Here is a 57,671-nt window from a genome sequence, read left to right as displayed (position 1 = left end):
CCTTTAACGTGGCGTTTCAGGCCGAGCTCATCAAGTGCACGTCGGCAGATTCGTCGGCCGTCGCCATGTCGATCTTCTCGGGCCTGTTTAATCTGGGTATCGGCACGGGTACCGCGATCGGCGGAGCCGTGGTTTCGGGCCCCGGTATCGCCTTGATCGGCTACGCGGGTGGTGCGATCGCTGCCGTGGGCGTCATCCTCGCTATCACGGTGATGTTCCCGGTCATTCGTCGCGCAAAGCCTGTCGCCTAACCACGTCCCCTCATCAGTTGCGGTGGAATAGTTCCTGTTTAAGGCCTCTGAAGGCCCAAGCAGGAACTATTCCACCGCAACTTATTTTGGGGAAGAGGATACAAGCCGGGCATACAATGGATGTCGTTGTGTTGAGCTTACCGGGAGGTTGCTATGTGGGCATACGAGACGACGTTCTATCAGATCTATCCGCTGGGCTTTTGCGGAGCTCCGCGCGAAAACGCCGCGCCCGTTGCCGAGGATGAGCTCGCCCAGGCTGCTAACGCCGTGCCCAACCCCGATGCTCCTATCATGAAAATCGCCCAATGGGCCGACTACCTGCAAAAACTCGGTATTGGCGCTGTGCTCATCAATCCGCCGCTCGAGTCCGATAGTCATGGCTACGACACGCGCAGCCTGCGCCACATCGACCGTCGCTTGGGTGGGGATGCCGACTTTGCCGCCGTGTGCGAGACACTGCATGCCCACGGCATCCGCGTGGTGCTCGACGCCGTCTTCAACCATGTGGGCCGTGGCTTTTGGGCCTTCCGCGATGTGCAGGAGCGCAAGTGGGACTCGCCCTACAAGGACTGGTTCCACATTAGCTTTGACGGCGATTCCTGCTATGGCGACGGCTTTTGGTACGAGGGCTGGGAAGGCCATTTTGAGCTCGTGAAGCTCAACCTGCAAAACCCCGCCGTGGTCGATTACCTGCTCGAGTCCGTGCGCCGCTGGGCCGAGGTCTTTGGCGTCGACGGCCTGCGCCTGGACGTTGCCTATATGCTCGACCGCGACTTTATGCGCCGCCTGCACGCTTTTACCCGTGAGCTCAAGCCCAACTTTGTGCTGATCGGCGAGACGCTCCACGGCGACTACAGCCAAATCGTCAACGACGAGATGCTCGACTCCTGCACCAACTACGAGTGCTACAAGGGCCTGTACTCCAGCTTTAACTCGGTCAACATGTTCGAGATCGCCCATTCGCTGCACCGTCAGTTTGGCGGCGACCCCTGGTGCATCTACCGCGGCAAACATCTGCTGTCGTTTGTCGACAACCACGATGTGCCGCGCCTGGCGAGCATCCTCACCGACAAGTCCTGTCTGCGTCCCGCCTACGGCATGCTCTTTGGCATGCCGGGCATCCCGTGCGTCTACTATGGCAGCGAGTGGGGAATTGCTGGCGAAAAGGGCGGCCCCGATGGCGACTGGGCGCTGCGCCCTGCGCTCGATGAGCCTGCGCCCAACGAACTGACGGCGTTCATCACGCAGCTCGCACACCTTCGTTCGGCCGACGACGCGGCGGCCCGTGCTCTCAACTACGGTGCCTATCGCAATGTGGTGATCCAGAACAAGCAGCTGCTGTTCGAGCGCGCCTGCGACGACGCGACGGTGCTCGTGACGGTCAATGCCGTGAACGAGCCCTATACCTTTGGAGCCGGCGAACTCAACGGCTCCTTCGTCGACCTGCTTGCCGACGATGCGCCCACGGTCGAGCTGACAGGCTCCCTTGAACTTGCGCCCTATGAGGTGCGTTATCTGCTGAGGGCCTAATTCATGACTGCGCCGGACGAGGGCTATCAGCATATTGAGCATGGGTTTGAGCCCGTGTTTGACGAGCGCTCGCGCGTTTTGGTGCTGGGGTCGTTTCCCTCGGTGCTCTCGCGTGCCAATGCCTTTTACTATGGCAATCCGCAGAACCGCTTTTGGCGCGTGATGGCCGCGTGCCTTGGTGCGCCCGTGCCGCCCAACGAGGGAGACTCTTTGGCGAGCGGCGAGCCCGTGACGCTTGACGCCTCGATTGCCGCCAAGCGGGCTATGCTGCTGAACGGCGGCGTAGCTCTGTGGGATGTGATTGAGAGCTGTGACATTAAGGGCTCGAGTGACGCGAGCATTCGTAACGTTGTGCCGGCACATATCGAGCGCATTACCGGCGCAGCTCCCATTGAGCAGGTGATATGCAACGGTGGTACAGCTGGCCGGCTCTACAAGCGCTATCTACAAGAGCGCACCGGGCTGCCGGCCATCGTTCTGCCGTCGACAAGTCCCGCCAATGCGGCGTGGCGTCTGGAACGCCTTGTCGAGCGCTGGAGTGAAGCCGTTGATTGGCAGGCTTTTTCGATTTAGCAGTTTGAGTGCTCGGCAAGATGCCTCATAACGGCGTGCCAGATCGGTGTGGGCAGCGCAGACGTGGCGCGCACCATGCCGTCGGTGTCGACGCCACCCGTTGCGGCGCCACCGAGCTTCTGCGCGTGTTCGACGGAACACCCCATGCGAACGGCGCCCACGAGCTTGTCCATGGCCTCCGAAAACGGTCGCCGCAAGAGTCCCATGCGCGGGGAGCGACGAAGCGCTGCGATGCCGCTGCCGGCGCAGATGGCAACGCCGCCACACCACAATTGGTCATGGCGCTCACATGCCTTGTGCAGGCGAACGGCGGTCCCACGCGCCTGCTCAGTGCTCTCTTGTGCGGCTCGAATCGCGGCATAGACGCGCGTTCCCGTACCGCCAAAGCGCTCAAGCGCCTGCTCGATGGCTGTCAACGTCTCATCGTCAGCCACATCTTCAATGGCCAGCACGATGCCATCGGCAACGCTGCCGGCGTCATTTGCCTTCAAGTCGACCGGGCGGGGGAGTGCGGTGCCGGAAAGCTGTGCATAGGCGGCGATGGCATCCTGCAGGTCCCAGAGCAAAAACTCAAGATCGGCACTATTGGGAATGCTGATATACGCAATGGTTTGCAGCGTTTTTGGTACATCGCTGCGCGCGGTCGGCTCCATGCTGCCTCCTTTCCGGTTGGTTTCCGTTTAGGTTACACCGTCCGGCGGCGCCCCACCGCGCTATCCTAGTGCAACCCTTACGAAAGGAACGCCATGCGACTGCCCATGAATACCTCGCTTGCCACGCTCAAGCCCTCCGGTATCCGCCGAATCAACGCGCTCGCCGCCCAGCACCCGGGGTGCATCGCGCTTGCGCTTGGCGAGCCCGATTTTCCCACGCCCGATGTGATTAGCGCCGAGGTGACCGCCGCACTGGACCGCGGTGACACGCACTATCCGCCCAACAACGGGCGCCCCGCCCTGCGTGAGGCGTTATCTGCCTACATGGGGGACGCGGGCCTTACGTTTTCGGCCGACGAGGTCATCCTAACCGACGGCGCGACCGAAGCCCTGTCGGCAACATTTATGGCTATGCTCAACCCCGGCGACGAGGTCATCATCCCCACGCCGGCCTTTGGCCTGTACGAGAGCATCGTCGTGGCCAATCACGCCAAAGCGGTCTTTTTGGATACGGAGCCTGCGCAATTCCAGATTGACGAGGATGCGCTTCGTGCTTGCGTGACGCCGGCGACCAAGGCCATCGTCATCTGCTCGCCCAACAATCCTACGGGTTGCATCCTCAACGCGGCATCGCTCGACGCCGTGGCGCGCGTGGCGGAGCAGGCGGGCATCTACGTGGTCTGCGACGACGTATACAACCGCCTGGTTTATGTGGATGGCTACGAGCGCTTTGCCCAGCGTCACCCGGAGCTGCGTGAACAGACGGTCATCATCGAGAGCTTCTCCAAGCCCTGGTCCATGACCGGCTGGCGCCTGGGCTGGCTCGCGGCAGCGGCACCCGTCATCGCCGAGATCGCCAAGGCTCACCAATACTTAGTATCGAGTGCCGTCTCCTTCGAAATGGACGCCGCAGCCCGAGCCCTGACCGTCGACCCAACCCCCATGCTCGAAGTCTATCGAGCCCGTCGCGAACGCGTACTCGCAGCCTTAGACGCCATGGGCCTCGACGTAGTAGAGCCCGCAGGAGCCTTCTACACTTTCCCGAGCATCAAAAAATTCGGTCTAACCAGCGAAGACTTCTGCATCAAAGCCATCAAAGAAGCAAACGTAGCCCTAGTCCCGGGAGACTGCTTCGGAACCGAAGGCCACATCCGCCTCAGCTACTGCGTTTCCGACAAAGACCTGGACGAAGGTCTCCGCCGCCTGTCCACCTTCATTTCAACCTTGTAGCCCTCAGGGATGCAACACATCAGCCCACCGACCCAAGCATTATGAGTGGGGCGCGTCGCTCAACGGACACGAGGATTCGCAGCAAAGGTAACGTAGCTCCGGCCGGGAGGGGCAGGGCGAGTTTTCCGTAGATTCCGCACGAGCCGAAGGCCACTTAATGTGGCCTTCGTGCGAGCCCAGGACTTGACCGAGCGGAAAACTCGCCCTGCCCCTCCCGGTCGGAGCGTATGCAGGGTTTGTGTACGAATCCTCGCGCCCGTTGACCGACGCCGGGGTCCCCGCCATAATACTTTCGGTTCACGCACGAATCCGCTGCCAGAGACAGCCGGCGCTAACGGGCTTTGCCCGCGAGCTTAATGGGATATCCCGCCAGCCGAGGTGGTCGAGTAGATATGTCTTCTCGCCCCCGTCGCTCATGCAGCGCGGGGGCTTTCTTTTTGGACATGCCCCCGTCACGTCCTTGTGGCGGACCGTGCCCGGAAAGAATTCGAGGAGGTGTAATTCATGCCCCAGCAGTACAAAATCGACAAGGTTGCAGAGATCGAGTCCCGTATCGCCGAGAACGCCGGTCTGTTCGTCGTCAACTACAATGGTCTGACGGTTAAGCAGGCTCAGGAGCTGCGTCATCAGCTTCGCGAGTGCGGCGCCGAGATGAAGGTCTACAAGAACAACCTGGTCAAGATCGCTCTCAAGAACCAGGAGCAGCCCGAGCTCGACGAGATCCTCGCCGGCCCCGTCGCTTATGTGTTCTACGAGACCGAGCCGGTCGAGGCCGCTAAGACCCTTAAGGACTTCTCCGCTAAGTCCAAGGGCGTCCTTGAGATTAAGGGCGGTATCTCCGACGGCAAGGCCGTTTCCGCTGATGATGTTAAGGCTATCGCCGAGCTGCCCACCAAGGATCAGCTTCTCGGCCAGATCGCCGGTCTCATCTCCGGTTTCGCTCGCGACATCGCTGTCTGCGTCAACGGCGTTTCCTCTGGTCTCGCTCGTTCGATCCAGCAGGTCTCCGAGCAGAAGGCAGCCTAGTTGCTGTTTTCACCCGCGGCGGCAACGCCGCACCCCTGGCGCATTCGCGCCGTGTTTTAACTGATCTCCGTGCATTCGCACGGAAACCGAAAGGACTTAGAAATGGCTAAGCTTACCACCGATGAGATCATCGATGCTCTTAAGGAAATGACCCTTCTCGAGGCTTCCGAGCTCGTCAAGGCTATCGAGGACACCTTCGGCGTTTCCGCCGCTGCTCCTGCCGCTGTTGTCGCCGCTCCCGCTGCTGGCGCTGCTGAGGCCGAGGAGAAGACCGAGTTTGACGTCGTGCTCGAGGGCTTCGGCGACAACAAGATCCAGGTCATCAAGGCCGTCCGTGAGCTCACCAACCTTGGCCTGAAGGAGGCCAAGGAGGTCGTCGAGGGCGCTCCCAAGGCTGTTCTCGAGGGTGCCAAGAAGGAGGACGCCGAGGCTGCCAAGGAGAAGCTCGAGGCTGCTGGCGCTGCTGTCACCCTCAAGTAATCAGGCTTTCTCGCCAGATTTCTTTGCAGGCGGGGTTCGCATTGCGAGCCCCGTCTTTTTTGTTTTTCAGTCCCTCGACATCGGTAGCTCAAACTGCCGTATTCTGTGATTTGCGTCGTATCGGGTGCCCTGCCGTTGGGCAATAAAATTGCACCATTCGAGCAATAATTTGCGTTGACCTGCTGAAGAATTGTCTCTGCCTTGTAGCGACATATAGTTCCAGCGGTAAGATGCTTGGGTATCGCAATTTGGTCTGCGGCCGTGCGCCGCACGCATGGGGCGCTTTTGCGCCTGCGAAAGGATCTTTGAATAACATGAAGGCAATCATCCCCGCCGCCGGTCTTGGCACGCGTTTTCTGCCTGGCACCAAGTGCACGCCCAAAGAGATGCTGCCGGTGCTCGACAAGCCCGTCATTCAGTACGTCGTCGAGGAGGCGCTCGACCCCGAGGAAGTCGACGACGCCATCATCGTTACATCTCCCGGTAAGCCCGAGCTACTGAACTACTTCCAGCCCGATCGCTCGCTCGAGAACCTGCTGCGCGAGCGCGGCAAGAACGCCTATGCCGATGCCGTCGCCCACGCTGGCGGTATGCCGGTCGACTTCCGTTATCAGTACGAGCCCAAGGGCCTCGGCCATGCTATTCGCTCTGCTGCCGACGCCGTGGCAGGGGAGAACTTCCTGGTTCTTCTGGGCGACTACGTTGTGCCTAACCGCGACATCTGCGACAAGATGCTCGCCGTTTCCAAGGAGCACGGTGGCGCTTCGGTTATCGCCGTCGCTGCTTGCTCGCCCGAGGAAGTCAGCCGCTACGGCGTTATCGCCGGCGAGCGCGTCGGTTCGCTCGAGGGCGCCGAGGGCGTTGCCGATGCCGAGCCGGGCGCTGTCTGGCGCATCGGCGGTCTGGTCGAGAAGCCCGCTCCCGAGGCTGCTCCGTCCAACCTGTACATCGTCGGCCGCTATCTGCTGAGCCCGCTGGTCATGGACCTGCTGGCAGATCAGCAGGCCGGCAAGGGCGGCGAGATCCAGCTCACCGACGCAATGGCCCGTTCGCTCGATCGCGAGGCCATGTATGCGGTCGTCATCGACCCGCTGTCGGGCTACGACACCGGCACTCCCTCTGGCTGGATGGCCACCAACGCCCTCATGGCTGCAAGCGATCCTCGCTTTGCAAGCGCCTTCTGGGACGCCATCGACGAGCGCGGCGGCTTGATGCGCAAGTAAGCCTTCGGGCATCGACATTTACGGGTGCGGACCTCGGTTCGCGCCCGTTTTTTATAAGAGCTGCGATTGTTGGCTCTCTGTTCACAGAAAATATATGAACAGATGTTCGATACACATACATCTACCTGCGTGTTTTCTGCCGAAAAACTTTGCTACTCCAAAAACTCAATCGCGTCAAGGCTTTTCTTGTCCAACGGTCGGTACCTGATAAACTATTAGGTTGCGATAACTGGCGAAGCTATGCCTCGCCAACCCACCGAACATTTCCGTGAAGGAGGAAAAACCTGGTGACCTACGCATACACTGCCACTGAGCGCAAGCGCGTCAGCTTCGGGAAAATCCCGGAGGCCATGGAGCTCCCCAATCTTATCTCTGTTCAAAGGGAATCCTTTGAGCGTTTTAAGGACGAGGGTCTTCGTGAGGCGTTCAAGGAATCCAGCCCCATCCAGAGCCAGAACCATGTTCTCGAGGTTACCTTCGGCGAGCATCAGTTCGGCGATCCCGCGCACACCGTCGAGGAGTGCCGCGAGAAGGACATGACCTATCAGGCTCCGCTCCTGACCGACGTCCGTCTCACCAACAAGGAGACCGGCGAGATCAAGGAGCAGCTCGTCTTTATGGGCGACTTCCCCATGATGACCGATCAGGGCACCTTCATCATCAACGGTACCGAGCGTATCGTCGTCTCGCAGCTCGTCCGTTCCCCGGGTGTGTACTACAGCTCTGAGATGGATTCGGGCAAGCAGATCTACAAGGCCCAGATCATCCCGTCCCGCGGTGCCTGGCTTGAGTTTGAGGTCGACAAGCGCGACCAGCTCATGGTCTCCATCGACCGTAAGCGCAAGCAGAGCGCCACGATGTTCCTGCGCGCCCTTGGCATTGCCGTCACCAACGACGACATCATCGAGCTGCTCGGCAACTCCGATGTGATTAAGCGCACCCTGGAGCGCGACACCGCCCTCACCCGCGAGGATGCCCTTATCGAGATCTACCGTCGCCTGCGCCCGGGCGAGCCTCCCACCGTGGACGCTTCCCGCAGCCTGCTCGAGGGCCTGCTCTTCAACCCGCAGCGCTACGATCTGGCCCGCGTCGGTCGTTACAAGGTTAACAAGAAGCTCAACCTCACCACCGAGGAAGAGGTCACGGTGCTCACCGACGAGGATATCGTCGCGACGCTGCGCTACCTGCTGTCCCTCGCTGCCGGCGAGCAGGGCTTCAAGGTCGACGACATCGATCACTTTGGCAACCGCCGCATCCGCACCGTCGGCGAGCTCGTCGCCAACCAGTTCCGTATCGGCATGAGCCGTATGGAGCGCGTCGTCCGTGAGCGCATGAGCTCCCAGGACATCGACGAGATCACCCCGCAGTCGCTCATCAACATCCGTCCGATCGTGGCCTCCATCAAGGAGTTCTTCGGTTCCTCGCAGCTCTCCCAGTTCATGGACCAGGCGAACCCCCTGACCGGTCTGACCCACAAGCGCCGTCTGTCCGCACTCGGCCCTGGCGGTCTTGCCGGCCACAAGTCCGGCTCCAGCCGCCGCACCAACGTGCCGACGGCCGTTCGCGACGTTCACAACTCGCACTACAGCCGCATGTGTCCGATCGAGACCCCCGAAGGCCCCAACATCGGCCTGATCGGCTCGCTCGCCCTCTACGCCCGCGTCAACGAGTACGGCTTCATCGAGGCTCCGTTCCGCCGCGTCGAGAACGGCGTTGCCACCGACCAGATCGACTGGATGACCGCTGACGAGGAAGAGAAGCACGTCATCGCGCCGGCCAACACGCCGCTCGATCCCAAGACCAACGAGTTCATCACGACCGATGCCGAGGGCAAGCTTGTCCGCCCGCACACCGTGATCGCCCGTACCCGCGACTTCGACGGCTCCTTCGGCGCTCCCGCCGACGTGCCCGTCGAGGACGTCGACTACATGGACGTCTCGCCGCGTCAGATGCTCTCCGTCGCAGCCACGCTGATCCCGTTCCTCGAGCACGACGACGCCAAGCGTACGCTGATGGGCGCTAACATGCAGCGTCAGGCCGTGCCGCTAGTTCACCCTGCCGCTCCCTATGTCGGTACCGGCATGGAGCGTCGCGCCGCTCTGGACTCCGGCGAGGTCACCCTGGCCAAGAACGCCGGCGAGGTCATCTTTGCCGACGCCGCCAAGATCATCGTCAAGCATGCCGGCGGCATGGACGAGTATCACCTGGCCAAGTACCAGCGCTCCAACCAGTCCACCTGCATCAACCACCGTCCGCTCGTGCGCGTCGGTGACACCGTTGAGCAGGGCGAGCCTCTGGCCGACGGTCCTTCGACCGATCACGGCGAGCTCGCACTGGGCCAGAACCTCACCGTGGCCTACATGCCGTGGGAAGGCTTTAACTACGAGGACGGTATCGTCGTGTCCGAGCGCCTGGTGGCCGAGGACCTGCTGACGACCATCAACATCACCCGTCACGAGATCGACGCCCGCGACACCAAGCTCGGCCCCGAGGAGATCACCCGCGAGATCCCGAACCTCTCCGAGGACATGCTTGCCAACCTCGACGAGGACGGCATCATCCGCATCGGCGCCGAGGTCGGCCCTGGCGACATCCTGGTCGGCAAGGTCACGCCTAAGGGCGAGAGCGCTCTGACTGCCGAGGAGCGCCTGCTGCGCGCCATCTTCGGTGCCAAGGCCCACGACGTCCGCGACACCTCCCTTAAGATGCCTCACGGCGCTTACGGCCGCGTCATCGACGTTGTCCGCTTTAGCCGCGAGAACGGCGACGATCTGGCTCCCGGCGTCAACGAGCAGGTGCGCGTCTACGTCGCCCAGCGTCGTAAGATCCAGCAGGGCGATAAGATCGCCGGTCGCCACGGCAACAAGGGTGTTATCTGCAACGTTCTGCCGGTCGAGGACATGCCCTACATGCCTGACGGTACCCCGATTGACGTTATCCTCAACCCGCTGGGCGTTCCTTCGCGTATGAACGTCGGCCAGCTGCTCGAGTGCCACCTTGGCTGGGCTGCTGCCTGCGGTTGGGATACCGAGCAGGCCGACTCCGACAAGTACGTCCCCGGTCCGTTCTTCACCGCGACGCCCGTCTTCGACGGCGCCAAGGAGGACGAGATCGCCGAGGTCATCCGTCGTGCCAACAAGAACATGCTCAACAAGGCCACCGCTGCCTTTGGCGATCACATGCGCCCCGAGTTCGTCACCCAGCTTGACGAGCGCGGCAAGACCCGCCTGTTCGACGGCCGCACCGGCGAGGAGTTCCGCGAGCCCATTACCGTGGGTACGTCCTACATCCTCAAGCTCGGCCACATGGTCGACGACAAGATCCACGCCCGTTCGACCGGCCCTTACAGCCTGGTTACCCAGCAGCCTCTGGGCGGCAAGGCTCAGTTCGGCGGCCAGCGCTTCGGCGAGATGGAAGTTTGGGCACTGTACGCTTACGGTGCTTCCAACGTCCTGCAGGAGATCCTGACCGTCAAGTCCGACGATACCGTGGGCCGCGTCAAGACCTACGAGTCCATCGTCAAGGGCGAGAACGTTCCTGTCCCGGGTATCCCCGAGTCCTTCAAGGTTCTCGTCAAGGAGATTCGCTCCCTCGCACTGGACATCGAGCCCATGCACGATGCCGACGAGGACGCCTCCGCCCCTGTGACCGCCGAGGAGACCTCCGCTCTCGACGACCTGGCTGCGCTCGCCGGCGTTGACGCCGACGTCGAGGCCGAGGATGCCGAGACCGCCGAGGCACCCGAGGCTGTCGCCGCCACGACCACTGATAAGGAGTAGTTGACTGTGGCAGATTTCGAAGCTACTGATTTTGACTCGGTAAAGATCTCCCTTGCCTCCGCCGACCAGATCCGTTCCTGGTCGCACGGTGAGGTCAAGAAGCCGGAGACCATCAATTACCGTACCCTCAAGCCCGAGAAGGACGGCCTGTTCTGCGAGAAGATCTTCGGTCCCGCCAAGGACTGGGAGTGCTCCTGCGGCAAGTACAAGGGCATCCGCTTTAAGGGCATCGTCTGCGAGCGCTGCGGCGTCGAGGTCACCTCGGCCAAGGTGCGTCGCGACCGCATGGGCCACATCGAGCTCGCCGCTCCCGTGTCCCACATCTGGTACTTCAAGAGCCCCACGAGCTTCCCGATGAGCCGTATGCTCGACATCAAGTCCAAGGACCTCGAGAAGGTTCTGTACTTTGCCAGCTACATCATCACCGAGGTCGACTACGAGGCTCGCGAGGCCGACGCTGACGACCTGCGCGAGGAGCTCGCCGCCGATCTGGAAGAGATCGATGCCGAGTGCGCCCGCCAGATCGAGTCCCTCAAGGAGCAGGGCAACCCCGAGAACTTCGACGAGTTCTCCGACGAGGAGCCGCTGACCCCCGAGGAGATCGCCTCTGGCATCGTCGACATCGAGGAAGAGTGCAAGGACGAGAAGCAGCTCCGCACGGACGCCTTCAACGCCTTCATGAAGCTCAGCGAGCGCGACCTCATTTCCGATGAGCCGCTGTTCCGCGAGATGACCCGCTACTACTCCATGTACTTCAAGGGTGGCATGGGTGCCGAGGCCGTCCGCGACCTGCTCGCTGCCATCGACCTCCCCTCCGAGGCCGAGAAGCTCAAGGCCATCATCGCCGACGAGGACTCCCAGAAGCAGAAGCGCGAGAAGGCCGTTAAGCGCCTCGAGGTCGTTGACGCCTTCCTGAAGGGCGGTAACAGCCCCGCGAATATGATTCTGGACGTCATTCCGGTCATTCCGCCCGATCTGCGCCCGATGGTCCAGCTCGACGGTGGCCGCTTCGCCGCGTCCGACCTCAACGACCTGTACCGTCGCGTGATCAACCGTAACAACCGACTCAAGCGCCTGCTCGACCTGGACGCCCCCGCGATCATCGTGAACAACGAGAAGCGCATGCTCCAGGAGTCCGTGGACGCCCTGTTCGACAACGGCCGTCGTGGTCGCCCGGTCTCTGGCCGTGGCGGTCGCCCGCTCAAGTCGCTCGCCGAGGCCCTCAAGGGCAAGCAGGGTCGTTTCCGTCAGAACCTGCTGGGTAAGCGTGTCGACTACTCCGGCCGTTCGGTCATCGTTACCGACCCTAAGCTGCTGCTGCACCAGTGCGGTCTGCCCAAGACCATGGCGCTGGAGCTCTTCAAGCCCTTCGTCATGAAGCGCCTGGTCGAGCTTGGCAAGGTCGAGAACATCAAGGGCGCCAAGCGCGCTATCGACCGCGGTGCCACCTTTGTGTGGGACATCCTCGAAGAGGTCATCGACGGCCGCGTCGTGCTGCTCAACCGTGCACCGACCCTGCACCGTCTGTCCATCCAGGCCTTTGAGCCGGTGCTGGTCGAGGGCAAGGCTATCCACCTGCATCCGCTGGTCTGCTCGCCCTTCAACGCCGACTTCGACGGCGACCAGATGTCTGTCCACGTTCCGCTGTCCAGTCAGGCTCAGGCCGAGGCCCGCGTGCTCATGCTCTCTGCGAACAACCTGCGCTCGCCGGCATCCGGCAAGCCGGTCAACATCCCTTCGCAGGACATGATCATCGGTGTGTACTACCTCACCCAGGTTCGCGAGGGTCTGCCGGGCGAGAACCACGTGTTCTCGAGCTTTGACGACGCGCTGCACGCCTATGACTGCCGCTCCGAGGTCGACATGCAGGCCAAGATCCAGGTCCGCGTGTCCGCTGCCGATGCCAACGTCATCAACGAGGACGGCACCCGTATCTTCCGCGTCAAGAACGGCAAGAACGAGTTCGTCGACTACGACGTCACCGGCAACAAGACCGCTCGCTTCGAGACGTCTATCGGCCGCATCATCTTCAACCGCCAGTGCCTGCCCGAAGACTACGAGTTCATGAACTACAAGATGGTCAAGGGCGACGTGGCCAAGCTGGTTGCGGACTGCTGCGATCGTTACCCCGAGGCCAAGGTCGGCCCGATCCTCGACGCCATCAAATACTCTGGCTTCCACTACGCTACCCGCGCCGGCCTCACCATCTCGGTGTGGGACGCTCTCATCCCTGCCGAGAAGCAGGAGCTGCTCGACCGCGCCCAGGCCAACGTCGACCAGATCAACGAGTACTTCGAGGAGGGCTTCATCAACGAGACGGAGCGCCACATCGAAGTCGTTAACGAGTGGACCGCTTGTACCGATAAGGTTGCAGCGCTCATGCTCGACATGTTCGACGAGGAGAACCCGCTGTACATGATGGCCGACTCCGGCGCCCGTGGTTCTAAGACCCAGCTCCGTCAGCTCGGTGGCATGCGTGGCCTGATGGCAGACATGTCCGGCGAGACGATCGACCTTCCCATTAAGGCGAACTTCCGCGAGGGTCTGCTGCCGCTCGAGTACTTCATTTCGACCTACGGCGCCCGTAAGGGCCTGGTCGATACCGCATCCCACACCTCGGACTCTGGTTACCTGACCCGTCGTCTGGTCGACGTGGCCCAGGACGTCATCGTCCGCGAGGAGGACTGCGGCACGCACGAGGGCGTCACCTACAACCTCATCATCCCCGGCACCACCGACCTCAACACCGACCTCGTCGGCCGTTGCTTCATCGAGGACGTCGTGGCTCCCGATGGCACCGTGCTCTTTGAGCAGGACGGCTACATCGAGAAGGTTGCCGACATTCAGAAGATGGTCGATGCCGGCCTTAAGAAGGTCAAGCTTCGCGCGCTGCTCACCTGCCGCTCCAAGTACGGCGTGTGCCAGAAGTGCTACGGCTGGGATCTTTCCACCCGTCGTCCGGTCGCCATCGGTACCGCGGTCGGCATTATTGCCGCCCAGTCCATCGGCGAGCCCGGTACGCAGCTTACGATGCGTACCATTCACTCCGGCGGCGTCGCTGGCGTCGACGATATTACGCAGGGTCTGCCTACGGTCAGCCGTATGTTCGATATCGTCGGCAACGTCAACGAGAAGATCCTGGGTCGCGAGGCCGAGCTGGCTCCGTACTCCGGCCACCTCTCGATTAAGCCCGAGAAGTCCGAGTATGTGCTGACGCTCACCGACTCCGAGGATCACACCCGTGTCCTCGACGAGCGTCGCGTCCCCGCTTCGGTGCGCTTTATGCCCGAGATCGAGGACGGCTGCGAGGTTCGCGCCGGCGACCAGATCACCAAGGGCTTCGTCAACTTCCGCAACCTGCGCAAGCTGACCGACATCGAGTCGACGATGCACACCTTCGTCGAGAGCGTCAAGGACGTCTACACCAGTCAGGGCGTCGACCTGAACGACAAGCACATCGAGGTGCTCGCACGTCAGATGCTGCGTCGCGTTCAGATCACCAACCCCGGTGACTCCAAGTACCTGCTTGGTCAGTACGTCGACCGCTACGAGTTCGCCGACGAGGTCGAGCGCGTTGCCCGTCTGGGCGGTCAGGCTCCTGTGGCCGAGCCCGTCATCCTGGGTACGCTCAAGGTCGCGTCCAACATCGACTCCTGGCTGTCGAGCGCTTCGTTCATCCGTACCGCCGGCGTCCTTACCGAGGCTGCCATCGAGGGCAAGGTCGATCACCTGCTCGACCTTAAGTCCAACGTCATCGTCGGTAAGAAGATCCCTGCTGGTACCGGCCTCAAGCCGTACGCCAACGCCAAGCTGACGTATCGCACGGCCGACGGCTACGTGGACATCGACGGCCCGGCTTCGCCCAACGCCAAGTCGCTGCCCGAGTGGGCTCCTGTGGAGCTCAAGGACCTGGACGAGCAACTCCCGCAGCAGCTCGACTGGGCCGGCTACGACGAGTTCGGCGGTGCTGACGGTTCGTTCACCCGCAATGGTCACACCATCTCCGCCGAGAAGGCTCGTCTGTACCTGTTCGACGACCTGGGCGTGTCGCAGCGCTGGACCAACAAGTTCAGCGAGGTCGGCATCGAGACGGTCGGCGACCTGGTCGGCAAGTCCGAGGAGGATCTGCTGCGCATCGACGGCATCGGTGCCAAGGCGATCGAGGAGCTCCGTGACGGCCTGGAGGCCCACGACTTGCTCTACATCCTCGAGAACAACGACGACGTTGCCGACGAGGAAGACCTCTCGCAGCTGCTGCAGATGGTCTTTAGCCCCGACGGTCCGGACGATATCCTGCTGGGTACCTCCGCTCCGACGCATCACGCCGACGCCGACGAGGAGCTCCTGGGCGCCCCGATCGACGACAAGAAGGCTCCCGCCAACGGTGCCATCAACGAGGACATGGCTTCTCTCGATGAGCTGCTCAACCAGCTCGTGGACACCGACGACGCCGAAGAGGCCAAGGACAACGACGAGGAGTAACTAGTTCCGCCGTTCTAACGAACGGCGGCGATCTCCGTCGCTGCGCGGCCCCCAGAGCTACAATCTGTCATTCAAAAGGCAGGGCATGACCAAAAGGTCAATGCCCTGCCTTTTTCATGCCACCTTGTACGCTCTGGGGGCCGCTCGCTTGCGTATGCTCAACCTGTTGCGTTCCGTCGATCCCTTGCCAATAAGGGGCAGGGTTTTTTTGGTAGGTTATTCCTGCTTGAATTTGAAACATTTCGTTCGGTCAAAGCGTATCTATGGTGAGGGCCTCAGCAAGAAACATCAGCATCACCGGGAGGTGATTATGGAAGAACAAGCATTTAGACAGGCGGTCGAGGATCACCGTGATGTCGTGTTTCGAATCGCATTGACGTATCTGCGCGATCGTGCCGATGCCGACGATGTCGCTCAAGACGTCTTTCTGAAGTTACTCAAAAGCGATGCCCAATTTGAAAGCTGGGAACATCTTCGTCGATGGCTTATCCGGGTCACGATCAATGAATGCAAATCTCTCTTTCGAAAGCCATGGAGGCGTGTGGAGGATATTGAGAACCTGGCCGATTCGCTTTCGACGGCGCAGGAGGAGACCAAGGCGGTCCTGTCAGACGTTATGCGACTTCCGGAACGATTCCGCGTTCCCATCGTGCTCTATTACTATCTGGGCTTTTCGACCTCAGAGATTGCCGAGTTATTGCATGTGCCAGCCGCGACTGTTCGAACGCGTTTGGCTCGCGGCAGATCGAAGCTCAAGTTCATCCTAGAGGAGGGCGACCGTGAAATCCAATCAAATCAAGCAGGCCTTCGAGTCCGTCCAAGCCGATAGCGATCTTGCTGACCGTGTTCTTTATGCCGCTGCTGGTGAGCCGCTTCGCCGAAAGGGTCACGCGAAGCCTCTGTATGTTGCCGTGATCGGATGCCTTGCCGGAGTGCTGGCGACCGGAGGGGTCGCCTACGCCGTCGTCAATTCCAGCTATTTTGCCTCTGCCTGGGGAAACCACGGCAACGGGGATTCCATTACCTGGACCAACGGCGGCTCATCGGGAACTAAATATACCTACACCAGAGAGTTTGGCGATGGCATCGCGCCCCAAAGCCTGGAAGGCGCAGTCCAGGAGGTTAATCTGTCCGTCGAGGGCAACGGCTATACGCTTGATATCCATGAGATGGCAATCGACCAAAACGGCTGCGGAGCCGTGACGTTTACGTTGTCCAATCCAAATGGAGTTAACTACTACAAGCCAGCAGCAGAGATTGGCGAACTTGTTCTCTATGGTGAAGAAGAGCAGGGCATCGGCACGCCCGATATGAAGTTCGGCGAGGAATGGCCTGACACACGCAGCACAATTGATAAGGACACATCAAGCGATACTGTCATTAATGGCACGATGTACTTTGCCGCTATGGATCGCGAGCGAGATTTGCAACATGCTGTCACCTGGAATATCCATTGGACCGAGGGTGAAGGTGAGAGTGCGAGGCGGTTTGAGGCGTCGACACCCGAGTTCAATATTGGAGCGTACGTCGATACAAAGGAACTCCGCTCCGGTGACTCGCCTCTTGAGATTAGCCCGTTTTCCATCCAGACGCACATCGATGATTTGGGCTATGAAGCAGTTGATAATAAGCTGACTGTCAGCTACAAGGATGGATCGGAGCAGATTATCGAAGATGACGACGCAGGGGTGTTCAACTTATATTTTTCTTATGGGCGCAATAGCGGAGAGAACATCTGGGTGCCAACGAAGTTGATTGATGTCGATCAAGTTGTCTCGGTAACCCTTGAAATTGTGAGGTATACATCAACAGGGGAGACCGAAACGAAAGAGCCCTTTACCATCGTCTATTCGTAAGATTTGGGGTCGCTTCCTACTAGGGGAAGCGGCCTCTTTTGCGTTAAATGGAAACGCCGCCGATTTCCATGCGACAGATGAGAGCAGATCACCGCTGGAGCGCGACGTTTCCCCAGATAAAACCGACCAAAATAAACCTGTCCCTTTTTGGCAGGTAGCGTTGCCCCGACGAGCACGTCGGATTCCCGGACCGGGCGGCCCAGGTTTTAAGTTTGTCGCGAGTTCCGCACGCAAAGGAAAGCACTTAATGTGCTTTCCGTCTTGCGCAGGACTGTAGAGCAGCAAACTTAAACAGCGGGCCGCCCGGGCCGGGAATCCGCCCCCGCGCACAGGAGGGGATTCCTTTTGTGTAGGCTTTGCGGAAATATGGCTATTTTGGGATACGCCCGGCGGCGTGGTCTGTTGACGGCACAGCTAACGCCACGTATCCTATCGAACTGCGTGTTTCGTAGGGGGATGCTGACCCCTCGATTCAAGCCGTTGCACTTTACAGAAAGCTGGAATCATTCGAGAAGGAGTACGCTTTGCCTACTATTAACCAGCTGGTTCGCCAGGGCCGTCGTTCCGTGCCCAAGAAGTCCAAGAACGCTGCTCTGCAGCACAACTCCCAGAAGCGCGGCGTGTGCACCCGCGTCTTCACCACGAGCCCCAAGAAGCCGAACTCGGCTCTTCGTAAGGTTGCCCGTGTTCGCCTCGTCAACGGCATCGAAGTTACTGCTTACATCCCGGGTGAGGGCCACAACCTGCAGGAGCACTCCATCGTGCTCGTCCGCGGCGGTCGTGTCCGTGACCTCCCTGGTGTCCGTTATCACGTCATCCGTGGCGCCTACGACGCTGCTCCGGTCCAGAACCGTATGCAGGCCCGTTCCAAGTACGGTGCTAAGCGCCCCAAGGCTAAATAAGCCAGATAACGTTTTGATACTTTCGCCGTGTGCCGCCTAAGGGCCGCACGGTAGACACTTAAGGAGATTTCACATGCCGCGTCGTGCAGCAGCTAATCGTCGTGAGGTTCAGCCTGACGCCGTTTACAACAACCGCCTGGTGACTCAGCTCATCAACAAGGTCCTTCTTGACGGCAAGAAGGCCACCGCTGAGCGCATCGTTTACACCGCTTTCGAGATCGTTGCCGAGAAGTCCGAGGGTGGCGACGCTCTCGCTACCTTCAAGAAGGCTATGGACAACGTCAAGCCCACGCTCGAGGTTAAGCCCAAGCGTGTCGGTGGCGCTACCTATCAGGTCCCGATGGAGGTCAACTCCCGTCGTTCCACCGCTCTGGGCATCCGCTGGATCGTCAACTTCTCCCGCGCTCGCAAGGAGAAGACCATGGCCGAGCGTCTCGCCAACGAGATCCTCGACGCTTCCAACGGCCTGGGCGCTTCCGTCAAGAAGCGTGAGGACGTCTTCAAGATGGCCGAGGCCAACCGCGCGTTCTCTCACTATCGTTGGTAAGTTAAGGTAAGGAACTAACATGGCTAAGCCTAAGTACAAGCTTTCCGATACCCGTAACATCGGCATCATGGCTCACATCGATGCCGGTAAGACCACCACGACCGAGCGTATTCTTTACTACACCGGTAAGACCCACAAGATCGGTGAGGTCCATGAGGGCGCTGCCACCATGGACTGGATGGTTCAGGAGCAGGAGCGCGGCGTAACCATTACCTCCGCTGCTACCACCTGCTTCTGGAACAAGGACGGTAAGGACTACCGCATCCAGATCATCGACACCCCGGGCCACGTTGACTTCACCGCCGAGGTCGAGCGCTGCTTGCGCGTCCTCGATGGCGCTGTCGCCGTCTTCGACGCTGTTGCCGGCGTTCAGCCCCAGTCTGAGACCGTTTGGCGTCAGGCTTCTACCTTCAACGTCCCCCGCATCGCCTTCATCAACAAGTATGACCGCGTGGGCGCTGACTTCTTCAACGCTATCGAGACCATGAAGGATCGTCTCGACGCCAACGCCGTGGCCGCTCAGGTCCCGATGGGCGCCGAGGACAACTTCTGGGGCGTCATCGACCTGGTCACCATGACTGCATGGGACTTCAAGGCCGACGAGAAGGGTATGACCTACCCCGAGCCGATGGACGAGATCCCGGCTGAGTTTGCCGACATCGCTGCCACCAAGCGCGAGGAGCTCCTCGACGCTGCTGCCAGCTTTGACGACGAGCTCATGGAGAAGATCCTCATGGAGGAGGACTTCACCGTCGAGGAGCTCAAGGCTGCTCTGCGCAAGGGTGTTCTGGCCAACGAGCTCAACCTCGTCTTCGTGGGCTCCGCCTACAAGAACAAGGGCGTTCAGGAGCTGCTCGACGCTGTCGTCGACTACCTGCCCAGCCCGCTCGACGTCGAGGCCGTCACCGGTACCGATCCGGACACCGGCGAGGAGATTCAGCGTCATCCTTCCTTCGACGAGCCCTTCTCCGGCCTGGTCTTTAAGATCATGACCGACCCGTTCGTCGGTAAGCTCACCTATGTCCGCGTTTACTCCGGCCGCGCCGAGTCCGGCTCCTACGTGGTCAACGCTTCCAACGGTCAGCGCGAGCGTCTCGGCCGCATCCTCGAGATGAACGCCGCCGAGCGTATCGACCGTGACGACGCTGCCGCCGGCGACATCGTCGCTTGCGTCGGCTTCAAGAACTCCACCACCGGTGACACCCTGTGCGCCGAGGGCAAGGAGATCGTCCTCGAGAAGATCGAGTTCGCTAAGCCCGTTATCGACGTTGCCATCGAGCCCAAGACCAAGGCCGAGCAGGACAAGATGTCCCTGGCTCTGACCAAGCTCGCCGAGGAGGACCCGACCTTCCAGGTGTCCACCAACCACGAGACCGGCCAGACCATCATCGCCGGCATGGGCGAGCTGCACCTCGAGATCATCGTCGACCGTCTGCTCCGTGAGTTCAAGGTTGACGCTAACGTTGGTAAGCCCCAGGTTGCCTACCGCGAGACCGCTGGTCACGACGTCGAGAAGGCTGAGGGCAAGTTCGTCCGTCAGTCCGGCGGTCGCGGTCAGTACGGCCACGCCGTCATCAAGCTCGAGAAGATGGAGGAGGGCTTCGGCTACGAGTTCGTCAACGCTATCGTCGGCGGCGTCGTGCCCAAGGAGTACATCCCGTCCATCGACAAGGGCATCCAGGAGGCCCTGAACACCGGTGTTATCGCCGGCTTCCCGGTCCTCGACGTTAAGGTCACCCTGTTCGACGGTTCTTACCACGAGGTCGACTCCTCCGAGGCCGCCTTCAAGATCGCCGGTTCCATGGCTATCAAGGACGCCCTCAAGAAGTCCGACCCGCAGCTGCTCGAGCCGATCATGGCTGTCGAGGTCGAGACCCCCGAGCAGTACATGGGCGACGTTATGGGCAACCTCTCCGGTCGCCGCGGCAAGATCGAGGGCATGGAGGATCGCAAGAACAGCAAGCTCATCCGTGCCAAGGTGCCGCTGGGCGAGATGTTCGGTTACGCTACCGACCTTCGCTCCCAGACCCAGGGCCGTGCATCCTACACGATGCAGTTCGACTCTTATGAGCCCGCGCCCAAGTCCATCGTGGACGAGGTCATGAGCAAGAACGCCTAAGTTCGAGCTCCCTGTTACGTAATCCGCGAGAACATCTCTCGCACTCTTTGGAGGTTTAAGTTGGCTACCCAGAAGATCCGCATTCGCCTCAAGGGCTATGATCACGAGGTCGTCGATCAGTCCGCGAAGCTCATCGTCGAGACCGCTCAGAAGACCGGCGCTCGCGTTTCCGGTCCTGTCCCCCTGCCCACCGAGCGCAACCTGTACACGGTTATCCGCTCGCCGCACGTGAACAAGGACTCCCGTGAGCAGTTCGAGATGCGCACCCACAAGCGCCTCATCGACATCCTCGACCCCACCTCGGGCACCGTTGATTCGCTCATGCGTCTCGACCTCCCCGCTGGCGTCGACATCGACATCAAGCTCTAAGCGATATCGCTCTTAGCTTAAAGAGCCCCGCTGCCATTACGGTAGCGGGGCTCTTTTGTTTTGAATGGTGGCCTTGGGGGTCCGGATAATGCGGCCGAATGGGTGGCTATGGCGTCTTATTTACCCATGGGGCGCAGCGATGCCTCCTCAAAATGGAAGGATCGCAAGTTGTCTTCTGTCTCGATGCACGCGCGACCAAAGTCATCGACCGTTTGAAAGATGCCACGCGCCAGCTCGTCCCCAGCGGGGGAACGGGCGAAAACGTGATCCCCAATCCAATTGAGATGACCGATATATTCGCCGTGGACGGGCGCGAGCGGTCCGGCGTCTTCTTCCATGGCGTTGAGACGCTCTGTCCATGTGTCTACAGCGTTCACGACCGCGTGATAGACCTCCTTGAGTAGCACATCGACGGCGGGAACATTCTCGTTGAGGTCCGAGAGACCGATTGCCGGCAGGCCGCCATCGGGAACCTCCGAAGGCACATAGTTCACATTGACGCCAATGCCGCAGACGGCGAAAGGTTTGCCTTCGTTATCGCGTGCGGCCTCGACCAGAATGCCGCCGAGCTTGCGTCCTCGCGCGACCAGATCGTTGGGCCATTTGAGGCCAATCTCGTTTGCAAGACCCTGATTTTCGAGCGCCTCGAGCACCGCTAGGCCGCTGACGGCGGCAAGACCAGAGTACTTTGCAGGATTAACGCATGGACGCAGGACAATCGAAAGCAATAGGTTGCCGGCGGTTGAATCCCACTTGTGGCCGCGCCGGCCGCGTCCTGCTGTCTGAGCCCGGGCGGCAAGTCCTGTGCCGTGCGGCGCTCCTTGTTTTCCTGCTTCGAGCAGGTCATCGTTGGTCGATCCGGTTACGTCGACTATCGTTAATTGGGCATCCATAGCGGCTGCTACCTCCTTAATGAATAAGTGAATAACGCAATGGTGTCGAGAGACAGACACAATGTGAAGCCTTTGTCGCATTTGGACAATTTAATGTTAACACGTCAACAATGACTGAAATGCGCTATCCTCTCTTGGTCGATGTAAACACGTCAACAACTCAAAGGAGGTTAGTGATGGGTTTCACGATTCTTGGAACAGGCTCGGCGCTTCCTGCGCGCAGCGTTTCCAATGACGAGCTGTCCGAGTTCCTCGATACCTCGGATGAGTGGATTTTTACCCGCACCGGTATCAAGAGCCGCCACGTCTGCACCACTGAGTCACTCGACGACCTTGCCGTAGCGGCGAGCGAGCGGGCACTCCAGGTATCCGGAATCGACGCGATCCAGCTGGATCTGATCGTCTGCTCGACGACGACGGGTGACCACCTTGTTCCCGCTGAGGCGTGTGCCGTTGCTGAGCGCCTGGGTGCCACATGTCCTGCCTTCGACGTTTCGGCGGCTTGTGCCGGCTTCGTTTTTGCGCTCGATGTCGCCGAGGGCTATATCGCCCGCGGTCGCGCCAGGCACGTGCTGGTCGTTGCCGCCGAGCAGATGACGCGCGCGCTCGATTGGACCGACCGTGCCACGTGCGTGCTCTTTGGCGATGGCGCGGGTGCTGCGGTCATAGAGGCTGGGGGAGAGAATCCCCTTGCTGTTGAGCTTTCGACGTCGCCTGACGTCGAAACACTGCGCGTCCCCGGATTGGCGGGCTCCTCGCCGTATAAGACGGCGCAGGACTGCGAAAGCGTGCTTTCCATGAACGGCCGTCGCGTCTTCAAGTTTGGCGTCAATGCCATCTGCGACACGGTCAACAAGCTCGCCTGCGACGCGAGCATCGCGGTCGAGGACATCGACCACTTTGTATTCCATCAGGCTAACGAACGAATCTTGAGCCAGGCAGTCAAGCGCCTGGGTGTGCCGGACGACCGTGTGGTCCGGACGTTGCGTGAAACTGGCAACATCTCGAGCGCCTGTATTCCGCTTGCTCTCGATCGACTGGCAAATACCGGCGCGCTGCACGTGGGCGACACCATCGCCCTGGTCGGATTTGGCGCCGGCTTGGATGTAGGTGGCTATGTACTTCGCTGGAAGTAGTCGCACATAGGAAATAAAAACGCCCCTAGGGCACAAACAAAGGAGAACTACCATGGCAGATCAGAAGACCTTCGAGCGCGTTTGCGACGTTATCCGCGAGACCGCTGGCCTTGACGACGTCGAGATGAAGCCCGAGTCCACGCTCGAGGAGATTGGCCTCGACAGTCTGGGCACCGTCGAGATCCTCGTCGCCGTCGAGGACGAGTTTGGCATTGAGCTCGATACCGAGGAGAACCCCAAGACGGTCGGCGAGTTCGTCGATACGGTCGAGGCGGCATTGGAGAAGTAGAGATGCTCAAGACTCCTCTCTGCGATCTGCTCGGCATCGAAAAGCCCGTGTTCCAGGGCGGTATGGCTTGGATTGCCGACGCCTCGTTGGCGTCCGCAGTGTCCGAGGCGGGCGGCTTAGGGATTATCGCAGCCATGAACGCCGACGCCAACTGGCTACGCGACCAGATTCACGAGTTACGCGCCAGGACGGATAAGCCCTTTGGTGTCAACGTTATGCTCATGAGCCCGTTTGCCGACGAGGTTGCGCAGGTCGTGATTGACGAGCGAGTGCCGGTCGTCGTGACGGGCGCCGGCAATCCCGCCAAGTATATGAAGGCGTGGAACGAGGCGGGCATCAAGGTCATCCCGGTCGTTGCCTCGGTGGCGCTGGCGCGCCTCGTGGCACGTCGTGGAGCCACGGCGGTTGTTGCCGAGGGTACCGAATCGGGCGGCCATATTGGCGAGACCTCGACGATGGCACTGGTGCCGCAGGTCGTCGATGCGGTCGACATTCCCGTTGTGGCCGCCGGCGGTATTGCCGACGGCCGCGGCGTGGCGGCCGCCTTTATGCTGGGCGCCGAAGGCGTGCAAGTGGGTACGCGCTTTCTGGTCGCAGACGAGTGCACCGTCTCGGAGCAGTACAAAGAGATGGTCCTGAAGGCCAACGACACTTCGACGCGTGCGACCGGTCGCTCGACGGGACATCCAGTGCGCGCCCTCAAGAGCCCTTTCACCAACGCCTATGCCAAGAGCGAGGGTTCCGGTGCGAGTGCCGAGGAGCTCGGTGCTTTGGGAACCGGTGCGCTGCGTAAGGCCGCCAAGGACGGCAACTACGAAGAGGGTTCGTTTTTGTGTGGACAGATTGCCGGCATGGTTAGCGAGCGCCAGAGCGCGCGTGAAATCGTCGACGATCTGGTCGATGGCGCCGAGCGCGTCCTGAAGGGTGCGTCCGCATGGGTAGCGTAGCGTTTCTGTTTGCCGGCCAGGGTGCCCAACACCCCGCGATGGGCGTCGACCTGATCGAGGCATCGCCGGCGGCCGCCGAGGTGTTCGCCATTGTCGACGAGGTGCGCCCGGGGACCAGCGAGCAGTGCCGGAGCGCCTCCAAGGAGGAGCTCTCGCAGACCGAGAACACGCAGCCGTGCGTGTTCGTTCACGACCTGGCAGCGGCTACCGCTCTGCGTGAGCGCGGCGTGGTGCCTGCCGCCTGTGCGGGATTCTCGCTGGGCGAGGTCGCTGCACTCACCTTTGCGGGGGCATTCGATACGCGAGCGGGTTTTGAGCTCGTGTGTGAGCGCGCGGCATTGATGGCCACGGCGGCCGAGCGTCACCCCGGCGGCATGCGCGCCGTCATCAAACTTGATGCTGCGCAAGTCGAGAACCTGGCTGCGCAGGCCGGCGAGGACTGCTGGCCGGTCAACTACAACAGTCCCCAGCAGACGGTTGTGGCCGGAGCGCCCGATGCGCTGCAGACCCTCGACGTCCTAGTAAAAGAGGCTGGCGGCCGGGCCATGAAGGTCGCGGTGTCGGGTGCATTCCATAGCCCCTATATGGCCGAGGCGACTGAGGGACTGGCGACGTATATCCAAGCCGGCCACGCGCCGTCTCCGCTGCTGATTCCGGTCATGGCAAATATGACGGCGGCGCCCTATCCGGCCGACCCGCAGGCGGCATCGGAGGTGCTGACCAACCAGGTGAGTCATGCCGTGCGCTGGGTCGACACGCTGCATGCTCTGCAGGATCAAGGCATCGACACGTTTATTGAGGTCGGTCCTGGCAAAACACTGTCGGGCCTGGTCAAGCGTACGCTGAGCGACGTTCGCGTGTATTCGTGCGAAACGGCCGAGCAGGTCGCAGCTATTGCCGATGAGCTCGCATAGCCCACAGGGCTGTAACCCGAAAGGAATGACATGGGCAACTTGAACAACGGCGCGCTCGAGCGCAACGACTCACGCCGTGTGGCACTGGTCACGGGCGGCTCGCGCGGCATCGGTCGCGCTTGTGCCGTGGGCCTGGCGGAGGACGGCTTTGATATCGCCGTCGTCTATGCCGGTAGCGCAGATGCGGCGCGCGAGACGTGCGAAGCCTGTGAGGCGGCTGGCGCCACGGCGCGCGCATATCAATGTGACGTGGCCGACCCCGCTGCCGTCAACGCGTGCGTGGAAGCGGCCCTCAACGACTTTGGCTCCATTTGGGCGCTCGTCAACAACGCTGGCATCACCCGCGATGGCCTGCTCATGCGCATGGGCGATGACGCCTTCGATCGCGTGCTCGATGTCAATCTTAAAGGAACGTTTAACACGACGCGCGCGCTCACCAAGACCTTTATGCGCCAGCGCGGCGGTTGCGTCATCAACATGAGCTCGGTTGTGGGCCTGATGGGCAATGCCGGGCAGGCCAACTACGCCGCCTCCAAGGCGGGCGTCATCGGTCTGACCAAGGCGGTGGCGCGCGAGCTTGCGCCACGCGGCGTACGAGTGAACGCGGTTGCCCCCGGGTTTGTCGAGACGGATATGACGGCAAAGCTCTCGGAGAAGGTGCGTACGGTAACCGAGGAGCAGATTCCCCTTAAGCGTATGGCGCGCCCCGAGGAGGTGGCCGGCGTAGTGCGCTTTCTGGCGAGCGATGCGGCTGCCTACATTACGGGTGAGGTCGTGCGCGTCGACGGCGGAATGGCGATGTAGAAACCAGGGCCGAACAACGGCTTGGATGAGGAGACCATGATGGAACAGAGAGTTGCAATCACCGGCATCGGTGCCGTATCGCCGCTCGGCAATACCGCGCTTGCCACCTGGGCGGCCATGTGCGCCGGCACGTGCGGTATCGGCCCGATCACGCACTTCGATACCGATGCGTTCGCCGTTAAAGTGGCGGCCGAGGTCAAGGGCTTTGACGGCAACGAGTACTTTGGCAAGCACGACGCCAAGCATCTCGACCCCTGTGTACAGTTTGCGATGGCGGCGTCGGATGAGGCCATGCACGATGCGGGCTTTGATGTCGAAGGCGCCATCGATCGCGAGCGCCTGGGCGTCTACGTGGGCTCGGGCGTGGGCGGCATGACGACGCTCGTCGACAACGTCCATACGATTGCCGAACGTGGGCCCCGCCGCGCATCGCCCTATATGATCGCGATGATGATCCCCAACATGGCATCGGGCAATATCGCAATCCGCCACAAGGCAAAGGGCCCGACCCTGCCCGTGGTGACCGCGTGCGCAACCTCGGCCCATGCGGTGGGCGAGGCGTTCCGCGCCATAAAGCACGGCTATGCCGACGCGATCCTCGCGGGCGGCGCCGAGGCCGCAATTATCCCCGATGCCGTTGCGGGCTTTACGTCCTGCCGCGCATTGACCACCAACCCTGATCCCGCGACGGCTTGCCGCCCGTTCGATGCAGACCGCGATGGCTTTGTGATGGGCGAGGGCGCCTGCGTGCTCGTGCTCGAGAGCATGGAACATGCGCAGGCGCGCGGTGCGCACATTTATGCCGAGGTCGTGGGCTACGGCAACACCGATGATGCCTATCACATCACGAGCCCTGATCCCGAGGCTGCCGGCATTGCCCGCGCGATATCGCTGGCGGTGACCGAGGGCGACGTCAGGCCTTCCGAGGGCCTCTACATCAATGCCCACGGCACATCGACCAAGCTCAACGATTCGTCCGAGACGGCGGGCATTAAGCGTGCGCTCGGCGAGGACGCGGCGCGCGCCGCGCACGTCTCGTCGACCAAGTCGATGACCGGCCACATGATCGGTGCCACGGGCGCCATCGAGGTCATGGCCTGCGCCATGGCGCTCGAGCAGGGCGTGGTGCCGCCGACCATTAACTACCACACGCCCGATCCCGCCTGCGATTTTGACTACACGCCCAATCGCGCGGTTCGCGCTGACCTTACCTGGGCGCTTTCGACCAACCTGGGCTTTGGCGGACACAACGCCGCCATCGCGCTGCGTAGATATACGAGGAGCTAGAGCATGGATTCCAAAAGACTTGCCGAGATAGCCGATGTTATGGAGGACCGCGGCCTCACGCGCGTACGCGTTGAGGAGCCCGATGGCACCGCGGTCGAACTCGAGCGCGCGAGCGCCGCACAGCCGGTTGCCGTGCCCATGCCCATGCCGAGCGCTATGGCCGCTCCAGTTGCAGCTCCCACAGTCGCGCCTGCCGCACCGGAGCCCGCCGCGCAGACACCTGCCGCCGCACCGGAGCCCAAGGGCACCGAGGTGACCGCTCCCATGGTCGGCGTTTTCTATGCTGCCCCGGCGCCGGGCGACGAGCCGTTTGTGCACGTGGGCTCTAAGGTCAAGGTCGGCGAGACGCTCTGCATCATCGAGGCCATGAAGGTTCTCAACGAGGTGACGGCAGAGGCAGACGGCGAGGTGCTCGAGATCTGCGTGGCCGACGGCGACCTCGTGGAGTTTGGCAGCTGCCTCATGAGGATCGGATAGGTGATATCCATGAACAAAGAAGAGCTTAAGGAACTGTTGCCGCATCGCGAACCGATGCTTTTGCTCGACGAGGCCGAGCTGGTGGGCGACGAGGCCCACGGCAAGATCACGATTACGGGCGACGAGTACTTTTTGCAGGGGCATTTTCCGGGAAACCCGGTGGTCCCCGGCGTGATTCAGTGCGAGATGCTCGCCCAAAACTGTTGCGTGCTGCTGATGGGCGATGAGGAAGCGCGCGGCGCGACGCCGTTCTACACGAGTCTGGACAAGGTGCGCTTTAAGCGTCCGGTGCGCCCGGGCGACACGGTTGATCTGGTGTGCACCATCACGCGTGCGCGCGGGCCGTTCCGCTTTGCGACGGGTACTGCGAGCGTCAACGGTGAGGTTTGCTGCCGCGCCGATATGTCTTTTGCACTCATGCACGAAAGTTAAGGAAGGCTTCATGTTCGACAAAGTGCTCATCGCCAACCGCGGCGAAGTCGCGGTCCGTGTTATCCGCGCGTGCCGCGATATGGGCATCAAGACCGTCGCCGTTTATTCCACGGCCGATGCGGACGCGCTGCACGTGCAGCTTGCCGACGAGGCGTATTGCATCGGCGGTCCGCGTCTTGCCGAGAGCTACCTCAACGACGATGCTGTGCTCACCTGTGCCGTAAAGTCGGGAGCTAAGGCAATTCATCCCGGCTATGGCTTTTTCTCCGAGAAGGCGAGCTTCGTACGCGACTGCGACAAGTATGGCCTGGCGTTTGTTGGTCCTTCGGCCAAGGTGATCGACAGCATGGGCGACAAGGACGCCGCACGTCGAACGGCTGCCGCGGCGGGCGTGCCCATCGTGCCGGGCTGCGATTTGCTCAAAAGTCCCGAGGAGGCAACGGCCGAGGCTGAGCGCATTGGCTGCCCCGTGCTTATTAAGGCGCGTGCGGGCGGCGGCGGTCGCGGTATTCGTAAGGTCGAGCGCGCGGAAGATGCGGCAAAGGCCTTTATTGAAGCACGCGCCGAGGGCGAGGCCGTTTTTGGCGACGGCGAGTGCTACATGGAGAAGTTCGTCGCGCCGGCGCATCACGTTGAGGTACAGATTATGGCCGATAAGCAGGGCCATGTGTTTTCGCTCGGCGAGCGCGAGTGCTCGGTGCAGCGGCGCAACCAAAAGCTAATCGAGGAGAGCCCCGCGCCGTGCCTCGACGGACACGACGACATTCGTGCTCGCATGCACAAGGCGGCACGCGACCTGGCTCGTGCCGTCGGCTACGAAGGAGCCGGTACCATCGAGTTCCTGTATTCGGACGACGGCAATTTCTACTTTATGGAAATGAACACGCGCTTGCAGGTGGAGCATCCGGTTACGGAGTTTGTGACCGATACCGACTTGGTCAAGTGGCAGCTGCGCGTGGCAGCCGGCCAGCCTCTGCCCTTTGAGGAGGACATGCCGGTCCGCAACCACGCCATGGAGTGCCGCATCAATGCCGAGACGCCGGACTTTCTGCCGTCATGTGGAACGGTCACCGCGTTGCGTGTGCCGGGTGGTCCGCGCGTGCGCTGGGATTCCGCCATGTTTACCGGTGCTAAAGTTCCGCCGTACTACGACTCCATGCTTGGCAAGCTCATCGTGTGTGCGCCCACGCGTGACGGCGCCATTCGCAAGATGCGCTCGGCCCTGGGCGAGCTCGTGATTGAGGGCGTGAGCGAAAACAGCGAACTGCAGCTCGACGTGCTGGCAAACGATGAGTTCTTGTCGGGCATGTACCACACCGATCTGATGGGGCATCTCTATGCTGATGAATAGAAAAGCGAAGACGGTCAACGTCCTCGAGGGGCCGATGACCGAGTCGTGCGCCGAGTTTCCCGCGCGCCACGTGTTTATCAAGTGTCCGGAGTGCCGCCGCGTGATCGATGAGGCACGCCTGCACGACAACCTCGAGGTCTGCCCTCGTTGCGGCAAACACTTTCGCGTGAGCGGTCGCGCGCGCATGCGCATGACGGTCGACGAGGGCACGTTTGAGGAATGGGATGCCAATCTGGCGTCGGAGGATTTCCTCTCGTTTCCCAGCTATGCCGACAAGCTTAAGAGCGTGAGCGAGCGTTCGGGCGAGCGCGATGCCGTTGTGTGCGGCAAGGGCAAAATCTGCGGTTGCGATACGGCGCTCTTCTTTATGGACGCCAACTTTATGATGGGCTCGATGGGTTCCGTGGTGGGCGAGAAGATCTGTCGCACATTTGAGCATGCGACCGAGCTGGGATTGCCAGTTGTCGGCTTTACCGTTTCGGGCGGTGCACGCATGCAAGAGGGCGTGACATCGCTTATGCAGATGGCCAAGATTTCTGCGGCGGTTAGGCGCCACAGTGAGGCGGGCGGCCTGTATATCACGGTGCTCACCGACCCCACGACCGGCGGCGTAACCGCGAGCTTTGCCATGGAGGGCGATATTATCCTGGCCGAGCCCGATGCCCTGACGGCATTTGCCGGCCCGCGCGTGATCGAGCAGAACATGCACAAGCGCCTGCCCAAGGGATTCCAGCGCTCCGAGTTTTTGCTGGAGCACGGCTTTTGCGATGCCGTCGTTCCGCGTGGCGAGATTGCGCTCACGGTGGGCGAGCTGCTGGCGCTGCACGAAGGGCACGTGCCCGGCCTGGGGGCACCGCACGAGATTGTGCATACGGGTCGCCACGGCAAAAAGTTGGGACACTTGTTCAAGCGCTCGGGCGCACCAAAAACCGCGCTCGAGATTGTCAAACAGACCCGCTCGGCAGATCGCGCCACGGCGGGCGAGATGATCTCGCTGGGCCTGGATGGATTTGTGGAGCTGCACGGCGACCGCTACTTTGGCGACGACGCCGCTGTGGTGGCTGGCATTGGCTGGAAAGACGGGCGCCCCGTAACGGTCATCGCCATCGAGCGCGGCACCACGACCAAAGAGCGCATGCGTCGCAACTTTGGCATGGCACATCCCGAGGGCTACCGCAAAGCGCGTCGCCTTATGCGCCAGGCCGAAAAGTTTGGTCGACCGGTTCTGTGCCTGGTCGATACTTCGGGCGCGTTTTGCGGCATCGGTGCCGAGGAGCGCGGCCAGGGCGAGGCGATTGCTCAGAATCTCATGGAGATGAGCGGCCTTAAGACACCGATTGTCTCGGTGGTGACAGGCGAGGGCGGCTCTGGTGGCGCGCTGGCGCTGTCCGTGGCCGACCGCATCCTGATGCTCTCGAGCTCGGCCTATTCAGTCGTGAGCCCCGAGGCCTGTGCGTCGATCCTGTGGAAGGATACCGAGCGTGCGGATGAGGCCGCCGAGGCGCTTAAGCTCACGGCCCCCGATCTGCTGGCGCTCGGCATCATCGACGGCATTGTTGACGATAAGGGCCTGTCGCATGAGGAGATCGCCGGTGCCGTCATGTCCTCGGCATTTGATGCCCTCGATACGCTTGGGCAGCTCGACGACGCGACCCTCACAAACCTCCGCTACGAAAAGTACCGCGCAATCGGTCGATACCGCACGATGTGACAAAGGGACAGCCCGCATGTCATATTGGGAAAGACGTTCCATGCTACAAGTTTCTAACACCTCGTTTACAACGTCGGTTTCATCAAACGCCATGGCCGTGGTGGACTATCTGTCCAAAAGCATGATGTCGGCGCTGCCGTTTATTGTCTGCGCGGCGTTGTTCCGCACCGTCGCCGTCATTATGGGCGAAGGCATGCTGGGCCTGTGGTCTGCCGATTCCGAAATCTATCGCCTGTTCTACAGTTGGCTCTATAACGCCGGCTACTACTTTTTGCCCATTTATCTTGGTTGGGCGGCCGCCCGCCAGCTCGGTTGCTCGGAGCAGCTGGGCATGATGCTGGGCGGCGTATTGATTGCGCCCGATCTGCTTAAGCTCGTCGATGCCGCATCGACGACGGGGGCATCGATGACTTCCGTGTATGGTCTGCTTCCCGCGCCGGTCAACGATTACACGACGACTGTTATTCCAGTTCTCCTTTCGGTGCCTGTGCTATGGCGAGTGGAGTGTTTCTTTAAGCGCGTTATCCCTAGGGCCGTGGCGTTTTCGTTTGTTCCGTTTGCGACCATGCTTGTCATGGTTCCGGTTTCGCTGTGTATCACGGCGCCGGCGGGCAGCTATCTGGGCATGCTGTTGGGCCAGCTTATGTTTATGCTTGGCAATTCCGGTGGCATCGTGTCGCTGCTCACGCTCATGGGGCTTGCCGCGGGCTGGGAGTTCCTAAAGATAGCGGGCGTCAGCAACGTCGTTCTATCGCTTGCGTACGCGCAGTTTATGAGTGTGGGAACGGATTCGTGCATCCTGATTGCCGCGACGATGGCGACGTTCGCCGTTTGGGGCATGCCTTTTGGCGCGTCGCTCCGCGTTGCGGATAAGGACGAGAAGGCGCTCATGCTGGGCTACTCAATCTCGGGTGTTCTTGGCGGCGTAAGCGAGCCGGCGCTGTACGGTTGCGGCTTTAAATATGGCAGGTGCCTGACGTGCATGGCCATTGGCGGCGCCGTCGGAGGCCTTGTTGCAGCCGTGGGCCACGTTACGGCCTATACCATCGGCATGACGAATGTCCTTATGGTCATTGGCTTTGCCACGGGCGGCATCTCGAACCTGCTGTGGTGCTGCGTTGCCGGCGGTGTGGCATTTGCGGTGTCTGCGGCGCTGAGCTACTGCTTTGGCGTGGTGCCGGCGCAGGGACAGGCGGCAGAAGACGGGGCCGATTCACCCGAAACAGTGGCGAGCGCTGCTGAAGTAAGCGCATAAACCTGTGCGACAAAAGGACGATTCTTTTGTCATGCTCCAAGGCCGTGGCCCGTGCGGGCTGCGGCCTCTTTGTATCTGGGAGACAAAGTGGCTACACTACAATCCGTTTGAGCAATAGATATATAGGTAGTACCGTGGGGGCGGATGCAGATGGTCGAGTGGATCGTTCGTCGCGCGCAGGGCGATCGTGCGCGTGTGGGCACGTTAGCGGGCATGGTGTGTATTCTCGCTAATGTTGCGCTTTGTGCTGCGAAGGGCGCAATCGGTGTGGTTTCGGGATCGGTTTCGATTGTGGCGGATGCCATGAACAACCTGTCCGATGCCAGCTCGAATATCGTGAGCGTGCTGGGCTTTAAGCTGGCGAGCAAGCCCGCCGACCCCGAGCATCCATACGGCCATGGTCGCTACGAGTATCTCTCGGGTCTGGTCGTGGCGGCGCTCGTGCTGCTTATTGGCATCGAACTGGTGAAGTCCTCGGTGGAGCGTATTGTCAACCCGGAGCCTGTCGAGTTCTCGCTTGCCCTGGTGGCAGTCCTGGCACTTTCGATGGTTGTAAAGCTGTGGATGGCGGCCCTCAACCAAAAGCTCGGCGATCGCATTGAGTCCGAGACGCTGCATGCGACCGCGCAGGATTCCAAGAACGATGTCCTTGCTACAGGCGCCGTGTTGGCGTGCGCAATTGTTTCGCAGGTGACGCACATCAATCTTGACGCATGGGTCGGCCTTGCCGTTGGCGCCTATATTGGCTGGAGCGGTTTTGAGCTCATCCAGGATACGGTGAGCCCGCTTTTGGGCCAGTCGCCCGATCCTAAGCTGGTCAAGCACATTCGAGACAAGATCATGAGCTACCCCGGCGTTTTGGGCGTTCACGATCTGATGGTTCACGACTACGGCCCGGGCAGGAAGTTCGCAAGCGCTCACGCTGAGATGGCAGCCGAGGCCAGCCCGATGGAAAGTCACGACACGCTCGATAACATCGAGCAGTCGTTTAGGGACGAGGACGGCATGATCGTCACGCTTCACTACGACCCCATCGTGACCGATGACCCCAAGGTGGCGAGCATGCGCTTGCGCATTCACGTCATGGCCCAGGAGATCGATAGCCGCCTCTCGATTCATGACCTGCGCTGTGTGCCGGGTCCTACGCACACCAACGTGATCTTTGACTGCGTGCGTCCCTCGGATCTGCAGATGAGTGCCGAAGACGTAAAGCACGCGCTGGCACAACGGGTCGAATCGGAATATCCCAAGTCGATTGCCAAGATTACGATCGACGAAGACTACGTAGGACATACCCACGAGTAAGGCTGTGCCGGCAAAGCAGGTTATGCAGAAGGGGAGAGCATGAAGAAGCTGTATCTACTCCGCCACGGCCAGACGGAGTTCAACGTCAAAAAGCTGGTCCAGGGCCGCTGCGATTCACCGCTGACCGACCTGGGCCGCAAACAAGCGGGAATGGCAGCCGCATGGCTCAAGAGCCACGACGTTGTCCCCGACAAAGTGGTCTCTTCGCCCTTAGGCCGAGCCATGGACACAGCTCAGCTCGTCGCATGCGAGCTCCTCGGCCCGGACGCAGCAGCCGAGCCCTGCGAAGGCATCATCGAGCGCTGCTACGGCACCTTCGAAGAAGGCCCGCACGACGCTCTGCCCACCGACGTCTGGGATCCAGGCGAGGATCTGGTCCCCTTCGGAGGAGAAGGAAGCCGCGCACTGCAAGAACGCATGGTAGGCACCCTCACTAATCTCATGGACTCCGAGGACACCGAAACCCTCCTAGCAGTAAGCCACGGCAGCGCCAGCCGCCAATTCATCAAGGCTGCAGCCCCAGAGGGCTTCGAGCTCCCAGCAAAACTCCCCAACTGCGCCATCATGATCTTCGACTTCGATGAGGCAAAGCTACAAGCAGAAGGCGAGCCAATGCAATGCAAGTTCACCCTCCAGCAAATAGTGGACCCCCAACAAAGTAATTAGCTGAGCGAGCAAGGTTTAGCAGACATCTACGTGGCGTTCCCAGTGTGCGGCGGAGGGGGCGGGCCTGAGGCATATTAAGGTTGTCGCGAGTTCCGCACGAACAGGAGAGCACTTAATGTGCTCTCCGTCGTGAGCAGGACTGTAGAGCAGCAACCTTAATATGCCTCAGGCCCGCCCCCCTCCGCCGCACACTGGGAACGTGCCACGCACTTTACCTGCGTAAACAATGTGAGTGAAATATGAATCTCGATGGATACGCCCGCAGCCGTGTATACTAAACAGCTGTGTGTAACCAGGGGAGTATTCTGGCTGGACAAAATGCCTGCTTAATAGGGTTGTCAGGTAGTCCGGGCGAAATACAAGGCTGGGGAGCACGTCGTGTAAGTAGTGGTCCTCTAGGGGCGTACGCTCGGTGGTGTACGCATTGTCCCAAGACCACGCGAGAGTTGGGATCATATCTTGATCAGCATGATTCTCGGCCGCAAGATTGGCATGACCCAGGTTTGGGACGAGGACGACAACGTCGTTCCCGTCACGGTCATCCAGGCTGGCCCCTGCGCTGTCTCGCAGGTTAAAACTCAGGCAACCGACGGCTATGACGCCGTCCAGATCGGTTTCGGCGACATCAAGGCCAAGAACGTGAACAAGCCCATGGCTGGTCACTTCGCCAAGGCTGGCGTCGAGCCTGTCCGCTTCCTTCGTGAGGTCCGCGTCGAGAACGGCGAGGAGCACAAGGTCGGCGAGGTCGTCACCGTCGCTGATTTCGCTGATGTCGAGAAGGTCGACGTCATCGGTACCTCCAAGGGTAAGGGCTTCCAGGGTCGCATCAAGCGCTGGGGTCAGCGCCGCGGTCCTATGACGCATGGTTCACACTTCCAGCGTCACCCCGGTTCTATCGGTCAGTGCGCCTATCCTGCGCGCGTCCTCAAGGGCGTCAAGATGGCCGGTCACATGGGTAACGAGCGCGTTACCGTCAAGAACCTTTCCGTTGTCCGCATCGATGCCGAGCAGAACCTCATCTTGGTCAAGGGCGCTGTCCCGGGTGCCAAGAATGGTCTCGTCGCCATCCGTATGGCCTAAGGGCCCAGCCCATTTAGCCCAGCGTCATACCAAGGAGAACACTTAAATGGCAAAGTTTGAAGTAAAGAACAGCGAGGGCAAGAAGGTCGCCGAGGCCGAGCTCGCCGCTGAGGTGTACGGCATCGAGCCGAACATCCACGTTATGCACCACATCGTCAAGTGCCAGATGGCCTCTTGGCGTCAGGGCACCCAGTCCGCTAAGGGCCGCTCTGAGGTTTCCGGTGGCGGCAAGAAGCCTTGGCGTCAGAAGGGCACCGGCCGTGCCCGCCAGGGTTCCATCCGTGCTGCCCAGTGGCGTCACGGTGGCGTTGTCTTCGCCCCCAAGCCCCGTTCCTACGCTAAGCGTATGAACAACAAGGAGGTCAAGCTGGCTATGCGCTCTGCGCTGTCCGCCAAGCTGGCCGATGGCGAGCTCGTGCTCGTCGACGACTACGGCTTCGAGAAGCCTTCCACCAAGGCTGCCGTCGCCATGCTCAAGGCTCTCGGCCTTGAGGGCAAGCGTCTGACCATCATCGTTCGCGATGAGGACGTCAACGCCTACCTGTCGTTCCGCAACATTCCCAAGACGTTCATCATCACCGCTGACGAGGCCAACACCTACGATCTCGTCAACAACAACGCTGTGCTGATGCCCGCCGACATCGCCGCTCACTTCGGGGAGGTGCTTGCATAAATGACCGCCCACGAGATCATCATCCGTCCGATCGTGTCCGAGCGTTCCTTCTCCGGCATGGAGCTGAACAAGTACACGTTCGAGGTCGCCAAGGATGCTAACAAGTATCAGATCAAGGACGCTGTCGAGGAGATCTTCGGCGTCAAGGTCGTTCGCGTGAACACCCTGACGGTCAAGCCCAAGACCAAGCGCGTGCGCTATGTCGCCGGCAAGACCCGTTCTTGGAAGAAGGCCATCGTCACGCTGGCCGAGGGCGACACCATCGAGGTCTTTGGCAACCAGGCCTAAGACTCGCTGCTGTTGAGTGAGCTCATGCCTCCCAAATAGGGGAGGCGGGAGCTCAAGGTTTTGGGCGTATTAAATGGACACGCCCGGAACCGTGTATACGTCCGGTGTCATCGCACCCGAGGCAGAACCTCGAATCCCTGTCTGCGATGGCTAACGGATTCCTATTGAAAGGGATTGTAATGGCTGTAAAGCACCTTAAGCCGACCTCCGCTGGTAGGCGTTGGCAGACGATCTCCGACTTCTCCGAGATCACCTGCACCAAGCCCGAGAAGTCTCTTCTCGAGCCCCTGCCCAAGAAGGCCGGTCGTAACAACAACGGCCGCATCACCACCCGCCACCAGGGCGGCGGCGTGAAGCGTCGTTACCGCGTGATCGACTTCAAGCGCAACAAGGACGGCGTGCCCGCCAAGGTTGCCACGATCGAGTACGATCCGAACCGTTCCGCTCGCATCGCTCTGCTGCACTACGCTGACGGTGAGAAGCGCTACATCCTGGCCCCCAAGGGCCTCGAGGTCGGTCAGACCATCATGTCCGGTTCTGACGCCGACATCAAGCCGGGCAACGCTCTGCCCCTCGCCGACATCCCCGTCGGTACGCTCATTCATGCCGTCGAGTTCCAGCCGGGCAAGGGCGCTGCTATCGCCCGTTCCGCCGGTAACTCCTGCCAGCTGATGGGTAAGGAGGGCAAGTACGCTATCGTCCGTATGCCTTCCTCCGAGATGCGCCGCATCCTCGTTACCTGCCGCGCCACCGTCGGTGAGGTCGGCAACGCCGATCACTCCAACATCGTCATCGGCAAGGCCGGCCGTAAGCGTCACATGAACGTGCGCCCGACCGTCCGCGGTACCGTCATGAACCCTGTCGACCACCCGCACGGCGGTGGCGAGGGCAAGAACCACACCTCTGGTCGTCCCTCCGTTACCCCCTGGGGTAAGCCGACGAAGGGCCTTCGTACGCGCAAGAAGAAGAAGGTCTCGAACCAGCACATCATTCGTCGCCGTAAGAAGTAATTTCGGATACCGAGTTTTAGGAGAAAGCACTTATGAGCAGAAGTCTCAAAAAGGGCCCGTTCGTGGAGACTCGCCTTCTCTCGCGTATCACCGCGATGAACGAGGCTGGCAAGAAGGACGTCGTGAAGACCTGGTCCCGCGCGTCCACCATCTTCCCCGAGATGGTTGGTCACACCATCGCCGTCCACGACGGCCGCAAGCATGTGCCCGTGTATGTTACCGAGTCCATGGTTGGTCACAAGCTCGGCGAGTTCGCGCCGACTCGTACGTTCCGTGGCCACAAGGCCAAATAGGGGGTTAACCGTAAATGGCAACTAAGTCTATTGAAACTGAGGCCACCGAGGTTCGCGCCGTCGCTAAGTACGTGCGTGTTTCCCCCAGCAAGGCCCGCCTGGTGGTCGATCTGATCCGCCGCAAGCCTGTCGCTCAGGCCTTCGACATCCTCCACTTCTGCGACCGCGCCGTCGCCGTGGATGTCGAGAAGGTTCTCCGTTCCGCCGTTGCGAACGCCGAGAACAACAACGGTCTGCGTGCCGACAACCTGGTTGTCGCCGCTGCCTATGTTGACGAGGGTCCGACGCTTAAGCGCATCCGTCCCCGCGCCAAGGGTTCCGCTTCTCGCATTCTGAAGCGTACTTCCCACATCACCGTCGTCGTTGCTCCTCGAAAGGAGGCGTAAAGCTGTATGGGTCAGAAAGTCTACCCCACCGGCTTCCGTCTTGGCATCACCGAGAACTGGCGCTCCCGCTGGTTCGCAGAGAAGGATTACGCTAAGACCCTCGGTAACGATCTCGAGATCCGCAAGTACCTCGAGAAGCGTCTTTCCCGCGCAGCTGTCTCCCGCGTCGAGATCGAGCGCGCTGGCGACAAGGTGAAGGTCATTATCCTCACCGCTCGCCCCGGCGTTGTCATCGGTAAGAAGGGTGCCGAGATCGATACCCTCCGCACCGAGCTCGAGAAGGTCGCTGGCGTCTCCAAGGGCCAGCTCTCCGTCGACGTTGTCGAGATCAAGCGCCCCGAGCTTGACGCCAACCTCGTTGCTCAGTCTATCGCCGAGCAGCTCGAGGGCCGCGTTGCCTTCCGTCGTGCTATGCGCAAGGCTGTCCAGTCCGCCCGCAAGGCCGGCGCTAAGGGCATCCGTATCCAGTGCTCCGGTCGTCTCGGCGGTGCCGAGATGGGCCGTCGTGAGTGGTACCGCGAGGGTCGCGTGCCTCTGCACACCCTCCGTGCCAAGATCGACTACGGCACGGCTGTCGCCAGCACCACCATGGGCGCTTGCGGCGTGAAGGTCTGGATCTACCTGGGCGAGAAGCTCCCGGGCCAGCCTGTTCCCAACCCTGCACTCGAGGGCTCTTCCCGTCCTCGTCGTCGTAACTCCGAGAGGAGGGGTCAGTAGTGCTTGCCCCTAAGCGTATTCTTCACCGCAAGGTGCAGCGTGGCTCCATGAAGGGCCAGGCCAAGGGTAATACCGAGCTGCATTTCGGCGAGTTTGGTATCCAGGCTCTCGAGGCCCATTGGATCACCAATCGTCAGATCGAGGCCGCTCGTATTGCCATGACCCGCTACATGAAGCGTGGCGGTCGTGTCTACATCACGATCTTCCCCGATAAGCCCATCACCAAGAAGCCTGCCGAGACTCGCATGGGTTCTGGTAAGGGTAACCCCGAGGAGTGGGTGGCCGTCGTCAAGCCCGGCCGCATCATGTTCGAGGTCAAGGGCGTGCCCGAGGAGGTCGCTCGCGAGGCTCTGCGTCTTGCACAGCACAAGCTTCCCATCAAGACCAAGATTGTTGCTGCCAAGAACGCTGAGCAGCGCATCGAGAAGGAGATGGCTGAGGAGGCCGCTCTCGAGGCCAAGTGGGCTGCTGAGGACGCCGCCGCCGCCAAGGAGGAGAACTAATGAAGCCCGCAGAGATTCGTGAGCTCTCGGACGCTCAGCTCGTTGAGAAGCTGAAGGAAATGCGCGCCGAGCTCTTTAACCTTCGTTTCCAGATGGCCACCAGCCAGCTGGACAACACCGCTCGCGTCAACACCGTGAAGAAGGACATCGCTCGCGTCCTCACGGAGCAGCGCGCCCGCGAGATCGCAGCGGAGAAGTCCGCTGTCGCCGAGTAGGACCTAAGGAGAGAACATGACTGATTCGCGTAACTCGCGTAAGGTCCGTACGGGTGTCGTTACCTCCGTCTCCGGTGCCAAGACCATTGTTGTCACCATCACCGAGCGCAAGCGTCACCCCAAGTACGGCAAGATGATGACCAGCTCCAAGAAGCTGCACGCTCACGACGAGGAGTGCACGGCTGGCGTGGGCGATACCGTCCGCGTTATGGAGACCCGTCCTATGTCCAAGATGAAGCGTTGGCGCCTCATCGAGGTCGTCGAGCGCGCTAAATAAGCAGTCGCTCTTACGACTTGTACGTTTCCGAAGATGTGCGTATGCCTGGCTTGCATACCACGGGCCGTATAAAGGCTGCGCACCTCTCTTCGGTTCTTAGTTCGGAGGAACATCTACCATGATTCAGATGCAAACCATGCTGAACGTCGCCGACAACTCCGGCGCTCGCAAGATTCGCTGCATCAAGGTGCTTGGCGGTTCCAAGCGTCGTTATGCAGGCATCGGCGATGTGTTCATCGGTGCTGTCCAGGAGGCTACCCCTGGCGCCAACGTCAAGAAGAAGGACGTTGTCCGTTGCGTCGTCGTTCGCACCGTTAAGGAGATCCGCCGCAAGGATGGCTCCTACATTCGCTTTGATGAGAACGCCTGCGTTGTCATCAACAACGATGGTTCGCCCGTCGGCACCCGTATCTTCGGGCCCGTCGCTCGCGAGCTTCGTGACAAGAAGTACATGAAGATCGTCTCGCTCGCTCCCGAGACCCTGTAGTTAGGGGAGATATATGTATATCAAGAAGGGCGATAAGGTCCAGGTTCTCTCTGGTAAGGATCGCGGCAAGCAGGGCGTTGTCCTGCGTGCTCTCCCCGCCGAGAACAAGGTCGTTGTCGAGGGCGTTTCGGTCGTCAAGAAGGCCGTCAAGCCCAATGCTGCCAACCAGCAGGGCGGCATCGTTTCGCAGGAGGCTCCCATCGACGCCTCCAACGTCAATCTCGTTTGCCCCGAGTGCGGTAAGGTTACCCGCGTCGGTCACGAGAAGGACGGCAAGAACAAGCTGCGCGTCTGCAAGAAGTGCGGCCACAAGTTCTAAGCTGCCCGCAACATCAAGTTGCTAGCAAAGGCCCGGATGCCCCACGGCACCCGGGCCTTTTTCTATTCCTACTCATTGGGGACACACTCATTGGGGACAGACTTAAATGACTAGTCGTTGAGGATGTTCTTAAACGGCTAGTTGATGAGGACAGTCTTGCCACGAAAGCGTCGCACGGGGAACGCCCCCCAGGTTCCAGCAGCTTGGGACGTCCCTATGTGCCGGCAGTTTGGGACGGTCCTTTGATGTCTGATGTCCCCAGAGGGGTGGAGTAATACGGCCTACTCTGTCTTTTATGGCTATGGTGTTCCGCCCTTTTATGTTTCATGAGGATCGTCGCATGCGCATTTGCGCGCATAGCCTTGCGCGATAACACGCATAACCGCGCAAACATCTGCTACCTATGGTTAAATAATGACCGATTAGCAAATAAACACGCAAACACGAGCAGATGCGCGCGCAATTGTGCGAATATAGGACTGTTAGAAATGAAGGACTTCCGATGACTCAGGAGGCACATCATGGCAGATTTCAAACAGGCTCCGCTCGACGCCGAAGCAGCCGCTAAGGCGGCGTTTGCCTCGGTCCAGGATCAGCCGTTCCCCAACGATATTTTTACTGCCCCCGAGCTCCGCTGGGCTGTGATCGGGTGCGGCGTTATCGCCAACCAGATGGCCCAGTCTCTCGCTCTTGCCGGCCGCAAGCTTGCGGGCGTCGCCAACCGTACGCTGTCCAAGGCTCAGGCTTTTGCTGAGCAGTATGGCATCGAGAAGGTCTATGAAACGGTCGATGACCTCTACGCCGATCCGAACATTGACGCAGTCTATATCACCACCCCGCATAACACGCATATCACCTACCTGCGCGCCGCTCTGGCGGCTGGCAAGCACGTGCTCTGCGAGAAGGCCATTACCCTTAACTCCGCCGAGCTCGACGAGGCACGTGCCATTGCCGACGAGCAAAACGTGGTCCTCATGGACGCCACCACGGTGCTTCATATGCCCTTGTATCAAGAGCTGCGCCGTCGCATGGATGCCGGCGAGTTTGGCCGCATGAACCTCGCCCAGCTCAACTTTGGTAGCTACAAGGAGTACGGCGATCTGACCAATCGCTTCTACAACCGCAACCTTGCTGGCGGTGCCATGCTCGACATTGGCGTGTATGCCCTGTCCGTCATGCGTATCTTTATGGCAAGCCAGCCCATTGAGGTCGTTTCGTTGGGCAACACCTGTGAGACCGGTGTTGACGTTGCGGGCGGCATCGTCTGCCGTAATGCCGAGCAGCAGCTGGGTGTTGTGAGCCTCACGCTCCACTCCAAGCAACCCAAGCGCTCGATTATTAGCTTCGATAAGTGCTATATCGAGGTCAACGAGTATCCGCGCGCCGATCATGCGACCATCGTGTGGACTGCGGACGGCCACCGCGAGGAGGTCCACGCGGGCTTCGAGGCTTACGCCCTTTGCTATGAGATGGCCGATCTTGAGAAGGCCGTTGCCGGCGACGACTCCAAGCGCGAGCTGCTGGAATATGCTTCTGATGTTATGGAGCTTATGACCAAGCTTCGCGCCGACTGGGGAGTCGTGTACCCCGAGGAGGAGTAAACGATGCTAGCGGAAGATAGGCTCAATGCGATTGTGTCGATGGTGCAGCAGGCTGGCTCGGTTACTGTGCCGGAGCTTGCTGAGGCCTTGGGCGTGACGGCGTCCACCATTCGGCGCGACCTTCAGACGCTCGATCGAGCACACCGCATCGCCAAGGTCCACGGCGGAGCGACGAGTCTTGAGCGCGCGCACGTGACGCGTGACCTAACGCTCAACGAGCGCAGCGACCTCCATAACGACGACAAGGAGCGTATCTGCGCCCGTGCGGCGGCGCTTGTGGAGCCCGAGAGCTTTGTATACATCGACTCGGGCTCGACGGCGCTCAAGCTCATCGAGCATCTTCCACACCTTGAAGATGTCACCTATGTGACCGATTCCGTGCTCCATGCTCAGCACCTCGCTTTGCGCGGCATGCGCACCGTGGTGTTGGGCGGCGAGCTCAAGCCCGAGACCGAGGCACTCGTTGGCCCCGATGCTTTGGCAACCTTAGACCGCTACAACTTCAACTGCGGCTTTTGGGGTTCTAACGGCATTGCCGCCGAGCAGGGCTTCACGGCGCCCGATATCGAGGAGGCGCAGGTCAAGCGCATCTCGATGCGCCATACGGCCAAACGCTTCGTAATCTCGGACGCCAGTAAATTTGGCATGGTGGCGCCCGTCAAGTTCGCGGACTTCCGTGACGCAACGATTATTACCGCAGGCGATGTCCCCGCCAAGTACCGGGCAATGGACAACGTCATCACGGTCTAACAGCAGGGGACGGGCTAAGGCCAAAACCACCGCGAAGGTGCCTGTCCCCATTGTGGTGGTTTAGGGCTCCCAGGGGCAGGGGGCTTCGATATAGATATGCTCGCCGGTTACGGGATGCGTGAAGGACACGCTGTGGGCATGGAGCATGAGGCCGCAGGGGCGCGGCGTTCCGTACAGGTCGTCGCCAACTAGGGGATGACGCTCGCTTGCCAGGTGCACGCGAATCTGATGCTTGCGGCCGGTGAGCAACTCGACATCGATATACGAGCGCGCGGGCAGGCCACGACGGCTCTTAAGGCGCTTGAGCACCTTCACGCGCGTTTGAGACGGCTTGCCGCTGGCGCCGACGCGCATCTTTCGGCTGTCGTGGCGGTCGCGCGCGATGGGCTTGTCGATGAGCTTCTCGTTCCAGTCGATTTTGCCCTCGGCGAGCGCCAGATAGTGTTTTTCGAACGCGTGTTCGATGACCATCTGGTCAAAGGCGGGCTGCGTCTGCTTGTCGAGCGAGAACAGCACCACGCCGGTGGTGTCACGGTCCAGGCGATTGAGCGGCTGCATGTCGGTCGCGGCAAAGCCGTCGCCCATCGCCAGCAGCAGGTCGCTGGCGTAGTCGGTAAGTGTGCGCTCGCCGGTGCCGTCACCGTGGACGATCATGCCTGCGGGCTTGTCGATGGCCATGAGCCAGGCGTCGCAGTAGAGGACTTGAGGTTCTTCGTTCACGTGTAAGCCTTTCGGTTAACTGATTCCCACAAACATGCAGCCCGAGGTCGCCCCGCGCAGACGGGCGGCAGGCTTGCGGCCGGCTTGAGCAGCCTCGACGGCGCGACGGACGCGAGCGACGGCACGGCCAATCTCATCGGCCTCGAGCAGGGTTCCGTCGACCATGAGACGACGCACGCCAGCATCGAGCAGCTGAGGAACCTGCGGCGTGAGGTCGATGGGGTAGGCATCGTACAGGCGAGAGCGGCCGTGGATGTCGGTACGCACCGGCATGACCTTTCCGTCGATATTCTTGAGCGAGAGTTTGCGGGCACGCAGGCGGCAGTTGGCGCAATCGTGGATGCAGCCGTTGGCAACCTGCAGAATGCAATGCTCGCTTGTCATGACGCGCGGGCGGCCAAAGACGGTGATGCCCAGAGCCGCGGGCGCGGCGGCGCCGAGCGAGACAATCTCGTCGAGCGTGATCTCGGGCGAGAGCCAAAACGCACCGGCTCCGCGCCCGGCAAGCGCCTCCATGCAGGGCGTGTTGTGCACCGGCAGGCAAGAGCGAATCTCGGCCGTGGCGCCAACCTGGGCGGCCAGGGCAAGCTCAGAGATGTTGCCAATAGCGACCGTGGCGCCGGCAACAACCCACGGGTCGACGCGTACGTGGTCAACGGCGCGGCAGACCTCGTCGAGCACGGGTACGATGCCCTGCTCAAATGCATCGGCGGGGGAGAGCTCGGCCGCATCGAGCGCGTCGGTGGTCATGTAGATGCGCGTTACACCCTCGGCGCGAGCGGCCTCGGCGGCCTCGAGCGAGGTGACGGTGGCGCAGATCTGCGGCTCATCGCGGTAGTGCTCGGGCGCGGGGCGGGAATCACTGGTTACAATCGCCGGCAGCTCGAGCGTTTTCGCGCGCTCCTCGTACGGTGCCAGAATGGCCTCTTCCAGCGCCTTACAAGCGGCGGCGCGCACCTTGTGCACGGCGGAAAAGCCCATACCGCAGCCGGCGTCGAGCGAAACGTCAAAGCTTGCGGCCTCAAGGGGAGAGGAGCCCATGCGCCCGACGTGCTCAACCAGATCGGATGCCTCGACGGCGCGGGTCTTGGCAGCCTCGACGGTAAAGCCCGTGGCCGTGGCCGTAAGCGAAGGGTCGTCGCAGCAGGTGAGCGTAACGGTAAACGGCTCGCCCAGACGCGCCACAACGGACACGTCTACGGCGCGGCGGCGCAGCACATCGCGTTTGAGCGCAGCCCCGGCGGCGTCAATGGCGCGCTGGCTTCGAATCACGCGCACGCGGCAGCCCTCGGGCATGCTGCGGGGCACGCGGCACTCGATGATGTCGCCTGCGGCGGCATCATCGGCGGCAATGGTGGTCAGGAACTGGTCAAACTCGTTATCGTGACGAAGCTCCAGCAGGTCGCCCTTGCCCACGGGCTCAAACAACTCAATGCGGGCGATGGCGGCGCGGCGACGGCGGTCGTCGGGCTTGAGGCCGCGCACATCGCGGTTGGCCGGGCGGCTGCCCAGCACCGTGCCCACGATCTGGCCGCGGTTGTTGGAGCGCTCGTAGCTCATCATCTCGTCACCCGAGGTACCGTCTTGGTAGGCGTGCGTAAAGTCGCGGTTAAAGCAGCGCTTGAGCTGTCGCTGACGGGCTGCATCCTCATCCTTGGAGGTCGAAACATCGGCCAGCATGTCATCAATCTGATGACGATACACGTCGACGATGGAGTACACGTAATCAGGGGCCTTCATGCGGCCCTCGAGCTTGAGCGATGCGGCGCCGGCGTCATACAGACGGCGAACAAGCTGCGAAGTGTTGGTGTCGCGCGGGCATAGCGCACGCTCGCGACCGGCAGGGGAGAGCGAGCGGCCGTTCTCGTCGATCAGCTCGTAGGGCAGGCGGCAGGGCTGGGCGCACATGCCGCGGTTGGCCGAGCGGCCCGCCATGGCAAAGCTCGAGAGCAGGCACAGGCCCGAGTAACAAAAGCAGATGGCACCGTGGCTAAAGACCTCGAGGTCCACATCGGGTGCGGCGTCGTGGATGGCGGCGATCTCGTCAATGGAGAGCTCGCGCGACAAGGTCACTCGGTCGGCGCCCTGCTCACGGCACCAAAGGGTTCCGCGGTCGTCGTGGATGTTTGCTTGGGTTGAGATGTGCGTCTCGATGCCGGGCATGGTGCGCTTGACTTCAAAGAACAGACCCCAGTCCTGGATAATGAAGGCGTCGGCGCCCAGCGTGGAGCAGCGATAGATGAGTTGCAGCGCATCGTCCATCTCGGACTGCTTGATGACGATGTTGACCGTGACGTAGACGCGCGACCCGGCTAGATGTGCGGCGCGGCAGGCTTGCTCAAAGGCCTCGTCGGTAAAGTTGGTGGCCTTGCGGCGGGCGTTGAAGCTGCCCATGCCGCAGTAGATGGCATCAGCGCCAGCGGCGAGTGCGGCGGCAAAGGGCTCGGGTCCTCCGGCGGGCGCTAAAAGCTCGGGTCTGCGGTTGGTGGTTCGACTGGCGGTTGCGGTCATATCCTGCCTTTCAAAATGCTCAGACACTCAAAAGTATAGTGGCGTCGCTGCGGTGGGCGACGCCCGCAGCCTAAGCAGGACAAAGTCTTCAGCAGCTTGGACTGGCTGCTCCACATGAGAACCGTTCAGCGGTTCGGGGAAACCGTTGGTCGATAAAATATTCTCGCAAGCTGATAATATTCTTGCATCAAACAGAAACCTTGAGTACTATCCCAATCAAGCGCGGTGTTCAGACCGAACTGTGCCTCCCGGTGTGAACACCGCGCTCACGCTCTCTCAATTGATCGTAAGGAGAAAAACATGAGCAAGACCGTCGTGTCTTCCGATAACGCACCCGCAGCCATCGGCCCGTATTCCCCCGGTATCCAGGCCGGCAACATGGTGTTCCTGTCCGGCCAGCTGGGCATCGATCCCGCAACTGGCAAGATGCCCGAGGGCGTCGAGGCCCAGGCCAAGCAGTCCCTCGCCAACGTCGAGGCCCTGCTGACCGCTGCCGGCGCCACCTTTGCCGATGTCGTCAAGACCACGGTCTACCTGGCCGACATCGCCGACTTCGCCGCCGTGAACGAGATCTACGCCTCCAAGTTCGAGGCCCCGTTCCCCGCGCGCAGCGCTTTCCAGGTTGCCGCCCTTCCGGCTGGCGGTCTGGTCGAGATCGAGGTCGTCGCCGCTCTCTAAGGCGTTGGCCACAACTAAACATGACATGCAAAAAGACCCTGCAGCGCGTGCGAGCTGCAGGGTCTTTTGTCAAGTGACGGATCGCTTGTGGAGCCGCGCTCCATTTTGCCCGTTAGCCCTCCTTACGAACTTTTTGCAGGTAGCGATAGACGCTGGGCTCTGAGATGCCCAGCGCGGAGGCGGCGCAGGCCACGGCGCCCTTGAGCATGAACACCCCGTTACCGTTGAGGTGGCGAATGACGTCCACGCGGTCGCTCTGACCAAGCGACGCTACATCCAGCCCGCGCGCGCTCAGCAACTCGGCAATGCTGCGGTCGATGAGCTCCTGTGTGGACTCCGAAAGGCTTTCGACCTCGATAGGGGCGGGCTCCGTGCGCGTCGGCGCCGCGTCGAAGCACGCCATGAGCTGCTGCGCCATGGCGTTGATGGAGCGCACAGTCGAGAGGTCGGTGTTAACGCAGAGCATACCGACGATCTCGTCATTCTCGCGGATAAAGTACGTCGCTGACTCCAACGTCTTGCCGCCGGCACCGCGCCCCTCGTAGCCCGTAATAAACGGCAGGTCGCGATACTTGGCGTCGTGCATGATCTTGAGTGCCAGATCGGTGGCGGGACCGCCGACCTTGCGGCCGCTCACGATGCCGTTGCGAATATCAACGATGGCGTGGTCGGGATCCGAGAAATCGTGCAGCACGATTTCGCTGTTTTTGCCGAGTATCTGCTCCAGAAAATCGACCATCGGCAAAAAGCGACGTACGGTCTCGTTCACGGGCAACTCCTTTGGGTGAAATCGGAAATGTTCATAACAATTTTTTCTCATGGTAACACGCTGCCCATCATCTCGTATATCCGCAGGTACATTGCGTAATGCAGACGAACGGTAGGAATTTAGCGGTAAACGGTTGACCAAAAGAAAAGTTAGATGCTATTTTGACCAGACACTTTCCTGACCTGCGGAAATGCGTTATTTCAGCTGAAGAATAGTCTGATAACAAAAAATTATTATTGAGAATGAGAATCATCTTTAATACGATATGCAATGAAGGCACAACCTCAACCCCGCACTGCGTCACAATAGAGCGTTAGATGCGAAAACAACTACTTCGAGGATTGGTGGTCAAATGACCCAGGAGACGGTTACGAACGGCACTGAAGCCCTGTTCACTCGCGAAGGCATGCCTCCCGTTAAGGAAATGATCCCGTGTGCCCTTCAGCACGTACTGGCATCGTTTGCCGGCATCATTACCCCGGCGGTCATCATGGCCGGCGTCTACGGCTTTAATAGCCAGCAGAGCACCGACATCATTCAGGTTGCACTCATTCTTTCGGCAATCGACACGGCCCTTCAGGCCTTCGCTCCCTTCCGTCGCATTGGCGGCGGCCTGCCCATCGTCATGGGCGTTTCGTTCGCGTTCCTGCCGGCCCTTCAGGCCATGGGCGCCTCGGGCTTTAGTTTTGGCGCGCTGCTGGGCGGCGAGATCGTTGGCGGTGCCGTCGCGGTCCTCTTTGGTCTGGCCTACAGCAAGATTAAGTGGCTGTTCCCGCCCGTCGTGACCGGTACGGTCATCTTCTCCATTGGCGTCTCTCTCTATCCCACGGCCGTCAAGTACATGGCCGGTGGCATGGGCACGCCGTTGTGGGGCACCCCGCAGGCATGGTGCGTCGCTCTTATCACCTTCGCTGTGGTCTTTGCGCTCGCCAACTTTGGCAAGGGCTCGCTCAAGCTGGGATCCGTGTTCTTTGGCATGATCGTTGGCATGATCGTTTCGATCCCCTTTGGCATGATCGACTTCTCCAGCGTCGCCACCGCTCAGGTCTTCGCCCTTCCCAAGCTCATGCCCTACGCGCTCGAGTTTGATCCCGAGGTCTGCATTACCCTCGCCGTCGTGTTCCCCATGGTTGCCATCCAGGTTATCGGTGACGTCTCCGCCGCCTGCCTGGGCTCCATCGACCGTATGCCTACCGAGCGCGAGCTCTCCGGCGCTATTGTGTCCCAGGGCCTCACCTCTATGGTCGGCGGTCTGCTGGGCGGTCTTCCCACCAGCGCCCTTGGCCAGAACGTGGGCATCATCTGCTCCAACAAGGTCGTCAACAAGTGGGTCTTTGTGATCATTGCGGCCGTCTTTGCCGTCGCCGGTCTGTTCCCGCAGCTCTCTGCCGTCCTTTCCGCTATCCCGCAGCCCGTCATCGGCGGCGCGACCGTCGGCGTCTTTGGCACCATCACCATGAACGGCGTGCGCATGTTCACCCGCGAGGGCCTCACGCAGCGCACCACCACCATCGTCGGCACCTCGGTCGTCTTTGGCCTGGGTATCTGGATGGCCAGCGGTTGCCTTGCCGGCGAGGGTATGCCCGCCTGGGTGTCCACCGTCATCGGCTCCAATGCCGTAACCCCCACCGCCATCATGGCCATTGTCCTTAACCTGATCCTTCCGCAGACGCCGGTCGTGGCTCAGCACATCGATGCTGCCAAGGACGCTGCCGTGGATCTGGTCTTGCCCGAGAGCAAGAAGTAACCAATTCGGTGCTATTCGTCGGCGGACGCATCGCCTCGTCCGCCGACGCCATGCGGCACCAAGCCGCACTTCAAAGGGTTTGTCCCTTTGGTGAAGCGTTGACGGGAGAGGGCCCGTTTCCGGTGTAGGCCGGCGCTTCGAACTCCGCCATGTCAGAGGTGTCAAACCCCGCCTCTGATGTCGAAGGGAGCATCCATGCTTCTGGTCGCTAACGGTTCCGTCTTTACCCGCAACGCTCAGGCCCCGTTCATCCCCAACGGTGCGGTCGCCATTGACGGAGATACGATCGTCGAAGTGGGCCCCGAGTGCGAGCTCAAGGCCAAGTACCCGGATGCCGAGTACGTCGACGCCCGGGGCAACCTCATCATGCCCGGACTCATCAACTGCCACACCCACATCTACTCGGGTCTGGCCCGCGGCCTCGCCATTAAGGGCTGCAACCCCACCAACTTCCTGGAGAATCTTGAGCAGCAGTGGTGGAAGATCGACGACAACCTGACGCTCGACGGCACCAAGGCCAGCGCCTATGCCACGATTTTGGACTCCATCCGTGATGGCGTCACCACGATCTTCGATCACCATGCGAGCTTCTGCGAGATCCCGGGAAGCCTCTTTACCATTAAGGATGCAGCTCAGGAGCTGGGCATGCGTTCGTGCCTGTGCTACGAGGTCTCCGATCGCCGCGGCCAGGAAAAGTGCGACCAGGCCATTGCCGAGAACGCCGAATTTGCCCAGTGGGCCGCCAAGGAGCGTCGCGATAACGACAACCACATGATCGCCGCCATGTTTGGCGGACATGCTACCTTTACGCTTTCGGACGAGACCATGGATAAGATGGCCGAGGCCAACAACGGCCTGACCGGCTTCCACATCCATGTGTGCGAGGGCATGAACGACGTGTGGGACTCCCGCCTCAACCGCGGTGGCATCAGCCCCGTCGAGCGCCTGCTGCAGCACAACCTGCTGGGTCCCGACACCATGCTGGGCCACTGCATCCACGTGACGCCTGCCGAGATGGATATCGTCAAGGAGTCCGGCACTTGGCTGGTCAACAACCCCGAATCCAATATGGGCAACGCCGTGGGCTGCGCCCCCGTGCTCGAGTTCTTCCGCCGCGGCATCCCCGTGTGCATGGGCACCGACGCCTACACCCACGATATGCTCGAGAGCCTTAAGGTCTTCCTGATTATTCAGCGCCACAACGCCGCCATGCCCAACGTGGGCTGGTGCGAGGCCATGACGATGCTGTTCGAGAACAACGCCAAGATGGCGAGCAAGTACTTCGATCGCAAGCTCGGTGTGCTCGAGGCCGGCGCTGCCGCCGACGTTATCGTTATGGACTACAAGCCCTTTACGCCGCTGAGCGAGGAGAATATCGACGGCCACATGCTCTTTGGCATGATGGGCAAAAACTGCCGCACCACCATCATCAACGGCCGCGTCCTGTACAAGGATCGCGAGTTCGTTGGCATTGATGAGGACAAGATCAACGCGTGGACCATGGCCGAGTCCAAGAAGCTCTGGAGCACGCTCAACGATCGCACCTACTAATTCACAAGTAGATTCGCGCGCGTCGGATGTTTCGCCACATCCGGCGCGCGCATAGGCGGCCTCCGCGGGGTCGCCGGCGCTGTGCTAGCGCTACACCGTATTTGCGCCCGCCGCGCGGTCTCGCCGGGCGTTACAGAGAGGAACTCATTATGAGCGACATCATGAGGCCGATCCCGTTTTCGCAGCTGATGAACTGGATCATCGAGGAGCACAAGACTCAGGGCGCCGTCTTTGGCGTGCGCAAGATGGTCACGACCAACCAGGAGGGCGCGCTTCCCATTTTTGACGAGCGCATCGAGACTCCGTTTGGCCCGGCCGCCGGTCCCAATACGCAGTTGGCCCAGAACATCGTGGCATCCTACGTGGCCGGTTCCCGCTTCTTTGAGCTCAAGACCGTTCAGGTTATGGACGGCGAGGAGCTCTCCAAGTGTGTGAACAAGCCCTGCATCGTGGCACAGGACGAGTGCTACAACTGCGAGTGGTCGACCGAGCTCGAGGTTCCGCAGGCCTTTGCCGAGTACGTGAAGGCATGGTTCGCCTGCCACCTCATCGCTCGCGAGTACGGCCTGGGAAGCCCGGACGGCTTTGTCTTCAACATGTCCGTGGGCTATGACCTCGAGGGCATCAAGAGCCCCAAGGTCGATGCCTACATCGAGGGCATGAAGGACGCCAGCGGCTCCGAGGTTTGGAACGAGTGCCGCACGTGGGCGCTCGCCAACCTGGACAAGTTTGAGCATGTCGACGCCGCGTTTGTCGAGTCCATCCCGGCACGCGTCTCCAACTCCATCACCGAGTCTACCCTGCACGGCTGCCCGCCGGCGGAGATCGAGCGCATCGCGACCTATCTGATCACCGAGAAGGGCCTCAACACCTACATCAAGTGCAACCCCACGCTGCTGGGCTATGAGTTTGCACGTCAGCGCCTCAACGAGCTGGGCTTTGACTACATCGTCTTCGATGACACGCACTTCCGCGAGGACCTGCAGTGGGCCGATGCCGTGCCTATGTTCGAGCGCCTGATCGCCCTGTGCGCCGAGCGCGGCCTGGAGTTTGGCGTCAAGCTGACCAACACGTTCCCCGTCGACGTGACGAGGAACGAGCTGCCCTCTACCGAGATGTACATGTCCGGCCGTTCGCTGTTCTCGCTGACCATCGAGGCTGCCCGCCGCATTACCGAGCAGTTTGACGGCAAGCTGCGCATCAGCTACTCCGGCGGTGCCACGGTCTACAACATCCGCGCCCTGTACGATGCCGGCATTTGGCCCGTTACCCTGGCGACCGACGTGCTCAAGCCCGGTGGCTACGAGCGCTTTAGTCAGATGGCCGGCGAATTTGGCGATCTGGACGGCAAGCCGTTCGCGGGCGTCTCTCTCAAGGCTGTGACCGCGATTCAGGCTGACTCGCTCACCAACCCGCTCTACAAGAAGCCGCTGCGTCCGCTGCCCGACCGCAAGGTCGCCGGCAAGAGCCCGCTTTCCGACTGCTTTACCACGCCGTGCCGCACGAGCTGCCCCATCCAACAGGATATTCCCGCCTATCTGGCGGCTGTTGACGAGGGTCGCTACGAGGACGCACTCAACATCATCATCGAGCGCAACGCCCTGCCGTTTATTACCGGCACCATCTGCCCGCATCCCTGCGGTCGTGCCTGCGAGCGTGCGTTCTACGAGCCCGAGGGTGCCCAGATTCGCGCCAGCAAGCTCAAGGCCGCCCGTGAGGCCATGACCGCCGTGCTGCCCAAGCTGCGCGCCCAGGCCATCGCCAACGACGGTGAGCGCAACGTTGCCGTTATCGGCGGCGGCCCGGCCGGCCTGGCGACGGCGTTCTTCCTGACGCGTGCCGGCGTGCCCGTCACCATCTTTGAGGCCCGCGACTCTCTCGGCGGCGTGGTTCGCCACGTGATCCCCGAGTTCCGCATTGCGAGCGACGATATCTCCCACGATGTCGAGCTCTGCCTGGCCTTTGGCGCCAAGGTTCAGTTCAACGCCCGCGTGGAGTCCATCGACGAGCTCAAGGACCAGGGCTTTACCGACGTGGTCGTGGCCACCGGTGCCTGGATGCCCGGCTCTGCGGGCCTGGGCGAGGGTGCCGAGCTCGATGTGCTGGAGTTCCTCGAGGCCGCCAAGAAGGGCGAGAAACTCGAGCTGGGCGAGGACGTCGTGGTCATTGGCGCCGGCAACACCGCCATGGACGCGGCCCGCGTGGCCAAGCGTCTGGCTGGTGTGAAGAACGTGCGCCTGGTGTATCGCCGCACCAAGAAGCAGATGCCCGCCGACGAGGAAGAGCTCGATCTTGCTCTTGCCGACGGCGTTGAGCTCTGCGAGCTGCTGGCGCCCAAGGCACTCAACGGCTCCGTGCTGACCTGCGACGTCATGGAGCTCGGCGAGCCGGATGCAAGCGGCCGTCGCAGCCCCGTCGCCACGGGCGAGACCGTCGAGCTTTCCGCCACCACGGTGATCTGCGCCGTGGGCGAGGGCATCGATGCCAGCCTGTACGATGCCGCGGGCGTCGAGCACGACCGTCGCGGTCGTCTTGCCGCCACCTCCACCGGCGTCGAGGGCGTTTGGGCTGCCGGCGACTGCCGTCGCGGTCCTGCCACCGTGGTCGAGGCTATCGCCGATGCCGCCGAGGTCGCCCGTGCCATCGCCGGTGTGGACTTTAACAAGTACGCCGACTGCAACGAGCAGGCCGGCCGCGAGGACACCTGCTACGAGCGCAAGGGGTCGCTGTGCCGCGACAAGCGCAACTGCACCAAGACCCGCTGCCTGGGCTGCGGCTCGGTGTGCGAGGTCTGCTGCGACGTGTGCCCCAACCGCGCCAACGTGGCAATTAAGGTGCCGGGCCTGGCCAAGCATCAGGTCGTCCACGTCGACGGCATGTGCAACGAGTGCGGCAACTGCGCTGTGTTCTGCCCCTACCAGGAGGGCCGTCCCTACAAGGACAAGCTCACCCTGTTCTGGAGCGAGCAGGACATGGAGAACTCCGAGAACGAGGGCTTCCTGGCTGTGGACGAGGACCACTTTAAGGTCCGCGTCGCCGGCACGGTCCGCAACGTCTCGGTCGATGCCGTCAACACCGGTCTTCCCGAGGCCGTCCGCCTGACCATCAGGGCTGTGCGCGACAACTATTCGTACCTTCTTAAGAAATAGGCGAGTCTCTTATGGCCAAATCCATTCAACATAATGTGGCCTACGTTGCCTGCGGAAGCGGCTGTGCTTCCGCAGGCGGCGACGCCCGCTGCAGCGAAGGCTGCATTGGCTGTGGCGCCTGCGTCACGGCCTGCCCCCACGGCGCCATTGCGCTGGTCGATGGCATCGCCCGCGTGGACCGCTCCAAGTGCACGGGCTGTGGCCTGTGCGGCATGGCGTGCCCGCAGCGCGTGATTGCCTTCGTCCCCGGCTACCAGAACATTCTGGTGCGCTGCAACAACACCGATAAGGGTGCCATTGCGCGCAAGGTCTGCGACACGAGCTGCATCGGTTGCGGTATGTGCGCCAAAAAGTGCCCTGCCGGCGCTATCCGCATCGTGGACAACTGCGCCCATATCGACGGCGTGGACTGCCTGTCGTGCGGCATGTGCGCCGTCGTCTGCCCGCATGGCGCCATCCACGACCGCACCGGCATCGCCGCCGGCGTGTAGAAGGGAATCACCATGGCACAGGAATTCACTTTTACCGTTAACGGTGTCGAGCACACGACGACGGAGAATAAACCACTGATGCGCTATCTGCGCGACGACCTGCACATTCACTCCGCCAAGGACGGCTGCTCCGAGGGCGCCTGCGGCACCTGCACCATCCATGTGGACGGTGCGGCCGTCAAGGCGTGCGTGCTGACCACCGCTCTTGCCTCCGGCCGCAACATCGTGACCGTCGAGGGCCTGCCCGAGGACGTGCGCGAGGCCTTTGTGTACGCCTTTGGCGCCGTGGGCGCCGTGCAGTGCGGTTTTTGCATTCCCGGCATGGTCATGGCGGGTGCGGCGCTCATCGCCGAGGACCCCGAGCCCACCGAGGAGCAGATCAAGTACGCCATTCGCGGTAACGTCTGTCGCTGCACCGGCTACAAAAAGATTATCGAGGGCATCTCGCTGGCCGCTGCGGTGCTCCGCGGCGAAAAGCAGATCGACGAGGACCTGGAGCGCGGCGATGACTACGGCGTGGGCAAGCGCGCCTTCCGTATTGACGTGCGCAAGAAGGTGCTCGGCGAGGGCAAGTATCCCGACGACATCGACGAGCTCGATCAGCCGGGCCTGACCTATGCCAGCGCCGTGCGCTCCAAGTATCCGCGCGCCCGCGTGCTCTCCATCGACACCTCCAAGGCCGAGGCCCTGCCCGGTGTGGTGGGCATCCTGCGCGCCGAGGACGTGCCGGTCAACCAGGTCGGCCACCTTATCCAGGACTGGGACGTCATGATCGCTCAGGGCGATATCACCCGCTGCGTGGGCGATGCCATCGTGCTGGTGGTCGCCGAGGACGAGGCGACGCTCGAGAAGGCCAAGAAGCTCGTAAAGATTGACTACGAGCCGTTGGAGCCCGTGCGCAACATTGTGGAGGCCAGGGCCGCCGACGCCCCGCGCCTGCATGACAGCTTCTTTGCCTTTGGCAACACAGTGGAGCTCAAGGACAACGTGTGCCAGAGCCGTCATGTGACGCGCGGCGACGCCGCCAAGGCACTGGCCGAAAGCGCGTTCACCGTGACGCAGCGCTTTACCACGCCCTTTACCGAGCATGCCTTCTTGGAGCCCGAGTGTGCCGTTGCCTTCCCGTACAAGAACGGCGTCAAGGTGCAGTCGACCGACCAGGGTGCCTACGATACGCGCAAAGAGTGTGCCCACATGTTTGGCTGGGATAGCGAACCCGAGCGCGTGGTTGTAGAGACCATGCTCGTGGGTGGCGGCTTTGGCGGCAAGGAGGACGTGTCCATCCAGCACCTGGCCGCGCTCGCTGCCTATAAGTTCCAGCGTCCTGTGAAGTGCAAGCTCACGCGTGCCGAGTCGCTCGCGTTCCATCCCAAGCGCCACGCCATGGACGGCACCTTTACGCTGGGCTGCGACGCCGAGGGCAACTTTACCGGATTGGACTGCGAGATCAACTTTGACACCGGCGCCTACGCGTCGCTGTGCGGCCCGGTGCTCGAGCGCGCCTGCACACATGCCGTCGGCCCCTACAAGTACCAGAACACCGACATTCGCGGCTTTGGTTACTACACCAATAACCCGCCTGCCGGCGCGTACCGCGGCTTTGGCGTCTGCCAGTCCGAGTTTGCGCTCGAGAGCCTGATCGACCTGCTGGCAGAGAAGGTCGGCCTGGATCCGTGGGAGATTCGCTACCGCAACGCCATCGAGCCGGGCGAGGTTTTGCCCAACGGCCAGATTGCCGACTGCTCCACGGCGCTGAAGGAGACGCTGCTCGAGGTCAAGGATGCCTACTATGCGCATCCCGGACATGCCGGTATCGCCTGCGCCATGAAGAACGCCGGCGTGGGCGTTGGCCTGCCCGATGCCGGCCGCTGCAAGATTCGCATCGAGGACGGCGTGGCTGTGGTCTATGCCGCCACGTCCGACATCGGCCAGGGCTGCAACACCGTCTTTTTGCAAGACGTTGCCGAGGCCTGCGGTCTGCCGCTGAGCTGCATTGCCAACGGCGAGTGCTCCACCGAGAACGCTCCCGACTCCGGCACCACGTCTGGCTCGCGTCAGACGGTCGTGACCGGCGAGGCCGTGCGCGGTGCCGCCTTCCTGCTGCGCGATGCCATGCTTGATATCGAGGCCGGCAAGTCTGCGCCCGCCGCTCCCGTGAGTGCGCATGGCGACGGCGTCAAGATCGAGTACGACGACGGTCGCGCCTATCAGCTGCACACGCAGGAGCTCGTCGCCGGCCAGGGTATGCATCCTCAGGATCCCGCGGCCGCCATCAAGGCGCTCGAGGGATGCGAGTTTGGCTACGTGTACCTGGAGCCGACCGACAAGCTGGGCGCCGACGTTCCCAACCCCAAGAGCCATATCTGCTACGGCTTTGCCACGCATGTGGTCATTCTGGATGATGACGGCCGCGTGAGCGAGGTCTACGCCGCGCACGATTCCGGCAAGGTGGTCAACCCCATCTCCATCCAGGGTCAGATCGAAGGCGGTGTGCTCATGGGTATGGGTTACGCACTTACCGAGGACTGGCCGCTCAAGGACTGCGTGCCCCAGGCAAGGTACGGTACGCTCGGGCTGTTCCGTGCACCCGAGATTCCGGATATCCACGCTATCTACGTGGAGAAGGACGAGCTGTTGCCCGTGGCATACGGCGGCAAGGGCATCGGCGAGATCGCAACGATCCCCACGGCGCCCGCCGTGCAGAACGCCTACCGCGCGTTTGACGGCAAACTACGTCCAGATCTGCCCATGGTGGATACGCCCTACAGCCGCGTCCGCAACCGCGGGTAGGGTAGGGCGCGGACGGCCATTGCTGACGAGCTGTTCGCGCTCAACATCAACTACATACGCTGCGCCTTTGGCCCCGGCTCCATCGCGAGCCGGGGCCTTTTGTTACGGGCTTTAGCCTGTGCGGGGCGCGCAGCGCGCCGCATCAGAAACCACCCGCTATGCGGGTGGGGCCAAACGGC

The 57,671-nt window shown here is 61.3% G+C and carries 52 protein-coding genes and 1 pseudogene (1 of these 53 running past the window's edge); 48 read left to right on the top strand and 5 right to left on the bottom strand.

Features of this window, described 5'->3' with window-relative positions; genetic code table 11:
- From ACESUZ_RS02125 to ACESUZ_RS02115, 3 genes are all read left to right on the top strand, one after another.
- Positions 1–251, top strand: the 3' portion of a protein-coding gene (locus ACESUZ_RS02125; RefSeq protein ID WP_373198172.1) for an MFS transporter. Its footprint begins 946 nt before the window's first position; the window shows 251 of its 1,197 coding nt (coding positions 947–1,197); its start codon lies beyond the left edge, outside the window; its stop codon occupies positions 249–251.
- A gap of 153 nt (positions 252–404) precedes the next feature.
- Positions 405–1,781, top strand: a complete 1,377-nt coding sequence (locus tag ACESUZ_RS02120) for an alpha-amylase family glycosyl hydrolase (RefSeq protein ID WP_373198171.1) — start codon at positions 405–407, stop codon at positions 1,779–1,781.
- Between the two features lie 3 nt (positions 1,782–1,784).
- Entirely contained in the window at positions 1,785–2,354 is a 570-nt protein-coding gene (locus ACESUZ_RS02115) for a DNA-deoxyinosine glycosylase (RefSeq protein WP_346979490.1), read from the top strand.
- Here the strand turns inward: ACESUZ_RS02115 and ACESUZ_RS02110 are convergent.
- A complete protein-coding gene (locus ACESUZ_RS02110) occupies positions 2,351–3,007 on the bottom strand; it encodes a hypothetical protein (RefSeq protein ID WP_271747300.1) in 657 nt (218 codons plus the stop codon). The genes ACESUZ_RS02115 and ACESUZ_RS02110 overlap by 4 nt on opposite strands.
- A gap of 93 nt (positions 3,008–3,100) precedes the next feature.
- Between ACESUZ_RS02110 and ACESUZ_RS02105 the strand changes: the two genes are divergently transcribed.
- The 12 genes from ACESUZ_RS02105 to rpsJ all read left to right on the top strand — a co-directional run bounded on the left by ACESUZ_RS02105 (position 3,101) and on the right by rpsJ (position 21,020).
- Complete coding sequence (locus ACESUZ_RS02105) at positions 3,101–4,237, top strand: pyridoxal phosphate-dependent aminotransferase (protein ID WP_373198168.1); 1,137 nt, start codon at positions 3,101–3,103, stop codon at positions 4,235–4,237.
- Positions 4,238–4,741: 504 nt separating this feature from the next.
- Positions 4,742–5,263 (top strand): 50S ribosomal protein L10, encoded by a 522-nt coding sequence (rplJ, locus tag ACESUZ_RS02100; RefSeq protein WP_117646079.1) that lies wholly within the window; start codon positions 4,742–4,744, stop codon positions 5,261–5,263.
- A gap of 102 nt (positions 5,264–5,365) precedes the next feature.
- Positions 5,366–5,743 carry a 50S ribosomal protein L7/L12 gene (rplL, locus tag ACESUZ_RS02095; protein WP_006235005.1) on the top strand — a complete coding sequence of 126 codons (378 nt, stop codon included), beginning with the start codon at positions 5,366–5,368 and terminating at the stop codon, positions 5,741–5,743.
- Positions 5,744–6,057: 314 nt separating this feature from the next.
- On the top strand, positions 6,058–6,966 hold the full coding sequence (locus ACESUZ_RS02090) for a UTP--glucose-1-phosphate uridylyltransferase (protein ID WP_117637621.1): 909 nt from the start codon (positions 6,058–6,060) through the stop codon (positions 6,964–6,966).
- A 287-nt stretch (positions 6,967–7,253) separates the two neighbouring features.
- Positions 7,254–10,745, top strand: a complete 3,492-nt coding sequence (gene rpoB / locus ACESUZ_RS02085) for a DNA-directed RNA polymerase subunit beta (RefSeq protein ID WP_443985221.1) — start codon at positions 7,254–7,256, stop codon at positions 10,743–10,745.
- Positions 10,746–10,751: 6 nt separating this feature from the next.
- Positions 10,752–15,227 (top strand): DNA-directed RNA polymerase subunit beta', encoded by a 4,476-nt coding sequence (locus ACESUZ_RS02080; RefSeq protein ID WP_172677957.1) that lies wholly within the window; start codon positions 10,752–10,754, stop codon positions 15,225–15,227.
- 154 nt (positions 15,228–15,381) lie between these two features.
- On the top strand, positions 15,382–16,056 hold the full coding sequence (locus tag ACESUZ_RS02075; RefSeq protein ID WP_373198165.1) for an RNA polymerase sigma factor: 675 nt from the start codon (positions 15,382–15,384) through the stop codon (positions 16,054–16,056).
- Positions 16,007–17,083 carry a DUF4179 domain-containing protein gene (locus ACESUZ_RS02070; protein ID WP_195569127.1) on the top strand — a complete coding sequence of 359 codons (1,077 nt, stop codon included), beginning with the start codon at positions 16,007–16,009 and terminating at the stop codon, positions 17,081–17,083. Before ACESUZ_RS02075 ends, ACESUZ_RS02070 begins: the two co-directional genes overlap by 50 nt.
- A 524-nt stretch (positions 17,084–17,607) precedes the next feature.
- Positions 17,608–17,985, top strand: coding sequence for a 30S ribosomal protein S12 (gene rpsL / locus ACESUZ_RS02065; protein WP_006235012.1), 378 nt, complete (start codon positions 17,608–17,610; stop codon positions 17,983–17,985).
- A 73-nt stretch (positions 17,986–18,058) separates the two neighbouring features.
- Positions 18,059–18,532, top strand: a complete 474-nt coding sequence (gene rpsG / locus ACESUZ_RS02060; RefSeq protein ID WP_006235013.1) for a 30S ribosomal protein S7 — start codon at positions 18,059–18,061, stop codon at positions 18,530–18,532.
- Positions 18,533–18,551: 19 nt separating this feature from the next.
- Positions 18,552–20,651 (top strand): elongation factor G, encoded by a 2,100-nt coding sequence (gene fusA / locus ACESUZ_RS02055; protein ID WP_022094183.1) that lies wholly within the window; start codon positions 18,552–18,554, stop codon positions 20,649–20,651.
- A gap of 60 nt (positions 20,652–20,711) precedes the next feature.
- Positions 20,712–21,020 (top strand): 30S ribosomal protein S10, encoded by a 309-nt coding sequence (gene rpsJ / locus ACESUZ_RS02050; protein ID WP_022094184.1) that lies wholly within the window; start codon positions 20,712–20,714, stop codon positions 21,018–21,020.
- A 116-nt stretch (positions 21,021–21,136) separates the two neighbouring features.
- On the opposite strand, the gene ACESUZ_RS02045 is transcribed toward rpsJ, so the two are convergent.
- Positions 21,137–21,913, bottom strand: a complete 777-nt coding sequence (locus ACESUZ_RS02045; RefSeq protein WP_373198163.1) for a biotin--[acetyl-CoA-carboxylase] ligase — start codon at positions 21,911–21,913, stop codon at positions 21,137–21,139.
- A gap of 176 nt (positions 21,914–22,089) precedes the next feature.
- Here ACESUZ_RS02045 and ACESUZ_RS02040 point away from each other — a divergent pair, with 176 nt between their 5' ends.
- The 27 genes and pseudogenes from ACESUZ_RS02040 to ACESUZ_RS01910 all read left to right on the top strand — a co-directional run bounded on the left by ACESUZ_RS02040 (position 22,090) and on the right by ACESUZ_RS01910 (position 43,086).
- The gene (locus ACESUZ_RS02040) at positions 22,090–23,049 is read left to right on the top strand and encodes a beta-ketoacyl-ACP synthase III (protein WP_373198162.1); all 960 of its coding nucleotides are present in this window, start codon (positions 22,090–22,092) and stop codon (positions 23,047–23,049) included.
- A 52-nt stretch (positions 23,050–23,101) separates the two neighbouring features.
- Entirely contained in the window at positions 23,102–23,338 is a 237-nt protein-coding gene (locus ACESUZ_RS02035; protein ID WP_055285196.1) for an acyl carrier protein, read from the top strand.
- Between the two features lie 2 nt (positions 23,339–23,340).
- Positions 23,341–24,285: an enoyl-[acyl-carrier-protein] reductase FabK gene (gene fabK, locus ACESUZ_RS02030; RefSeq protein ID WP_373198161.1), complete on the top strand. Its 945-nt coding sequence runs from the start codon at positions 23,341–23,343 to the stop codon at positions 24,283–24,285.
- Positions 24,273–25,199: an ACP S-malonyltransferase gene (locus ACESUZ_RS02025; protein WP_373198160.1), complete on the top strand. Its 927-nt coding sequence runs from the start codon at positions 24,273–24,275 to the stop codon at positions 25,197–25,199. The genes fabK and ACESUZ_RS02025 overlap by 13 nt, the downstream gene beginning before the upstream one ends.
- A 30-nt stretch (positions 25,200–25,229) precedes the next feature.
- Positions 25,230–26,003 carry a 3-oxoacyl-[acyl-carrier-protein] reductase gene (gene fabG, locus ACESUZ_RS02020; RefSeq protein WP_373198159.1) on the top strand — a complete coding sequence of 258 codons (774 nt, stop codon included), beginning with the start codon at positions 25,230–25,232 and terminating at the stop codon, positions 26,001–26,003.
- Positions 26,004–26,042: 39 nt separating this feature from the next.
- Positions 26,043–27,290 carry a beta-ketoacyl-ACP synthase II gene (gene fabF / locus ACESUZ_RS02015; protein ID WP_373198158.1) on the top strand — a complete coding sequence of 416 codons (1,248 nt, stop codon included), beginning with the start codon at positions 26,043–26,045 and terminating at the stop codon, positions 27,288–27,290.
- 3 nt (positions 27,291–27,293) lie between these two features.
- Positions 27,294–27,767: an acetyl-CoA carboxylase biotin carboxyl carrier protein gene (accB, locus tag ACESUZ_RS02010; protein WP_373198157.1), complete on the top strand. Its 474-nt coding sequence runs from the start codon at positions 27,294–27,296 to the stop codon at positions 27,765–27,767.
- A gap of 9 nt (positions 27,768–27,776) precedes the next feature.
- On the top strand, positions 27,777–28,199 hold the full coding sequence (fabZ, locus tag ACESUZ_RS02005) for a 3-hydroxyacyl-ACP dehydratase FabZ (protein ID WP_117563763.1): 423 nt from the start codon (positions 27,777–27,779) through the stop codon (positions 28,197–28,199).
- A 10-nt stretch (positions 28,200–28,209) separates the two neighbouring features.
- Positions 28,210–29,550, top strand: coding sequence for an acetyl-CoA carboxylase biotin carboxylase subunit (locus ACESUZ_RS02000; protein WP_373198156.1), 1,341 nt, complete (start codon positions 28,210–28,212; stop codon positions 29,548–29,550).
- A complete protein-coding gene (accD, locus tag ACESUZ_RS01995) occupies positions 29,543–31,261 on the top strand; it encodes an acetyl-CoA carboxylase, carboxyltransferase subunit beta (protein ID WP_373198155.1) in 1,719 nt (572 codons plus the stop codon). Before ACESUZ_RS02000 ends, accD begins: the two co-directional genes overlap by 8 nt.
- 40 nt (positions 31,262–31,301) lie before the next feature.
- The gene (locus tag ACESUZ_RS01990) at positions 31,302–32,516 is read left to right on the top strand and encodes a PTS sugar transporter subunit IIC (protein WP_373198154.1); all 1,215 of its coding nucleotides are present in this window, start codon (positions 31,302–31,304) and stop codon (positions 32,514–32,516) included.
- A 150-nt stretch (positions 32,517–32,666) separates the two neighbouring features.
- The gene (locus ACESUZ_RS01985; protein WP_373198153.1) at positions 32,667–33,821 is read left to right on the top strand and encodes a cation diffusion facilitator family transporter; all 1,155 of its coding nucleotides are present in this window, start codon (positions 32,667–32,669) and stop codon (positions 33,819–33,821) included.
- A 39-nt stretch (positions 33,822–33,860) separates the two neighbouring features.
- On the top strand, positions 33,861–34,487 hold the full coding sequence (locus ACESUZ_RS01980; RefSeq protein ID WP_373198152.1) for a histidine phosphatase family protein: 627 nt from the start codon (positions 33,861–33,863) through the stop codon (positions 34,485–34,487).
- Between the two features lie 459 nt (positions 34,488–34,946).
- Positions 34,947–35,567, top strand: a complete 621-nt coding sequence (gene rplC, locus ACESUZ_RS01975) for a 50S ribosomal protein L3 (protein ID WP_035137484.1) — start codon at positions 34,947–34,949, stop codon at positions 35,565–35,567.
- A gap of 46 nt (positions 35,568–35,613) precedes the next feature.
- The gene (gene rplD, locus ACESUZ_RS01970) at positions 35,614–36,240 is read left to right on the top strand and encodes a 50S ribosomal protein L4 (protein WP_006235032.1); all 627 of its coding nucleotides are present in this window, start codon (positions 35,614–35,616) and stop codon (positions 36,238–36,240) included.
- Entirely contained in the window at positions 36,241–36,528 is a 288-nt protein-coding gene (rplW, locus tag ACESUZ_RS01965) for a 50S ribosomal protein L23 (protein WP_022094197.1), read from the top strand.
- A 179-nt stretch (positions 36,529–36,707) separates the two neighbouring features.
- Complete coding sequence (gene rplB / locus ACESUZ_RS01960) at positions 36,708–37,538, top strand: 50S ribosomal protein L2 (RefSeq protein ID WP_022094198.1); 831 nt, start codon at positions 36,708–36,710, stop codon at positions 37,536–37,538.
- 32 nt (positions 37,539–37,570) lie between these two features.
- Positions 37,571–37,831, top strand: a complete 261-nt coding sequence (rpsS, locus tag ACESUZ_RS01955; RefSeq protein WP_006235035.1) for a 30S ribosomal protein S19 — start codon at positions 37,571–37,573, stop codon at positions 37,829–37,831.
- Between the two features lie 14 nt (positions 37,832–37,845).
- Positions 37,846–38,217 (top strand): 50S ribosomal protein L22, encoded by a 372-nt coding sequence (gene rplV, locus ACESUZ_RS01950; protein ID WP_006235036.1) that lies wholly within the window; start codon positions 37,846–37,848, stop codon positions 38,215–38,217.
- 6 nt (positions 38,218–38,223) lie between these two features.
- A complete protein-coding gene (rpsC, locus tag ACESUZ_RS01945; RefSeq protein WP_006235037.1) occupies positions 38,224–38,934 on the top strand; it encodes a 30S ribosomal protein S3 in 711 nt (236 codons plus the stop codon).
- A pseudogene (gene rplP / locus ACESUZ_RS01940) lies at positions 38,934–39,350 on the top strand (50S ribosomal protein L16); the annotation flags it as partial. The gene rpsC and the pseudogene rplP, both read left to right, overlap by 1 nt.
- Positions 39,351–39,436: 86 nt before the next feature.
- The gene (gene rpmC, locus ACESUZ_RS01935; protein ID WP_006235039.1) at positions 39,437–39,652 is read left to right on the top strand and encodes a 50S ribosomal protein L29; all 216 of its coding nucleotides are present in this window, start codon (positions 39,437–39,439) and stop codon (positions 39,650–39,652) included.
- A 16-nt stretch (positions 39,653–39,668) separates the two neighbouring features.
- Positions 39,669–39,929, top strand: coding sequence for a 30S ribosomal protein S17 (rpsQ, locus tag ACESUZ_RS01930; RefSeq protein WP_006235040.1), 261 nt, complete (start codon positions 39,669–39,671; stop codon positions 39,927–39,929).
- Positions 39,930–40,047: 118 nt separating this feature from the next.
- Entirely contained in the window at positions 40,048–40,416 is a 369-nt protein-coding gene (gene rplN, locus ACESUZ_RS01925; RefSeq protein ID WP_006235041.1) for a 50S ribosomal protein L14, read from the top strand.
- A gap of 13 nt (positions 40,417–40,429) precedes the next feature.
- Entirely contained in the window at positions 40,430–40,735 is a 306-nt protein-coding gene (gene rplX, locus ACESUZ_RS01920; protein WP_006235043.1) for a 50S ribosomal protein L24, read from the top strand.
- A 521-nt stretch (positions 40,736–41,256) separates the two neighbouring features.
- Positions 41,257–42,336: a Gfo/Idh/MocA family protein gene (locus ACESUZ_RS01915; RefSeq protein WP_373198151.1), complete on the top strand. Its 1,080-nt coding sequence runs from the start codon at positions 41,257–41,259 to the stop codon at positions 42,334–42,336.
- Between the two features lie 3 nt (positions 42,337–42,339).
- The gene (locus ACESUZ_RS01910; RefSeq protein WP_373198150.1) at positions 42,340–43,086 is read left to right on the top strand and encodes a DeoR/GlpR family DNA-binding transcription regulator; all 747 of its coding nucleotides are present in this window, start codon (positions 42,340–42,342) and stop codon (positions 43,084–43,086) included.
- Between the two features lie 60 nt (positions 43,087–43,146).
- Here the strand turns inward: ACESUZ_RS01910 and ACESUZ_RS01905 are convergent, their stop codons facing one another.
- Together ACESUZ_RS01905 and ACESUZ_RS01900 are read right to left on the bottom strand one after the other, a co-directional pair.
- Positions 43,147–43,806 (bottom strand): RluA family pseudouridine synthase, encoded by a 660-nt coding sequence (locus tag ACESUZ_RS01905; RefSeq protein ID WP_373198149.1) that lies wholly within the window; start codon positions 43,804–43,806, stop codon positions 43,147–43,149.
- 15 nt (positions 43,807–43,821) lie between these two features.
- The gene (locus ACESUZ_RS01900; RefSeq protein ID WP_373198148.1) at positions 43,822–46,317 is read right to left on the bottom strand and encodes a U32 family peptidase; all 2,496 of its coding nucleotides are present in this window, start codon (positions 46,315–46,317) and stop codon (positions 43,822–43,824) included.
- Positions 46,318–46,617: 300 nt separating this feature from the next.
- Between ACESUZ_RS01900 and ACESUZ_RS01895 the strand changes: the two genes are divergently transcribed.
- Positions 46,618–46,995, top strand: coding sequence for a RidA family protein (locus tag ACESUZ_RS01895; RefSeq protein WP_055285184.1), 378 nt, complete (start codon positions 46,618–46,620; stop codon positions 46,993–46,995).
- 112 nt (positions 46,996–47,107) lie between these two features.
- Here ACESUZ_RS01895 and ACESUZ_RS01890 read toward each other — a convergent pair whose 3' ends face one another.
- Positions 47,108–47,764 carry a helix-turn-helix transcriptional regulator gene (locus ACESUZ_RS01890; protein ID WP_253276019.1) on the bottom strand — a complete coding sequence of 219 codons (657 nt, stop codon included), beginning with the start codon at positions 47,762–47,764 and terminating at the stop codon, positions 47,108–47,110.
- A 352-nt stretch (positions 47,765–48,116) separates the two neighbouring features.
- On the opposite strand from ACESUZ_RS01890, the gene ACESUZ_RS01885 reads away from it, so the two are divergent.
- The 5 genes from ACESUZ_RS01885 (at position 48,117) to xdh (ending at position 57,492) form a co-directional block, all read left to right on the top strand.
- On the top strand, positions 48,117–49,511 hold the full coding sequence (locus ACESUZ_RS01885) for a uracil-xanthine permease family protein (RefSeq protein ID WP_373198147.1): 1,395 nt from the start codon (positions 48,117–48,119) through the stop codon (positions 49,509–49,511).
- Positions 49,512–49,706: 195 nt separating this feature from the next.
- A complete protein-coding gene (gene ssnA, locus ACESUZ_RS01880; protein WP_195625322.1) occupies positions 49,707–51,062 on the top strand; it encodes a putative aminohydrolase SsnA in 1,356 nt (451 codons plus the stop codon).
- Positions 51,063–51,211: 149 nt separating this feature from the next.
- Positions 51,212–54,211, top strand: a complete 3,000-nt coding sequence (gene ygfK, locus ACESUZ_RS01875) for a putative selenate reductase subunit YgfK (RefSeq protein ID WP_373198146.1) — start codon at positions 51,212–51,214, stop codon at positions 54,209–54,211.
- An 11-nt stretch (positions 54,212–54,222) separates the two neighbouring features.
- Positions 54,223–54,702 carry a 4Fe-4S binding protein gene (locus tag ACESUZ_RS01870; RefSeq protein WP_368137323.1) on the top strand — a complete coding sequence of 160 codons (480 nt, stop codon included), beginning with the start codon at positions 54,223–54,225 and terminating at the stop codon, positions 54,700–54,702.
- A 12-nt stretch (positions 54,703–54,714) separates the two neighbouring features.
- Entirely contained in the window at positions 54,715–57,492 is a 2,778-nt protein-coding gene (xdh, locus tag ACESUZ_RS01865) for a selenium-dependent xanthine dehydrogenase (RefSeq protein ID WP_373198145.1), read from the top strand.
- Positions 57,493–57,671 lie beyond the last annotated feature (179 nt).

Origin of the sequence: Collinsella aerofaciens ATCC 25986 (assembly GCF_964239575.1) — a bacterium.
Classification (GTDB): Bacteria; Actinomycetota; Coriobacteriia; order Coriobacteriales; family Coriobacteriaceae; genus Collinsella; species Collinsella aerofaciens_BQ.
The sequence above is the reverse complement of the archived record's forward strand: the minus strand, read 5'-3'. Positions and strand labels throughout refer to the sequence as shown.

Bases quoted from the DNA above. Each gene is read 5' to 3' on its own strand.
- ACESUZ_RS02120 (WP_373198171.1), top strand. From the start codon at position 405: ATGTGGGCATACGAGACGACGTTCTATCAGATCTATCCGCTGGGCTTT.
- ACESUZ_RS02115 (WP_346979490.1), top strand. From the start codon at position 1,785: ATGACTGCGCCGGACGAGGGCTATCAGCATATTGAGCATGGGTTTGAG.
- ACESUZ_RS02110 (WP_271747300.1), bottom strand. From the start codon at position 3,007: ATGGAGCCGACCGCGCGCAGCGATGTACCAAAAACGCTGCAAACCATT.
- ACESUZ_RS02105 (WP_373198168.1), top strand. From the start codon at position 3,101: ATGCGACTGCCCATGAATACCTCGCTTGCCACGCTCAAGCCCTCCGGT.
- rplJ (WP_117646079.1), top strand. From the start codon at position 4,742: ATGCCCCAGCAGTACAAAATCGACAAGGTTGCAGAGATCGAGTCCCGT.
- rplL (WP_006235005.1), top strand. From the start codon at position 5,366: ATGGCTAAGCTTACCACCGATGAGATCATCGATGCTCTTAAGGAAATG.
- ACESUZ_RS02090 (WP_117637621.1), top strand. From the start codon at position 6,058: ATGAAGGCAATCATCCCCGCCGCCGGTCTTGGCACGCGTTTTCTGCCT.
- ACESUZ_RS02075 (WP_373198165.1), top strand. From the start codon at position 15,382: ATGCTCAACCTGTTGCGTTCCGTCGATCCCTTGCCAATAAGGGGCAGG.
- rpsG (WP_006235013.1), top strand. From the start codon at position 18,059: ATGCCGCGTCGTGCAGCAGCTAATCGTCGTGAGGTTCAGCCTGACGCC.
- fusA (WP_022094183.1), top strand. From the start codon at position 18,552: ATGGCTAAGCCTAAGTACAAGCTTTCCGATACCCGTAACATCGGCATC.
- ACESUZ_RS02045 (WP_373198163.1), bottom strand. From the start codon at position 21,913: ATGGATGCCCAATTAACGATAGTCGACGTAACCGGATCGACCAACGAT.
- ACESUZ_RS02040 (WP_373198162.1), top strand. From the start codon at position 22,090: ATGGGTTTCACGATTCTTGGAACAGGCTCGGCGCTTCCTGCGCGCAGC.
- ACESUZ_RS02035 (WP_055285196.1), top strand. From the start codon at position 23,102: ATGGCAGATCAGAAGACCTTCGAGCGCGTTTGCGACGTTATCCGCGAG.
- fabK (WP_373198161.1), top strand. From the start codon at position 23,341: ATGCTCAAGACTCCTCTCTGCGATCTGCTCGGCATCGAAAAGCCCGTG.
- ACESUZ_RS02025 (WP_373198160.1), top strand. From the start codon at position 24,273: ATGGGTAGCGTAGCGTTTCTGTTTGCCGGCCAGGGTGCCCAACACCCC.
- fabG (WP_373198159.1), top strand. From the start codon at position 25,230: ATGGGCAACTTGAACAACGGCGCGCTCGAGCGCAACGACTCACGCCGT.
- fabF (WP_373198158.1), top strand. From the start codon at position 26,043: ATGGAACAGAGAGTTGCAATCACCGGCATCGGTGCCGTATCGCCGCTC.
- accB (WP_373198157.1), top strand. From the start codon at position 27,294: ATGGATTCCAAAAGACTTGCCGAGATAGCCGATGTTATGGAGGACCGC.
- fabZ (WP_117563763.1), top strand. From the start codon at position 27,777: ATGAACAAAGAAGAGCTTAAGGAACTGTTGCCGCATCGCGAACCGATG.
- ACESUZ_RS02000 (WP_373198156.1), top strand. From the start codon at position 28,210: ATGTTCGACAAAGTGCTCATCGCCAACCGCGGCGAAGTCGCGGTCCGT.
- accD (WP_373198155.1), top strand. From the start codon at position 29,543: ATGAATAGAAAAGCGAAGACGGTCAACGTCCTCGAGGGGCCGATGACC.
- ACESUZ_RS01990 (WP_373198154.1), top strand. From the start codon at position 31,302: ATGCTACAAGTTTCTAACACCTCGTTTACAACGTCGGTTTCATCAAAC.
- ACESUZ_RS01985 (WP_373198153.1), top strand. From the start codon at position 32,667: ATGGTCGAGTGGATCGTTCGTCGCGCGCAGGGCGATCGTGCGCGTGTG.
- ACESUZ_RS01980 (WP_373198152.1), top strand. From the start codon at position 33,861: ATGAAGAAGCTGTATCTACTCCGCCACGGCCAGACGGAGTTCAACGTC.
- rplD (WP_006235032.1), top strand. From the start codon at position 35,614: ATGGCAAAGTTTGAAGTAAAGAACAGCGAGGGCAAGAAGGTCGCCGAG.
- rplW (WP_022094197.1), top strand. From the start codon at position 36,241: ATGACCGCCCACGAGATCATCATCCGTCCGATCGTGTCCGAGCGTTCC.
- rplB (WP_022094198.1), top strand. From the start codon at position 36,708: ATGGCTGTAAAGCACCTTAAGCCGACCTCCGCTGGTAGGCGTTGGCAG.
- rpsS (WP_006235035.1), top strand. From the start codon at position 37,571: ATGAGCAGAAGTCTCAAAAAGGGCCCGTTCGTGGAGACTCGCCTTCTC.
- rplV (WP_006235036.1), top strand. From the start codon at position 37,846: ATGGCAACTAAGTCTATTGAAACTGAGGCCACCGAGGTTCGCGCCGTC.
- rpsC (WP_006235037.1), top strand. From the start codon at position 38,224: ATGGGTCAGAAAGTCTACCCCACCGGCTTCCGTCTTGGCATCACCGAG.
- rpmC (WP_006235039.1), top strand. From the start codon at position 39,437: ATGAAGCCCGCAGAGATTCGTGAGCTCTCGGACGCTCAGCTCGTTGAG.
- rpsQ (WP_006235040.1), top strand. From the start codon at position 39,669: ATGACTGATTCGCGTAACTCGCGTAAGGTCCGTACGGGTGTCGTTACC.
- rplN (WP_006235041.1), top strand. From the start codon at position 40,048: ATGATTCAGATGCAAACCATGCTGAACGTCGCCGACAACTCCGGCGCT.
- rplX (WP_006235043.1), top strand. From the start codon at position 40,430: ATGTATATCAAGAAGGGCGATAAGGTCCAGGTTCTCTCTGGTAAGGAT.
- ACESUZ_RS01915 (WP_373198151.1), top strand. From the start codon at position 41,257: ATGGCAGATTTCAAACAGGCTCCGCTCGACGCCGAAGCAGCCGCTAAG.
- ACESUZ_RS01910 (WP_373198150.1), top strand. From the start codon at position 42,340: ATGCTAGCGGAAGATAGGCTCAATGCGATTGTGTCGATGGTGCAGCAG.
- ACESUZ_RS01900 (WP_373198148.1), bottom strand. From the start codon at position 46,317: ATGACCGCAACCGCCAGTCGAACCACCAACCGCAGACCCGAGCTTTTA.
- ACESUZ_RS01895 (WP_055285184.1), top strand. From the start codon at position 46,618: ATGAGCAAGACCGTCGTGTCTTCCGATAACGCACCCGCAGCCATCGGC.
- ACESUZ_RS01885 (WP_373198147.1), top strand. From the start codon at position 48,117: ATGACCCAGGAGACGGTTACGAACGGCACTGAAGCCCTGTTCACTCGC.
- ssnA (WP_195625322.1), top strand. From the start codon at position 49,707: ATGCTTCTGGTCGCTAACGGTTCCGTCTTTACCCGCAACGCTCAGGCC.
- ygfK (WP_373198146.1), top strand. From the start codon at position 51,212: ATGAGCGACATCATGAGGCCGATCCCGTTTTCGCAGCTGATGAACTGG.
- ACESUZ_RS01870 (WP_368137323.1), top strand. From the start codon at position 54,223: ATGGCCAAATCCATTCAACATAATGTGGCCTACGTTGCCTGCGGAAGC.
- xdh (WP_373198145.1), top strand. From the start codon at position 54,715: ATGGCACAGGAATTCACTTTTACCGTTAACGGTGTCGAGCACACGACG.